48 protein-coding genes and 7 pseudogenes (1 of these 55 running past the window's edge) are annotated in these 55,408 nt (G+C 71.8%); 22 read left to right on the top strand and 33 right to left on the bottom strand.

The window, feature by feature from the left end; all coding sequences use genetic code 11:
* The 3 genes and pseudogenes from ACFPIH_RS38945 to ACFPIH_RS38935 all read right to left on the bottom strand — a co-directional run.
* Window positions 1-5, bottom strand: a pseudogene (locus tag ACFPIH_RS38945) (hypothetical protein); its annotated part reaches 346 nt to the left of the window's first position; the annotation flags it as partial.
* Window positions 6-40: 35 nt separating this feature from the next.
* A pseudogene (locus ACFPIH_RS38940) lies at window positions 41-250 on the bottom strand (energy-coupling factor transporter transmembrane protein EcfT); the annotation flags it as partial.
* Window positions 251-255: 5 nt separating this feature from the next.
* A complete protein-coding gene (locus tag ACFPIH_RS38935) occupies window positions 256-813 on the bottom strand; it encodes a hypothetical protein (protein WP_381182739.1) in 558 nt (185 codons plus the stop codon).
* Between the two features lie 17 nt (window positions 814-830).
* Between ACFPIH_RS38935 and ACFPIH_RS38930 the strand changes: the two are divergent.
* Window positions 831-1,022 (top strand): annotated as a pseudogene (locus ACFPIH_RS38930) (hypothetical protein); the annotation flags it as partial.
* 29 nt (window positions 1,023-1,051) lie between these two features.
* Window positions 1,052-2,023: a cobalamin-binding protein gene (locus tag ACFPIH_RS38925; RefSeq protein ID WP_381182737.1), complete on the top strand. Its 972-nt coding sequence runs from the start codon at window positions 1,052-1,054 to the stop codon at window positions 2,021-2,023.
* On the opposite strand, the gene ACFPIH_RS38920 is transcribed toward ACFPIH_RS38925, so the two are convergent.
* Together ACFPIH_RS38920 and ACFPIH_RS38915 are read right to left on the bottom strand one after the other, a co-directional pair.
* The gene (locus ACFPIH_RS38920; RefSeq protein ID WP_381182735.1) at window positions 2,004-2,492 is read right to left on the bottom strand and encodes a DUF4430 domain-containing protein; all 489 of its coding nucleotides are present in this window, start codon (window positions 2,490-2,492) and stop codon (window positions 2,004-2,006) included. The genes ACFPIH_RS38925 and ACFPIH_RS38920 overlap by 20 nt on opposite strands.
* 297 nt (window positions 2,493-2,789) lie before the next feature.
* Window positions 2,790-3,392, bottom strand: coding sequence for a TetR/AcrR family transcriptional regulator (locus ACFPIH_RS38915; protein ID WP_381182733.1), 603 nt, complete (start codon window positions 3,390-3,392; stop codon window positions 2,790-2,792).
* 76 nt (window positions 3,393-3,468) lie between these two features.
* Between ACFPIH_RS38915 and ACFPIH_RS38910 the strand changes: the two genes are divergently transcribed.
* Together ACFPIH_RS38910 and ACFPIH_RS38905 are read left to right on the top strand one after the other, a co-directional pair.
* Window positions 3,469-4,164, top strand: coding sequence for an alpha/beta hydrolase (locus tag ACFPIH_RS38910; protein WP_381182731.1), 696 nt, complete (start codon window positions 3,469-3,471; stop codon window positions 4,162-4,164).
* Between the two features lie 783 nt (window positions 4,165-4,947).
* A pseudogene (locus ACFPIH_RS38905) lies at window positions 4,948-5,037 on the top strand (transcriptional regulator); the annotation flags it as partial.
* Window positions 5,038-5,154: 117 nt separating this feature from the next.
* Here ACFPIH_RS38905 and ACFPIH_RS38900 read toward each other — a convergent pair.
* Entirely contained in the window at window positions 5,155-7,818 is a 2,664-nt protein-coding gene (locus ACFPIH_RS38900; protein ID WP_381182730.1) for a galactose-binding domain-containing protein, read from the bottom strand.
* A 404-nt stretch (window positions 7,819-8,222) separates the two neighbouring features.
* Window positions 8,223-9,611, bottom strand: a complete 1,389-nt coding sequence (locus ACFPIH_RS38895; RefSeq protein WP_381182728.1) for a glycoside hydrolase family 43 protein — start codon at window positions 9,609-9,611, stop codon at window positions 8,223-8,225.
* 236 nt (window positions 9,612-9,847) lie between these two features.
* Between ACFPIH_RS38895 and ACFPIH_RS38890 the strand changes: the two genes are divergently transcribed.
* The 4 genes from ACFPIH_RS38890 (at window position 9,848) to ACFPIH_RS38875 (ending at window position 13,619) form a co-directional block, all read left to right on the top strand.
* Window positions 9,848-11,269, top strand: coding sequence for an amidase (locus tag ACFPIH_RS38890; RefSeq protein ID WP_381182726.1), 1,422 nt, complete (start codon window positions 9,848-9,850; stop codon window positions 11,267-11,269).
* Window positions 11,270-11,289: 20 nt separating this feature from the next.
* Window positions 11,290-11,508 (top strand): hypothetical protein, encoded by a 219-nt coding sequence (locus tag ACFPIH_RS38885; RefSeq protein WP_381182724.1) that lies wholly within the window; start codon window positions 11,290-11,292, stop codon window positions 11,506-11,508.
* Window positions 11,509-11,640: 132 nt separating this feature from the next.
* Complete coding sequence (locus ACFPIH_RS38880; protein WP_381182722.1) at window positions 11,641-13,125, top strand: flotillin family protein; 1,485 nt, start codon at window positions 11,641-11,643, stop codon at window positions 13,123-13,125.
* 47 nt (window positions 13,126-13,172) lie between these two features.
* Complete coding sequence (locus ACFPIH_RS38875; protein ID WP_381182720.1) at window positions 13,173-13,619, top strand: type II toxin-antitoxin system PemK/MazF family toxin; 447 nt, start codon at window positions 13,173-13,175, stop codon at window positions 13,617-13,619.
* Here the strand turns inward: ACFPIH_RS38875 and ACFPIH_RS38870 are convergent.
* Window positions 13,604-14,437: a TIGR02452 family protein gene (locus ACFPIH_RS38870; protein ID WP_381182718.1), complete on the bottom strand. Its 834-nt coding sequence runs from the start codon at window positions 14,435-14,437 to the stop codon at window positions 13,604-13,606. The genes ACFPIH_RS38875 and ACFPIH_RS38870 overlap by 16 nt on opposite strands.
* Before the next feature lie 291 nt (window positions 14,438-14,728).
* On the opposite strand from ACFPIH_RS38870, the gene egtA reads away from it, so the two are divergent.
* The 4 genes from egtA to egtD are packed head-to-tail and all read left to right on the top strand — an operon-like array spanning window position 14,729 to window position 19,213.
* Entirely contained in the window at window positions 14,729-16,048 is a 1,320-nt protein-coding gene (egtA, locus tag ACFPIH_RS38865) for an ergothioneine biosynthesis glutamate--cysteine ligase EgtA (protein WP_381182716.1), read from the top strand.
* The gene (egtB, locus tag ACFPIH_RS38860) at window positions 16,045-17,436 is read left to right on the top strand and encodes an ergothioneine biosynthesis protein EgtB (RefSeq protein ID WP_381182715.1); all 1,392 of its coding nucleotides are present in this window, start codon (window positions 16,045-16,047) and stop codon (window positions 17,434-17,436) included. The genes egtA and egtB overlap by 4 nt, the downstream gene beginning before the upstream one ends.
* A complete protein-coding gene (gene egtC, locus ACFPIH_RS38855) occupies window positions 17,436-18,227 on the top strand; it encodes an ergothioneine biosynthesis protein EgtC (protein WP_381182714.1) in 792 nt (263 codons plus the stop codon). Before egtB ends, egtC begins: the two co-directional genes overlap by 1 nt.
* Window positions 18,224-19,213, top strand: coding sequence for an L-histidine N(alpha)-methyltransferase (gene egtD / locus ACFPIH_RS38850; protein ID WP_381182712.1), 990 nt, complete (start codon window positions 18,224-18,226; stop codon window positions 19,211-19,213). The genes egtC and egtD overlap by 4 nt, the downstream gene beginning before the upstream one ends.
* 31 nt (window positions 19,214-19,244) lie before the next feature.
* Here egtD and ACFPIH_RS38845 read toward each other — a convergent pair.
* Window positions 19,245-19,894: pseudogene (locus ACFPIH_RS38845) on the bottom strand (LacI family DNA-binding transcriptional regulator).
* Window positions 19,895-19,989: 95 nt separating this feature from the next.
* Between ACFPIH_RS38845 and ACFPIH_RS38840 the strand changes: the two are divergent.
* Window positions 19,990-20,365: pseudogene (locus tag ACFPIH_RS38840) on the top strand (2-keto-myo-inositol dehydratase); the annotation flags it as partial.
* A 51-nt stretch (window positions 20,366-20,416) separates the two neighbouring features.
* Here ACFPIH_RS38840 and ACFPIH_RS38835 read toward each other — a convergent pair.
* Window positions 20,417-21,922: a glycosyl hydrolase family 28-related protein gene (locus ACFPIH_RS38835; protein WP_381182710.1), complete on the bottom strand. Its 1,506-nt coding sequence runs from the start codon at window positions 21,920-21,922 to the stop codon at window positions 20,417-20,419.
* Window positions 21,923-21,972: 50 nt separating this feature from the next.
* Here ACFPIH_RS38835 and ACFPIH_RS38830 point away from each other — a divergent pair.
* Window positions 21,973-22,671: pseudogene (locus ACFPIH_RS38830) on the top strand (CDP-alcohol phosphatidyltransferase family protein); the annotation flags it as partial.
* Here the strand turns inward: ACFPIH_RS38830 and ACFPIH_RS38825 are convergent.
* The 5 genes from ACFPIH_RS38825 to ACFPIH_RS38805 form a co-directional block, all read right to left on the bottom strand.
* A complete protein-coding gene (locus ACFPIH_RS38825) occupies window positions 22,564-23,097 on the bottom strand; it encodes an FAD synthase family protein (RefSeq protein ID WP_381182708.1) in 534 nt (177 codons plus the stop codon). The pseudogene ACFPIH_RS38830 and the gene ACFPIH_RS38825 overlap by 108 nt on opposite strands.
* Window positions 23,094-24,794, bottom strand: coding sequence for a fibronectin type III domain-containing protein (locus ACFPIH_RS38820; RefSeq protein WP_381182706.1), 1,701 nt, complete (start codon window positions 24,792-24,794; stop codon window positions 23,094-23,096). The genes ACFPIH_RS38825 and ACFPIH_RS38820 overlap by 4 nt, the downstream gene beginning before the upstream one ends.
* Window positions 24,795-24,883: 89 nt before the next feature.
* A complete protein-coding gene (locus tag ACFPIH_RS38815; protein WP_381182704.1) occupies window positions 24,884-26,416 on the bottom strand; it encodes a lipopolysaccharide biosynthesis protein in 1,533 nt (510 codons plus the stop codon).
* Window positions 26,413-27,996, bottom strand: coding sequence for a hypothetical protein (locus tag ACFPIH_RS38810; RefSeq protein WP_381182702.1), 1,584 nt, complete (start codon window positions 27,994-27,996; stop codon window positions 26,413-26,415). The genes ACFPIH_RS38815 and ACFPIH_RS38810 overlap by 4 nt, the downstream gene beginning before the upstream one ends.
* Complete coding sequence (locus tag ACFPIH_RS38805) at window positions 27,993-29,465, bottom strand: hypothetical protein (protein ID WP_381182700.1); 1,473 nt, start codon at window positions 29,463-29,465, stop codon at window positions 27,993-27,995. Before ACFPIH_RS38805 ends, ACFPIH_RS38810 begins: the two co-directional genes overlap by 4 nt.
* 187 nt (window positions 29,466-29,652) lie before the next feature.
* On the opposite strand from ACFPIH_RS38805, the gene ACFPIH_RS38800 reads away from it, so the two are divergent.
* Together ACFPIH_RS38800 and ACFPIH_RS38795 are read left to right on the top strand one after the other, a co-directional pair.
* Window positions 29,653-30,633, top strand: coding sequence for an NAD-dependent epimerase/dehydratase family protein (locus ACFPIH_RS38800; protein WP_381182698.1), 981 nt, complete (start codon window positions 29,653-29,655; stop codon window positions 30,631-30,633).
* Between the two features lie 17 nt (window positions 30,634-30,650).
* A complete protein-coding gene (locus tag ACFPIH_RS38795; protein WP_381182696.1) occupies window positions 30,651-31,838 on the top strand; it encodes a glycosyltransferase family 4 protein in 1,188 nt (395 codons plus the stop codon).
* A gap of 352 nt (window positions 31,839-32,190) precedes the next feature.
* On the opposite strand, the gene ACFPIH_RS38790 is transcribed toward ACFPIH_RS38795, so the two are convergent.
* The 3 genes from ACFPIH_RS38790 to ACFPIH_RS38780 form a co-directional block, all read right to left on the bottom strand.
* Window positions 32,191-33,321, bottom strand: a complete 1,131-nt coding sequence (locus ACFPIH_RS38790) for a glycosyltransferase (RefSeq protein ID WP_381182694.1) — start codon at window positions 33,319-33,321, stop codon at window positions 32,191-32,193.
* Entirely contained in the window at window positions 33,318-33,884 is a 567-nt protein-coding gene (locus ACFPIH_RS38785; RefSeq protein ID WP_381182692.1) for an LbetaH domain-containing protein, read from the bottom strand. Before ACFPIH_RS38785 ends, ACFPIH_RS38790 begins: the two co-directional genes overlap by 4 nt.
* Window positions 33,885-33,997: 113 nt before the next feature.
* Window positions 33,998-35,425, bottom strand: a complete 1,428-nt coding sequence (locus ACFPIH_RS38780; protein WP_381182690.1) for an exopolysaccharide biosynthesis polyprenyl glycosylphosphotransferase — start codon at window positions 35,423-35,425, stop codon at window positions 33,998-34,000.
* 211 nt (window positions 35,426-35,636) lie between these two features.
* Here ACFPIH_RS38780 and ACFPIH_RS38775 point away from each other — a divergent pair, with 211 nt between their 5' ends.
* On the top strand, window positions 35,637-35,852 hold the full coding sequence (locus ACFPIH_RS38775; RefSeq protein WP_381182688.1) for a dodecin: 216 nt from the start codon (window positions 35,637-35,639) through the stop codon (window positions 35,850-35,852).
* 17 nt (window positions 35,853-35,869) lie between these two features.
* Here the strand turns inward: ACFPIH_RS38775 and ACFPIH_RS38770 are convergent, their stop codons facing one another.
* Complete coding sequence (locus ACFPIH_RS38770) at window positions 35,870-36,376, bottom strand: phosphatase domain-containing protein (RefSeq protein WP_381182686.1); 507 nt, start codon at window positions 36,374-36,376, stop codon at window positions 35,870-35,872.
* 61 nt (window positions 36,377-36,437) lie between these two features.
* Here ACFPIH_RS38770 and ACFPIH_RS38765 point away from each other — a divergent pair, with 61 nt between their 5' ends.
* Window positions 36,438-37,442, top strand: coding sequence for an LLM class flavin-dependent oxidoreductase (locus ACFPIH_RS38765; RefSeq protein ID WP_381182684.1), 1,005 nt, complete (start codon window positions 36,438-36,440; stop codon window positions 37,440-37,442).
* On the opposite strand, the gene ACFPIH_RS38760 is transcribed toward ACFPIH_RS38765, so the two are convergent.
* The 6 genes from ACFPIH_RS38760 to ACFPIH_RS38735 form a co-directional block, all read right to left on the bottom strand.
* Window positions 37,439-38,494, bottom strand: coding sequence for an NAD-dependent epimerase/dehydratase family protein (locus ACFPIH_RS38760; protein WP_381182682.1), 1,056 nt, complete (start codon window positions 38,492-38,494; stop codon window positions 37,439-37,441). The two genes, ACFPIH_RS38765 and ACFPIH_RS38760, sit on opposite strands and share 4 nt — an antisense overlap.
* Window positions 38,495-38,569: 75 nt before the next feature.
* Window positions 38,570-39,406 carry a lysophospholipid acyltransferase family protein gene (locus ACFPIH_RS38755; protein WP_381182680.1) on the bottom strand — a complete coding sequence of 279 codons (837 nt, stop codon included), beginning with the start codon at window positions 39,404-39,406 and terminating at the stop codon, window positions 38,570-38,572.
* A complete protein-coding gene (locus ACFPIH_RS38750; protein ID WP_381182678.1) occupies window positions 39,406-40,179 on the bottom strand; it encodes a GNAT family N-acetyltransferase in 774 nt (257 codons plus the stop codon). Before ACFPIH_RS38750 ends, ACFPIH_RS38755 begins: the two co-directional genes overlap by 1 nt.
* Window positions 40,180-40,395: 216 nt before the next feature.
* Complete coding sequence (locus tag ACFPIH_RS38745; RefSeq protein WP_381182676.1) at window positions 40,396-41,145, bottom strand: succinate dehydrogenase/fumarate reductase iron-sulfur subunit; 750 nt, start codon at window positions 41,143-41,145, stop codon at window positions 40,396-40,398.
* A complete protein-coding gene (locus tag ACFPIH_RS38740) occupies window positions 41,142-43,088 on the bottom strand; it encodes a fumarate reductase/succinate dehydrogenase flavoprotein subunit (RefSeq protein ID WP_381182674.1) in 1,947 nt (648 codons plus the stop codon). The genes ACFPIH_RS38745 and ACFPIH_RS38740 overlap by 4 nt, the downstream gene beginning before the upstream one ends.
* Before the next feature lie 2 nt (window positions 43,089-43,090).
* Window positions 43,091-43,762, bottom strand: a complete 672-nt coding sequence (locus ACFPIH_RS38735; RefSeq protein ID WP_381182772.1) for a succinate dehydrogenase — start codon at window positions 43,760-43,762, stop codon at window positions 43,091-43,093.
* Between the two features lie 128 nt (window positions 43,763-43,890).
* Between ACFPIH_RS38735 and ACFPIH_RS38730 the strand changes: the two genes are divergently transcribed.
* Complete coding sequence (locus ACFPIH_RS38730; RefSeq protein WP_381182672.1) at window positions 43,891-44,775, top strand: LysR family transcriptional regulator; 885 nt, start codon at window positions 43,891-43,893, stop codon at window positions 44,773-44,775.
* Window positions 44,776-44,870: 95 nt separating this feature from the next.
* Here ACFPIH_RS38730 and ACFPIH_RS38725 read toward each other — a convergent pair whose 3' ends face one another.
* Entirely contained in the window at window positions 44,871-45,728 is an 858-nt protein-coding gene (locus ACFPIH_RS38725; protein ID WP_381182670.1) for a class I SAM-dependent methyltransferase, read from the bottom strand.
* A 73-nt stretch (window positions 45,729-45,801) separates the two neighbouring features.
* Between ACFPIH_RS38725 and ACFPIH_RS38720 the strand changes: the two genes are divergently transcribed.
* Entirely contained in the window at window positions 45,802-46,497 is a 696-nt protein-coding gene (locus ACFPIH_RS38720; RefSeq protein ID WP_381182668.1) for a TetR/AcrR family transcriptional regulator, read from the top strand.
* Here the strand turns inward: ACFPIH_RS38720 and ACFPIH_RS38715 are convergent.
* The 6 genes from ACFPIH_RS38715 to ACFPIH_RS38690 all read right to left on the bottom strand — a co-directional run bounded on the left by ACFPIH_RS38715 (window position 46,487) and on the right by ACFPIH_RS38690 (window position 52,898).
* Complete coding sequence (locus tag ACFPIH_RS38715) at window positions 46,487-46,930, bottom strand: hypothetical protein (protein WP_381182667.1); 444 nt, start codon at window positions 46,928-46,930, stop codon at window positions 46,487-46,489. The genes ACFPIH_RS38720 and ACFPIH_RS38715 overlap by 11 nt on opposite strands.
* Window positions 46,931-47,432: 502 nt before the next feature.
* Window positions 47,433-47,900 carry a hypothetical protein gene (locus ACFPIH_RS38710; protein WP_381182665.1) on the bottom strand — a complete coding sequence of 156 codons (468 nt, stop codon included), beginning with the start codon at window positions 47,898-47,900 and terminating at the stop codon, window positions 47,433-47,435.
* A 150-nt stretch (window positions 47,901-48,050) separates the two neighbouring features.
* Window positions 48,051-48,533 carry a hypothetical protein gene (locus tag ACFPIH_RS38705; protein ID WP_381182664.1) on the bottom strand — a complete coding sequence of 161 codons (483 nt, stop codon included), beginning with the start codon at window positions 48,531-48,533 and terminating at the stop codon, window positions 48,051-48,053.
* 84 nt (window positions 48,534-48,617) lie between these two features.
* Window positions 48,618-50,762 carry a putative bifunctional diguanylate cyclase/phosphodiesterase gene (locus ACFPIH_RS38700; protein WP_381182662.1) on the bottom strand — a complete coding sequence of 715 codons (2,145 nt, stop codon included), beginning with the start codon at window positions 50,760-50,762 and terminating at the stop codon, window positions 48,618-48,620.
* Entirely contained in the window at window positions 50,759-51,571 is an 813-nt protein-coding gene (locus tag ACFPIH_RS38695; protein WP_381182660.1) for an SAM-dependent methyltransferase, read from the bottom strand. The genes ACFPIH_RS38700 and ACFPIH_RS38695 overlap by 4 nt, the downstream gene beginning before the upstream one ends.
* A gap of 340 nt (window positions 51,572-51,911) precedes the next feature.
* Complete coding sequence (locus ACFPIH_RS38690) at window positions 51,912-52,898, bottom strand: SCO0930 family lipoprotein (protein ID WP_381182658.1); 987 nt, start codon at window positions 52,896-52,898, stop codon at window positions 51,912-51,914.
* A gap of 307 nt (window positions 52,899-53,205) precedes the next feature.
* Here ACFPIH_RS38690 and ACFPIH_RS38685 point away from each other — a divergent pair, with 307 nt between their 5' ends.
* Both ACFPIH_RS38685 and ACFPIH_RS38680 read left to right on the top strand, forming a co-directional pair.
* Window positions 53,206-53,835 (top strand): hypothetical protein, encoded by a 630-nt coding sequence (locus ACFPIH_RS38685; protein WP_381182656.1) that lies wholly within the window; start codon window positions 53,206-53,208, stop codon window positions 53,833-53,835.
* Window positions 53,836-53,856: 21 nt separating this feature from the next.
* Complete coding sequence (locus ACFPIH_RS38680; protein WP_381182655.1) at window positions 53,857-54,618, top strand: bestrophin-like domain; 762 nt, start codon at window positions 53,857-53,859, stop codon at window positions 54,616-54,618.
* 112 nt (window positions 54,619-54,730) lie between these two features.
* Here the strand turns inward: ACFPIH_RS38680 and ACFPIH_RS38675 are convergent, their stop codons facing one another.
* Entirely contained in the window at window positions 54,731-55,237 is a 507-nt protein-coding gene (locus ACFPIH_RS38675) for a hypothetical protein (protein WP_381182653.1), read from the bottom strand.
* Between the last annotated feature and the right edge of the window lie 171 nt (window positions 55,238-55,408).

Here is a 55,408-nt window from a genome sequence, read left to right as displayed (position 1 = left end):
AAGGATCAGGGCGGTCTTCGCCCGGTAGCCCAGACCGCGGGTCGGTGCGCCGGGCGGTGACGACATAGCCGAGGACGGCGAGGACGAGGAACAGCAGCAGCGGGTTGTTGGTGCGGCTGACGGCGGTGGTCAGGGCGAGGGCCCACACCCATCAGGCCACCGGGTGCAGGATGCGCGGCAGCCGCCGCCCGCCCGGGTCCGGTGCCGGGCCGGACCCGGTCGGGGGCGCCGCCACGGTCGTACGGGCCACCGCGGTCACTCGGTACGACGGCGTCGGCGCGCCACGAACACCGCCGCACCGCCGATCAGGAGGACGAGTGTGGCGTCGGCGACCACGGGCGTGAGCGAGCCGGCATCGTGCCGGGCGTCGACGACGGTGGGGACGGAACGGGGAGCGGCGACGGCACTGGTCGCTGGGCTCGGTGTCGGCGAAGGTGATGTGCTCGGCTTGGGCTTCGTCGGCTTCGGTTTCGGCTTCGGTTTCGGCTTCGGGTTCGCGGACGTGGTCTTCGGCTGCCCGGGTGCCGGGTCCGTGTCGGCGTCCGGCGGCAGCGCGGGTGCCTTGTCGGTGGAGGCGGGCCTGCCCACCTCCCCCGGTGGGCGGGTGTTGTGCGCGCGAAGCTGGTCGGGGGTGACCTCGGGTCGTCCCTCGGTGCCCTCGACGTCGGTGCCTCCGAAGATCCACAGGTCGACGCTGCCCGGCTTGGGCTTGTAGAGCATGGCGCCGCGCTGGCTGAAGGAGACGCCGGTCGGGCCGCCGACCGCCTGGGTGGACGCCCGCGGGTCGGAACCGCGCTGTCCCTCCTTGGCCACGTTGAACCCGCCGTCGGAGTTCCCCGTCGGGCTGCGTGACCGCCGTGACCCCGTCCTCCGGCACGGGTGCCGTCACCGCCCTCAACGGCCCGGCGAACAGCGGCTCGAACACCTGGAAGGTCAGCATCGACGGCTCAGCCTTCGCCACCGCCACGCGGGAGACGGCCGTGGGTGTCGGCGACACGATCGCGGTGCGCTGGGGCGCCTGACGCCGGTGTCGGAGTCGTAGGGTCGCGGCATGCGCATCGTCTCCCTGCTGCCCGCCGCGACCGACATCGTCGCCGAACTCGGACTGTCCGCGCAGCTCGTCGGCCGTACCCACGAATGCGACTGGCCGCCGCGGGAGGTGGCGTCCGTCCCCGTGGTGACCGGCGCGGACCTCGACCAGGACAGGCTGACCAGCCGGGAGATCTCTGACGCCGTCGGCGGATCGGCGCACTCCGGGTCATCGCTCTACACCCTGGATACCGAGGCACTCGCGGCTCTGCGCCCAGACGTCGTGCTCACCCAGGACCTGTGCGACGTGTGCGCCGTCTCCTACGACAAGGTCAGCCGGACCGTGCGACTGCTCGACGCCGACACCCGCGTCCTGAGCCTGGAACCGCGCACGCTGGACGACGTACTGGACTGCCTGGTCACCGTCGGAGCGCTGCTCGGCGTGCGCGAACGCGCCGAGCGGCGCCGGGCCGAGCTGACCGCACGCCTCAAGCGGGTACGCGCGGCGGTGGCGGGCCAAGCCCGTTCCCGTTCCCGTCCCCGGGTGGTGGCGATCGAGTGGCTGGACCCGCTGTGGCCCGCCGGGCACTGGGTGCCCGAGCAGATCACGGCGGCCGGCGGCGAACCGCTCCTCGCCGCACCCGGCGAGCACACCAAGCCGATGACCTGGGAGGCGGTACGCGCCGCCCACCCGGACGTGCTTCTCGTCCTGCCCTGCGGTTTTCCGCCCGAACGGACCCTGCGGGAGGCGGAGTTGCTCACCGGGCTGCCCGGGTGGGAGGAGCTGCCGGCCGTACGCGACGACCGGGTCTGGATCCTGGACGGGCCGTCCTACTTCAACCGTCCCGGACCGAGGGTGGTCCGCGGGGCGGAGGTGCTGGCCCATGTCCTGCACGGTGTACCGGCCGGGGAGACGGTGACGGCGGCCGAGGCGCGTCCGCTCCCCCGCCGGCCCGACGGACCGGTCGGACCGGTCAGAATGCAGTCCAGGTGAACGCCACCTTGTCCCCGGCGTTCAGCTTGAACTGACAGCCGCCGACCGGCGTGGACGTGCCGTTGACCGAGATGTTCCAGTAGGCGACGCCGCCGCCACTGACGTCCTTGATCGTGTCGACCGAGTAGTCGTCGAAGGACGCGTACCAGGTGCCGTCCCAGGTGAAGTGCCGCTTGCGGGCCGCGTCGTCGAGTGCGGCCGTCGGCGTGGGAACGGCGGTGGGGTTGGCGCCCCCGTTGGTCCCGTCGCATGTGTGGGTGCCGCCCGCGGCGGTGGTCACCTCGTGCCCCTTGGTCCTGATCTTCCCCTTGAAGAGCAGGCCGTCCGGTCCCTGCACGGTCAGGGTCACCTTGACCGGGGCGTTCGTGTCCGCCGTGTCCTGCGCGTGGGCGACGGCGGGAGCGGACGCGAGGGCGAGACCGAGAGCGGCCACGGCGATCAGGCCATGTCGTGCGGGTATGCGCTGCAAGGCTGAGCCTTCCTGGTACGGGCGGCCCACGGCCCGTCACCGAAGGAGCGGACCGACCACCGTTCCGGCGACGGCGCCCGCCTGCCTGCCTGCCTGCCGTGGCCGGCCTCCGGACGCGAAGTCCTCGCATCCTAGGACCGGTTGAGCACGGTCGCCAGAGGGCACCCGCACCGGAGCCACTGTCGCGGCGGCCGTCCAGTATCAGTCCGCGGAGACAGCAGTCGCCGGGCTTGGGTATTGCCATGTCGTCTCGCCGGCGTCGGCGACCATCACGAAGGAACTGTCCTGGCGGAAAGGTCAGGGTGCCTCTGCAGGCGCGTCCTGACCTGCGCAGGCTCTTCGGTAGCCGCTGGACAGGTGCTCGACCGTGCCGAGGAAGTCGCGGAAGGCCTGGTCGGTGCGGGTGGTGTCGCCGGTGGCGTCGAGGTCCATGAGGAGGCCACGGATGACGGCGAGAACGAGGGTCGCGAGATCCGGCCGACCGATGCTGCGCAGGCCGTCCTCGAGCGGCCCGAGCCAGTCGGTCGTCGCGGTGCGCCGGAAGTCGGGCCACAACTGCTGCTCCGCACTCTCACGCAGCTGACCGAACATCCGCAGGTACGGCAGCCCGTCCGGGCCGGTGATGGAGGTCCAGGCGCGATCCAGGGTGGCCGTGTAGGGCTCGTCGGGTCGCGCCCGCAGGAGGTCGCCGAAGGTGTCGAGCTGACGTTGCCGCGCGCGCCCGAGGACGGCCCGCAGCAGGGCGTCGCGGGTGCCGAAGTGATAGATCAGCATGCGGGCCGAGGTGCCGGTGGCGGTGGCCAGCGGCTCGAGTCGGTCGGGGAGGCCGTGCGCGAGGGCGTGATCGGCGCAGGCATCAAGCAGCCTCTCCTTGATGTGCGGTTGCGGTCGTCTGCCCACGTCCTCACTTTTTCACGTAACGGTGACTACGTCTACCGTTGATCGAAAGGCAGTCAGGACAGACGCGGAGGCAGCGATGAGGGTCGTGTTCGTGCATGGGGCGTGTGTGCGGGACGGGTCGTGGTGGTGGCACCGCACCGCCGAACTGCTGCGGGAGCGGGGGGTGGCGAGCGTGGCCCCGGCGCTGCCGAGCTGCGGTGAGGCGGGCCTGCCCGGCGGCGTCGGCGGCCCGGGGCTGTCCGAGGACGTGGCCGCGGTGCGGCAGGTGCTGCAGGCCGGCGACGAGCCGACCGTCGTGGTCGCCCACAGCTACGGCGGCATCGTCACCGCGGAAGCCGCCGCGGGAATCGGGTCGGTACGCCACCTGCTGCTGGTCTCCAGCTACCTGCCCGAGGTCGGGCAGAGCCTGTCGGAGTTCGGGGACGGCGGCCCCGCCCCGTTCCTCGACGTCGACCCCGACGCCGGCACGTTCGGGGTCCGCCCCGAGCTGCTCGTGGACACGTTCCTGCATGACTGCGACCCCGAGGTCCGGGCGCAGGCGGCGGACCACCTCGCCCGGCAGAGCGTGCGGGTGACCGGGCAGCCGGTCGGGGCGGCCGCATGGCAGCACGTGCCCTCGACGTACGTCGTCTGCGCCCAGGACCGCGGCACCCCGCCGCGGCTGCAGCGCGAGTTCGCCCGCCGGGCCGGCGGCGTCGTCGAACTCGACACCGGCCACCACCCGTTCCTGTCCCAGCCCGCAGCGGTCCGGGACCTGCTGCTTGACCTGTGACAGCGGGCGAGGAGGAACTGCTGTCGAGGGCCTACCTGGCCTGAGCCAATGACCTGGCCTCCCGGAGCCCGTGACGGCCGGAACCGCTCAGTGGGATACGCGAACGAGCCCGGCACCGGCTGTGAACCCTGCGTCACCACTGGCGCCGATATCCTCCGCCCTTCGCACGGACGCGCACGTCCACCGGCCCTCGGCCCTCGGCCCAGGACAGCGAACTCGTCCGCTCATAGCCGTCCTGGCCAGGGCCTGCCAGGACGCAGCCTGGCGCCGGACCCGCGCCGTGAGCGAGCTGCGCTCGCTGCTGCGCGAGTACCACCCCGCCATGCTCGAAACCGCAGCCTTCCGCGTCGGAAGCCTGACCAGCCCGACCGCCCGCGTCCTTCTTCAGGCCTCAGTGAAGGCGGCCCCGAGCCGACGTCCGCCCCCGGACCTGCGGCAGTGGCCCCGACACACACGAAGAACTCGACCAGGGTCTGACCAGCAGGGGCGGGGACTGGCGCGGTGGCTGATGCTCCGTTTCCGGTCCCCGACCCCACCGAGCCTTTCCAGAAGTCCGTGGGCGGGCATTTCCCCCGCTGTCCGCCAGTCTGATCCAGGCCACGGTCTCGGCAACGGTGTTCGTGCCGTTCGTCGGGCCGACGAGCCGACGAGCCGCTGGGTGGCCGGGTCGGCGCGGGGCCGCGGCACACAGGTGGCAGGCACGGGAGCAGCAGGCGCGGGAGCGGACCGACGAGCATTCCCGTCGGCTTCGAAGAACTGATCCACCCCGCCACCCGGCTGTCGGTGGTCGCTCAGCTGCACACCCTGGAGGAGACCGGATGTCTGGAGCTGCACAAGGAGGGCGGCGGCCGCAAGCGGCGCACCAGGGTACGGCTGACGGACCACGGCCGTACCACCTTCGAGGGGTACGTCGCGGCACTACGGGCGATCGTCGAGGCCGCCGACCGCCACTTGCGGGCCGTGTCCCGATCAACTACTGCCAGCAGGACACTAGTTGTGCGGCGCTGTCAGGACCTGTACCTCGGCGAGTGCGAGTTGGTTGGTACCGGCGAGCTGGACGCGGACGTACCGACCGGTGCGCCCCACGTCGATCGTGCTCGGCCTTCCGGCCTGCTCGCTCTTGTGTGTCCACCACACTCCCGGCTGAGTGAGGGTGTCGCTGAGCGAGGTGGATGTGAACGGGGTGTCGGACACGAAGATGTAGTAGTCCGCGAGCCGGTCGGCGCAGCAGTCCGCCCGGTTGTGGACGGCGATCTTGTCGATCGGATAGGAGGCTCCCGTGTCGACCTGCCACCACGGCTGCGCCTCGGTCGTGGTGCCGGCGTAGTCGCGCAGGTCGTCGTCCACGGCATAGCTCGCGGGGTAGTTGGACGAGACCGTCGACGACTGCTCGGCGGGTTTGCCCAGGGCGACATCGGGCGGTGGCACCGCGCGGGACGCTGTGCCGACGGGTGTCGTGATGGTCACCGAGGTCACCGTCGTGCCGGATGGCACGGTGGCGGTCAGAAAGGCGGGCGAGGTCACCGTCACGGTCGCGGCAGGCGTTCCGGCGAAGCTCACCCGTGTGCCGGCCGTGAACCCGTCCCCGGCCACGAAGACCGTGCCGCCTGCGGCCTGAGCGTAGCTGACCTGCGGGGCCCGGTCTGTCGCGAGGTCCCGGAAGCCGTCTTGCAGCCCGGCGTCACGTATCGTCCCCGACGGCAGGTCGCTCGCCATCGGCCGCAGGGGCAGGGTCTTGTTGTCCGTGTAGGTGACGTCGGTGCCGCCGGGCGGCGTGCAGTGGTACTGGCCGATGGGCTGCGCGGAGTAGTTGCCCGTCACGTCGAAGTGCCCGGTGGTCTGGCAGCCGCCCTGTGCCAGCTTGCCGTTCCATTCGACATTGCCGTCCCAGTTGATCCACTTCGCGCCCGCGTCGTCGTACCAGGTGAAGTTGACGTTGCCCTGGTCGTAGGCGACGTTGCCCGCGGCGTGCAGTCCGTGCGCGATGCCGGCGGCGCGGTCGACGGAGCCGTCGGCGGCGAGGACGGTCCGGCCCTGGTGGCCCTCGGCGTAGATGGCACCGCCGTCGCTGAGTACCTGCATGAAGCCGTGGATCAGGTTGGCGCTGATCGTGTTGTCGCTGTTGACGTTGGTGGTGTTGTCGGGGTGGTCGACGTTGTCGACGTGCCCCTGGATGACGCCTGCGCTGATCCCGGTGTACGGCACGTCCCGGATGTCGTTGTGCGTCACCGACGTGTGCTGGGTGAAGAACAGCGTGATGGCCGCCGCGCTCGGGTAGTCGGTGCCGACGTGCTCGATCAGGTTGTTGTCGATCGTGTTGTACTCGTTGATCTCCCGGTCGTCCGCGCCCACGTCGGACGGGTGCGGGTCGGTGGTGTCACCGAGGATCACGCCGTTGCCGGCTATGCCGCTGAACACGTTGCCCTGAATCGTGTTGTGCCGACTGCCGTACTCGAAGACCAGCCCTGCCGCGCCCAGGCCGGTGAACGTGTTCCGTTCGAAGGTCACGTCGTGCGCGGCACGCCACTGCACATTGCCGGGCTGACGGGTCAACGAGCCGAACGGACAGGTTCCCGGCGGGGTTCCGAACGTGCACGTCGCCTGCGGGTAGGTGGGGTCGTCGCCGGTGAGCCGCAGGTTGTCCTGCACGTCGGCGAACCCGGCGGCCGAACTCGGCTCGTTCCATGTCGCGTACGCGAACCGCAGCCCCCTGAAGGTGATGTCGTGCACCGGCCGGTCGAGCGTGCCGGTACCAGTGACCAGCGAGGTCAGGCGAGGCGCCTCGATGTCGAGGCGGTTCACGTCCTGCCCCGGCAGCGGAACGTAGTTCAGCACATGCCGCTTCGGGTCGAGAAACCACTGCCCGGTGTGCAGGAACGGGTAGGCGTTCTCCATCCGGGTCGGCGCGGTGCCCGGTTTCATGTTGGGCAGGCTTCCGGATGCCTGGGTGAACACCGGGCGGCTGGTGATGTTGCGCCAGCAGGGCTGCTGCATCAGCACGTTGGCCCCGCTGACCGAATCGACCCGGCAGCGCGACTCGGTCCAGTCCCCGTTCTTCCCCGTGTAGACGAACTCCACCCGCGACATCGCGGCGGCACCGATCCGGTCCCGCAGTCCGGCGGCCCAGTTCGGCGAGGTGGTGTAACCGCCGTCGGCGGCTGCGAAGGTGACGTCCTGCTCATCCGGAGTGGTCTGCGCGATCGGCGCCTGCTTGCCGTCGACGTAGATCTGCCGTGTGGCGAGGCCCGCGGGTATCGGAGCGGACCAGACGTTCTTCACCGGATCGGTCAGCCGCCAACCCCTCACACGTGTCGCGCCGTTGAGCACCGGTCGAGCGCCAGGTGCGGAGGTCCAGGTCACCCGATGTCCGTTCCGGCCGGAGTCGGCCGGCCCGAACCGCAGTGGCGCGGTGAGCCGGTAGGTGCCGTCGGACAGCACTACGACGACGTCCCTGCCCGCGCCCTGGTTGCCGGCCAGCACCTGCCTCTCACGTTGCTGTGCGCCGAGCACGGAGCACGGCCGCGACAGGGTGCACGCCGATCCGGATCCGTCCGGTGCCGCGTGGAGCAGCACAGGGGGCGGCGCGGGCGCGGCGGAGGAGGCCACGGTGCCGAGAGCGCCGACGAGCAGGGCTGCGGTAAAGCCGGAGGCCAAACGAACCAAGCTAGTCATCGGATCTCCGAGCATCCGGCTGGCGACCACGTGGCCAGCTGTAGAATGAGTCCCTGCCCCGGCCAGAGCACGTTGCCCAGGGTGTTCTCGCAGTTCGGATAGGCCATCAAGCCAATGTCGCCGCGATGGCGGGTGCGACTGGCAGACGACCTTGGAACACCAATCGAGCCTTCCGACTTCAAGAAGGCATCCGATGTTTGCAGCAGGAGCGTAGGCGTGAATCGCAACGGGGGTCAAGACGTGCGACCGCCGCTGACTGTGGTGCGGGCACTGGAGGTGGAGAATTCCGGCAGTCGTGCAGTGTGGCGTCGGCGAACTTCCGCGAGTGAGGTGATCGCGGCGGCGTTCGCGGCCGACGAGACCGCGAACGCCAGCAGGGGTGCAGGTCAGGCCCAGGGCGTCACCGGTACGAAGGAACTGTCCTGGCGGAACAGGTCCGTGCCGTCCGTGATCTCCAGGCGGAGTTGGTAGTTGTAGTGGCGCAGGTAGTAGCCGGGGTAGTTGTACGACTCGAAGCGCACCGCGGTGCTCGTCGTGCCGGTGCGGGCGACGAAGGTGGCGTCCTTGGCGAAGGTGGACGTGCCGTCGTTGGCGTCGAAGCGGGCGCGGTAGTCGTAGTGGCGCAGGTAGTTGCCGGCCGCGTCGCGGAAGGAGTAGCCGTTGGCGTCCGCCAGTCCCGCGACCACCGTGAACGTGGCGGCCTGCTTCTCGGCGGTGGTGCCGGCGCTGGTGACCACGGGGAGGTTGAGCAGCGCGGACTGCTCCTGCCAGTAGCGGGTGGTGTAGTTGGCGGACCGGAAGGAGCGCGTCGCGTTCTTGGTGATGCTCGGGCCGCCGGACACCGTCTCCTTGATCACCGTGAAGTGGCGTGCGGTGCCCGAGATCGCGGGCAAAGCCTTGGGCGTGCTCCAGGTGGCGAAGGTGTCGTAGCTGTCGCTGTAGTAGTAGGTGCCGTCGCCGTAGCCGTCGAAGAAGATCCGCCAGGCGCCGTTGTCGAGCTGGATCACGGACGGGCCCTCGCGGTAGCTGCCCCAGCCTGCCCAGTCGCCGGTCTTCGAGATCGTGTACGGGCCGGTGAGGCTCGACGCCGTCGCGTACTCGATGTACTTCGCCGTCTCGTTCTTGGTGAAGGCGTGGTAGGTCGAGCCGGACTTCACGATGTACGTGTCGATGTGGTTGGAGCCGATGCCGGACAGCGCGACCGGTGAACTCCACGCCGTGAGAGCGGAGTTGGTGGCCCTCAGCCGATAGGGCGTGAAGATCCACTCGTCGCTGGTGACCGAGCAGGACACGATGATGTTGACGCTGCCGTCGCTGTCGACGAACCACTCCGGCGCCCAGGCGCGGGAGAGGTTGGTGATTGGGACCGTGTAGTCGTACAGGAACGTCCAGTTGGCGCGGTCGGCGCTGCGGGCGAAGCCGATGGTTGTGCTGACGTCCTGCCAGGTGTGGGTGGTGTAGGTGACGTAGTAGTAGCCGTCGGTGTGCTTGAGGACGCTGGCGTCGCGGATGCGGTTGCTCGGCGGGGTGTAGGCCGAGGACTTCACCAGCCGGAAGTCGGTGGCGTCGTCGGACTGGTAGACGTTCACCGTCCCGTCGTCGCTGTTGAGGAACGGCACGATCGTGTAGCGGGTGGCGGAGCCGCTCGCGGGGGCGGCGGCCGAGGCCGTGCCGAGGAGTCCGGGCAGTCCGCCCAGGGCGACGGCCGACACGGGCAGGGCGGCCATCGCCCGGAGCAGGGCGCGACGGGAGGGGGTGGGGGGACGTGTGGTCACGGGCGGCTCTCCCTGGGTTTCATGACGTGGGACTCATGACGTGGGATTCATGACGTGGGACTCATGGACGTCCGACATGTCGAACGCGGTTCGAGAAGGCGAGCAGAAAGTAGAGGGGAGGCAGGTGCACGTCAACGGTTTGCACGAGACTGGACGACACCTGTGCGAAATCTGTACGCCACCGGCCAACCCAGGGTTACTCTCCGGTAGACATCGTGTACCGGAGGTGGTCCCGCATGACGCTCGACCGTGCCCAAGGCCTGGCCGAGTCCGCCCGCGCCCTGGCCGCCGGGGAGGTGACGTCCCGCCGGCTCGTCGAGCGGGCCCTCGCGCGCATCGCGGCCACCCAGGACTCCCTCAACGCCTTCCGGATCGTGCGCGAGGAGGCCGCACTCGCCGAAGCGGACGCCGCCGACCGGGAGTTGGCCCGGGGAGAACGGCGTGCGCTGCTCGGGGTGCCGGTCGCGGTGAAGGACGACATGGACGTCGCGGGCGAGCCGACGGCGTTCGGCTGCCCGGGTGACCACCCGCCGGTGGCCGAGGACGGCGAGGCGGTGAGGCGGCTGCGCGCGGCCGGAGCCGTGATCGTCGGCAAGACCAACACCTGCGAGCTGGGCCAGTGGCCGTTCACCGAGGGGCCCGCGTTCGGTGACACCCGCAACCCGTGGCACCACGGGCACAGCCCGGGCGGCTCCTCCGGCGGCTCGGCCGCGGCGGTCGCCGCGGGGCTGGTACCGGCCGCGCTCGGCTCGGACGGCGCCGGTTCGGTACGCATCCCGGCCGCCTGGACGCATCTCGTCGGCGTCAAACCGCAGCGCGGGCGCGTCTCCACCTGGCCGCGCGGCGAGTCCTTCCACGGCATCACCGTCAACGGCACCCTGGCCCGTACGGTCGCGGACGCCGCCCTGCTGCTCGACGCGGCGAGCGGCAACCACGACCTCGACCCGCACCGGCCGGCCGCCATCGACGCCTCGGCGGCCGTGGGCCGTGACCCCGGCCGGCTGCGGATCGCGCTCTCGCTGAAGCCGCCGTTCACCGCGGTGCCCGCCCGGCTGGACCCCGAGGTGCGGGTACGGGTCGTCGAACTCGCCGGAAAACTCGCCGACTTGGGGCATCACGTCGAGGAGGCCGATCCGCCGTACGGACAGATCGGGCTCACCTTCCTGCCCCGGGCGACCGCGGGCGTCGCCGAGCGGGTCGCGGAGGCGCCGTTCCCCGCGCTCCTGGACCGGCGCACGCATGGCTCGGCCCGGCTCGGCCGGCTGCTCGGCGGCGCCCCGCTGCGTGCGGCGCGGCGCGCGGAAGCGGCCCTGCACCGCCGTATCGGCGCCTTCTTCACGTCGTACGACGTCGTCCTCGCGCCCACCACGGCCGCTCCCCCGCCGCTCATCGGGGCGATGCTGCACCTGAGCGGGTTCGCCACCGACCGCGCGATGATCGCCGCGTGTCCGTACGCCTGGCCGTGGAACGTGCTGGGCTGGCCGGGCGTCAATGTGCCGGCCGGTTTCACGCCCGGCGGACTGCCGGTCGGAGCGCAGCTGCTGGGCCCGGCGGACAGCGAGCCGCTGCTGCTGTCGCTCGCCGCACAGCTGGAGGCGGAGCTGCGCTGGCACGAGCGGTGGCCGAAGCCGCTCGTCGCGGACTCCCCGGCCGTGTGACCGGCCCGTACCCTGTGACGATGGACGATGCGTCGATGGTCGGGCTCATGGGGCGGGTCACCGGTACGGTCGGGCCCGGGCTGGTCGGCGAGGTGATCGTCCGGGTGCGGGGCGGGGCCGAGCACTTCCTGGCGTATCCGGCGAACGGCACGGGCCGTATCGAGAGCGGCACGGTGGTGATGGTGGTGGAGTACCTGCCGCCCAGGACCGTGTATGTCACAGCGGCGTACGACGGTTGACCTCGTACGTCACGTGACGTCCTGTTATGCGTCAAGATTGCAACAAGGATTCGTCAGCGCCTTGGACCGGGGCGCGCGCAGGCGCACACTCCCTTCGTTCGGTGCCGAAAGGGCACCATCCAAAGGGGGCGTATGCCGATGGTTGTCGGCGTCGTTGCGGGGGCGGCGGTTGTCGCCGTTCTCGTTCTGATCGGTCTGTTCAAGATGATGTGGCGGGTGGCGGAGCCCAACGAGGCACTCGTCATCTCCGGCTCCAAGCACCGTATGGAGGGGCTCGAGGAGGGCATGGGCTTCCGCATCGTCACGGGGCGCGGCACGCTCGTCACGCCCGGTGTGCAGGTGGTGCGCAAGCTGTCGCTCGACCTGAACGAGACCGAACTGCACGTGGACTGCGTGACGCACCAGGGCATTCCGCTCAAGGTGCGGGGCGTGGTCATCTTCAAGGTGGGCGACGACTTCGTGTCGATCGCCAACGCGGCCCGGCGCTTCCTCGACCAGCAGAAGCTGATGTCGGAGCGGGTGCACAACGTGTTCGCCGGTCATCTGCGGTCCATCGTGGGCGGGTTGACGGTCGAGGACATGATCCGGGACCGGGAGAAGCTCACGGGGCAGACCCGTGCCGCCTGCGGTACGGAGATGGAGAAGCTGGGTCTGATCGTGGACTCGCTGCAGATCCACGAGATCGAGGACCCGACCGGGTACATCCAGAACCTGGCGATGCCGCACGCGGCGGCCGTGCAGCGGGACGCGCGTATCGCGCAGGCGGAGGCGAACCGGCTCGCCACGGAGGCGGAGCAGGCCTCGTTCGCCCGGATGGCGGAGGCCACCCGGGACAGCGAGATCCTGCAGGCCGGTTACCAGGCCCAGCGGGACAAGGCGGCGGCGAGCGCGCGTCAGGCGGGTCCGCTCGCCGAGGCGGGGGCCCGGCAGGAGGTCGTCGTCCAGGAGACCCGGGTGGTCGAGCTGGAGGCGCACCGGCGTGAGCAGCAGCTCCAGGCCGATGTCCGCAAGCCGGCGGACGCCAAGGCGTACGAGAAGCGCACGCTGGCCGAGGCCGAGCGTGACGCCCGGATCTCGGCGGCCGAGGCCAAGGCGAAGGAGACGGAGCTGGCCGCCGCGGCCGAGGCGACGCGGGTGAAGGCGGCCGCGGGCGCCGAGGCCGAGGCCACCAAGGCCCGGGGCGTGGCCAGTGCCGCGGCCACCCGGGCGACCGGTGAGGCCGAGGCCGCCGCCGCGCAGGCCAAGGGTCTGGCGGAGGCCGAGGCGGCCAAGGCGCAGGGTCTTGCCGAGGCGGAGGCCATCAAGGCCCGCGCCGCCGCCCTCGCCGAGAACCAGGAGGCGGTGATCGCCCAGCAACTCGCCGAGAAGTGGCCGGAGATCGTCCAGGCGGGCGCGTCCGCGTTCGGCAACGTCGACAACATGGTGCTGCTCAACGGCGCCGACGGCATGGGCGAGTTGTTCGCGAAGGCGCTCACCATGGGCGGGTCCGGGCTGGGCCTCGCACGTCAGCTGCTGGCGTCCATGAGCCAGAACGGGCAGGCCCCGGCAGGTGCTCCGTCGCTCAACGGGACGGCGACCCCGCCGCCGTCGCAGAAGGTGCCCGTCGACGACAAGTGAGCCGAGGGGGCGAACGCGGTCGCGGGGGCAGCCCGTAAGGTGCCCCCGTGACCGCGTTTACCGATGAGAACGTCCCGGGCCGCCACGGCCCCTCCGCCACCACCGAGGCCGACCCCCGCGAGGTCGGCCGGGTGCGCACCGAGTACTCGCCCGCGCACGACGGCGACCCCGATCCCGGTGAGATCGTCTGGACCTGGGTGCCCTTCGAGGAGAACGACGGCCGGGGCAAGGACCGCCCGGTGCTGGTCGTCGCCCGTGAGGCGGCCGGCACCCTGCTCGCCGTACAGCTGTCCAGCAAGCGTCACGACGGCGACCGGGAGTGGGTCGGTATCGGCAGCGGTCCCTGGGACCGCAGCGGGCGGGACTCCTGGGTCGATGTCGACCGGGTGCTGCGGCTGCACGAGGACGGGATGCGCCGGGAGGCGTGCGCCATCGACCGGGGGCGGTTCAACCTCGTGCGGCAGCGGCTGCACGAGCGCTACGGCTGGACCTGAGCACCCGTTCGGGCGAACACCTTCTCGAAAGCGCCCCGCACCGCGCTGCCGGGCGTACGGTCGAGCACCCCGAACACCACATGCTCGAACGTCCGCTCGAAGCGGCCGCCGGGTCCGAGGAGGGTCCGGAACGCCTCCGCCACCTGCGCGGGGTCGTTGCGGAACACTCCGCAGCCCCACGCTCCCAGCACCAGCCGCCGGTAGCCGTGCGCGACGGCCGTCTCCAGCACCCGCTCGGCGCGGACGGCCAAGGCGCCCGGCAGTCCGGGCACGCGCTCGGGCGTCCTGCTCAGCACCACGCCCGCGTTGGGCGCGGCGGAGGTCAGGAACCCGGCGGTGTACGGCTCGTCGAGGAGCCGGCCCCGGTCGTCCCGGAAGACGGGGACGGCCGGTGAGTGGATGACCCGGTCCGAGTAGAACGGGTCGCGGTCGGCGCGGTGATGGTCGTAGAACTCGGGAGCCCGCAGCAGGCACGTGTACAGCGCGGAGGCGCGGCACAGGGCCTCCTCCTGCGCCTGGGCGCCGTTGCGGAAGCCGCCGCCGGGGTTCCTGGCGGAGGCGAAGTTCAGGACGGCGACCGGCGCGTCCGCGAGCCGACGGGCGGCCTCCAGGCTGCTCTCACCGGTGACCTCTATGGACGTGGCCACGGGGGCTGTTTCCGGTACCGGAACCGGCTCCGGTCCCAGCATCCGGGTCCCGGCCCGGGCGGCCTCGACCGCCGCCGCCAGGGGCACCTCGCGGCCGTCCGACGCGCGATAGGCGCCCGCCGCGACGATCTCCTCCGTCTGCCGCGCGATGCCGCGCAGGCGCGCGCTCATGGCGCCACCCCCGTGGACGCCATGACCGCGCGTGCTGTTGTGCTCATACACGCATCGTCACCGACGCCGGACCCACGGTGCAAAGAGTTTTTTCCGGCACCGGGAACACCTGGAGAACTTCCAGGAAACACCGTGCAAGGGGCACGGATTCGAGGGTTCCCGACGCGGTGAGCACCGATTTGCACCCTTGTGCGATTCGGATCGAGGGTCTTGGGTGGGACAGGTGTGACGCCGGTCCGGCGGCCCCGAAGCCGGTCCGGTGGCATGGTGGAACCTCAGGAGGATCCCGACATGTCAGATTCGGCCAGCGACTGTACCGAGAGTTACGAAGACGTCGACTGTACGAAGCCCCGTACGTCCCTCTCCGAAGCCGAGGTGGAGGCCCTGGTCAGGGGTATCTGCTTCAAGACCGGCCCGCCCCGCACCGTCGGAGTCGAGGTGGAATGGCTGGTGCACGAGCTGCGCGGTCCGCGGCTCCCCGTGACACCCGAACGACTCGCGGCGGCCTACGCCGCACTGGAGACCGTGCCCCTAGGGTCGGCGCTCACCGTCGAACCCGGCGGCCAGCTGGAGCTCAGCTCGCCGCCCGCCGCCTCCCTGATGGAGTGTGTCGGCACCGTCTCCGCCGACCTGGACGCCGTCCGCGCGGTCCTGCGCGAACTCGGCCTCGCCCTCGTCGGCCTCGGCACGGATCCCTGGCACAGCCCCCGCCGGTATCTGCGCGAGCCGCGCTACGACGCCATGGAGGCCTGCCTGGACCGCACCGGCCCGGCCGGCCGGGCCATGATGTGCACCTCGGCCTCCGTGCAGGTCTGCCTGGACGCCGGATACGAGGAGCCCGGCCCGCTGGGCCACGGGCGGCGCTGGCGGCTCTCGCACCTGCTGGGCGCGGTACTGGTGGCCGCGTTCGCCAACTCCCCGCTGCTCAATGGCGAACCCACGGGCTGGCGGTCCACCCGGCAGCTGCTGTGGACGGAGATCGGCGCCGCCCGCGCGGGCGGACCCCCGCTGGACGTCGAGCCGCGGGCGGCCTGGGCCCGCCATGTGCTGGACGCGCCGGTGATGTGCCTGCGGCGCGACGGCGGCCCCTGGGAGGTGCCCGAGCGGCTGACGTTCCGCGAGTGGACCCGTACCGGGGTACCGACCCGGGAGGACCTCGACTACCACATGACCACCCTGTTCCCGCCGGTCAGACCACGCGGCCACCTGGAACTGCGGATGATCGACGCGCAACCCGGTGACGACGGCTGGATCGTGCCGCTCGCGGTGGCGACGGCCCTGTTCGACGACCCCGAGGCGGCCGAGACCGCCTACCGCACCGTGAAGCCGCTGGCCGAGCGGGCCGTGCCGCTGCCGGCGCCGCACAACCCGCTGTGGACCGACGCGGCCCGCCACGGACTGACCGACCCCGAGCTGCACGAGGCCGCGGTCGTCTGTTTCGCGGCCGCCCTCGACGCCCTGCCCCGCCTGGGCGCGGGAGAGGCCGTCCTGGACGCGGTCGCCGAGTACCGCGACCGCCATGTCCTGCGGGGCCGCACGCCCGCCGACGACCAGCTCGACCGCCTGCGCGGCACGGACACCCGCGCGTACGGGAAGGACCTCCGCCGATGACCGAGACCACCCCGGACACCGGGCACAAGACCGCCCCGGACACCGGAACCCTGTCCGAAACCGCCCCCGACGCCGAGACCCTGCGCGCCCGCGCGCTCGCGTCCCTCACCACCGCCCGGGACCGGACCACCCTTCTGACCAGCTGCGTCGAGGATCCCGACCTCACGGCCCAGGTCTCCCCGCTGATGTCCCCGCTGGTGTGGGACCTCGCGCACATCGGCAACCAGGAGGAACTCTGGCTGCTGCGCACGGTGGCCGGCCGGGAGGCGATCCGCCCCGAGATCGACGGCCTGTACGACGCCTTCGAGCACCCCCGCTCCGAACGGCCCAAACTGCCCCTGCTGCCGCCCGCCGAGGCCCGCGGGTACGCGGCGGAGGTACGGGGGCGGGTGCTGGACCTGCTGGAGTCCGCCGACTTCCACGGCACCCGGCTCACCGAGGCCGGATTCGCCTTCGGGATGATCGCCCAGCACGAACAGCAGCACGACGAGACGATGTTGATCACCCATCAGCTCCGCATCGGCCCCCCGGCCCTGACCGCGCCCGACCCGGAGCCGGCCCCGCTGTCCACCGGCCCGGCCGAAGTCCTGGTCCCCGGCGGCCCGTTCATCATGGGCACCTCCGCCGAACCCTGGGCCCTGGACAACGAACGCCCCGCGCACCGGCGCGAGGTGGCGCCCTTCCACATCGACACCACCCCGGTGACCAACGCCGCCTACCGGGCGTTCATCGACGACGGCGGCTACGACAACGAACGCTGGTGGACGCGGGAGGGCTGGGCGCACATCCGCGAACACGGCATCCACGCCCCGCTGTTCTGGCACCGCGACGGCAGCGGCACCGAGGGCCGGTGGCTGCGCCGCCGCTTCGGTGTCACCGAGGTCGTGCCGCCCGACGAGCCGGTGCTGCACGTGAGCTGGTACGAGGCCGACGCCTACGCCCGCTGGGCCGGACGCCGGCTGCCCACCGAGCCCGAGTGGGAGAAGGCGGCCCGCTTCGACCCGGCGACCGGCGGCTCGACGCGCTACCCGTGGGGCGACAGCGACCCCGCCCCCGAACACGCCAACCTCGGCCAGCGCCATCTGCGCCCGGCCCCCGCCGGCAGCTACCCGCAGGGCGAATCCCCGCTCGGGGTACGCCAGTTGATCGGCGACGTCTGGGAGTGGACGTCGAGCGACTTCCTCCCCTACCCCGGGTTCCGGGCGTTCCCGTACAAGGAGTACTCGGAGGTGTTCTTCGGCCCCGAGTACAAGGTGCTGCGCGGCGGTTCGTTCGCCGTGGACGCGGTGGCCTGCCGGGGTACGTTCCGCAACTGGGACTATCCGATCCGGCGGCAGATCTTCTCCGGGTTCCGCACGGCCCGCTCGGCCCACCCGGAGACCGTCTGATGTGCCGTCATATCGCTTACGTGGGCCCGGAGGAGCCACTGGGCCGGTGCCTCGTGGCACCCCCGCACGGTCTGTACCGCCAGTCCTGGGCACCCCGGCGGCAGCGGTACGGGACGGTCAACGCCGATGGTTTCGGCGTGGGTTGGTATGCCGAGGGCGACCCGGTGCCGGCCCGCTACCGCCGGGCCGGGCCGATCTGGGCCGATCTGTCCTTCGCCGACCTCGCGCGGGTGGTCCGCTCCGGCGCGCTGCTGGCCGCCGTACGGGACGCCACGCTCGCCGGGGCGGACGCGGAGGCCGCGGCGGCGCCGTTCGCCGCGGGGACCTGGCTGTTCAGCCACAACGGCGCCGTCACCGGCTGGCCGCACTCCCTTCAGTCCCTGGTCCGCACCCTGCCGCCGGCCGAGGTGCTGTCGATGGAGGCCCGCAACGACTCCGCGTTCGTGTGGGCGCTGATCCTGGCCCGGCTGCGCGCCGGGGACCCGGAGGGGCAGGCCCTGACCGACACCGTCCTGGAGGTCGCCGCGGCGGCCCCCGGCTCCCGCCTCAACCTGCTGCTCACCGACGGCGCGACGATCACCGCCACGGCCTGGGGCGACTCCCTCTGGTACCTGACCGAGCCCGGCCGGAGCACGGTCGTGGCCTCCGAACCGTACGACGACGATCCGCACTGGCAGGAGGTCCCCGACCGCACCCTCCTCACAGCAAGCCGAACCGACGTCCTGCTCACCCCCCTCAAGGACCCAGAGGCGGACGCGGTACCCGCACCACCCAAGGAGCCCCGCACGTGAGCCCGTCACAGTTCAGCCCCAGCTACGGCTACACCGACACCCTGGACGCCGAGCACTACGCCACGGCGCTGCGCGCAGACATCCGCAAGGGCCTGACCAGCACCCCGAAGTCCACCTCCCCCACCTGGTTCTACGACGCCCGGGGCAGCGAACTCTTCGAGGAGATCACCCAGCTCAAGGAGTACCCGCTGTGGCGCGCGGAACTGGGCCTGTTCCAGCGGCACGCCCGTGACATCGCCTCGCGCACCGGGGCCCGCAGCCTCGTGGAACTCGGTTCGGGCAGCAGCACCAAGACCCAGCTGATCCTGGAGGCACTCGGCCCCGCGGGCCTCCACTACATCCCGGTCGACGTCAGCGCGGACGCCCTCCACCAGGCCGCCGCGCAACTCGTCCAGGACTACCCGGAGCTCCGGCTGCACGCCCTGCGCGCCGACTTCACCGCCCCGCTGGCCCTGCCCGGACTCCCGGACCGCGACCCGCGTCTGATCGCCTTCATCGGCAGCACGCTGGGCAACTTCCGCGGCCCCACCCGCGTCCCGTTCCTGCGCGCGCTCCACGGCATCATGCGCCCCGAGGACTTCCTGCTCCTGGGCGCCGACCTGGTCAAGGACACGGACGAGATGATCGCCGCCTACGACGACGTCGAGGGTGTGACGGCCGCGTTCAACAAGAACCTCCTCCACGTCCTCAACCGCGAACTCGACGCCGACTTCGAGCCCGACGCCTTCGAGCACCGGGCGGTGTGGAACGAGGCCGAACAGCACATCGAGATGCGGCTGCGCAGCCTCACCGAACAGCGCGTCACGATCGGGGACCTGGACCTCAAGGTGCACTTCGAGCCGGGAGAGGAGTGGATCACGGAACGCAGTGCCAAGTTCACCCCGGACGGTCTGAAGGCCGAGCTGACCGCCGCGGGCCTGAGCGCGGACCGGGTCTGGGCCGACACCGACGCGGGATTCGTGGTCGTCCTCGCCACGGCCGGTTAGGCCCGGTTCCCCGGGGGTCCGGCGCCGCGGCTCAGGCCGTCGGCGCCGGTCCGCTGGTCCCCCGTACCACCAGCCTCGGGTCCAGCACCGCCTCCCGAGGCTCCAGTTCCGGGGTTTCCAGCCGTTCCACGGCGAACCGCACCGCGTGCTCGGCCGTCAGGACCGCGTCCTGGCGGACCGTGGTCAGGCCGATCGGCATCAGCCGTGCCGGCGCATCGCGGCCCGGTACGAGCGCCGCCGCTCGGCCGAACCGGGTGCCCGGCCGCCGTCGATGTGCACGATCCTGCGGTGCCCCAGCTCGACCAGGTAGTCCATCACCTGCCGGATCCCCTTGCCCTCGGCACTGTGCACGAAGTCCACGCGGGCACCCGGCGCCCGCCGGCTGACCGACACGGTGGCCGTGCGCCGCCCGAGCTCGTCGAGATGGACGGGCTCGGCGTCGGACCCCAGCAGGATCAGCGCCTCGCAGCGGTGAGCCAGCAGCGCCTCGACCGCCTTGGCCTCGCTGCGGCCCTGGGCCGCCGCCGAGAGCAGGACGTCGTAGCCGAGCCGCTCGGCCTCGGGGCGTCGGCGACGCGCAGGACGCGTTCCCGGGTCTCCCCGGCTCGCGCCCGGCCGGCCGCGGAGGACGATCGGGACGAGCGCCCTGGACACGCCCGCCTTCGCGGCGACGTCCGCCATCGTGGGCCGCTGTCCGGCTCGCTCCCCGTCCGGTACGGACCCAGGGAGGAACCACCCGTGGCGACGACGAACCGGCTGCGACCTCCCCACCTCCGACCGACGGGACAGACCATGCCGCCGAGCAGTGGGCGGGCTTCGGCCGCAACGCCGACCGCCCCGGCAAGCTCCTCCTCGACGAGTACGACGTACGCCTCGTCGCAGATGGACCCCGAGTTCCTCGCCCAGGTCGCCGCCAAGACCTCTCCTTCGGCGAGGCCGCGAAGCGCGGGGTGTGCGTCTCGCCCCCGCCGGTGTGCCGGACCCGGCCGATGTCGTGGCCGAACTCGCCACGCTCGACGCCGAGTTGTTCGTGATCGCGAGCAGGACCTCTACCCGTGCGCGCCCGAGGTGCCGCTGCCCATCGCCATCAGCACCCAACACCTGACCGGCTGCGATCTCGCGGGAACGCGGCGCCCGAACCTCGACCGGTAACCCTCGAACCGACGTCGGCATGGGGGCCGTCGTGGACGACCGCGAACAGGTTCACCGACGCAGCGGCGCGGCGGAGGCGGCCGGACTCGCGGGCGGCACCGGGTCCGGGGCGGCCGGCGCCACCGGGTCCGGGCCTGCCGGTGTCGCCTCCACCCTCGGCGCATTCGGAACGTTCGGCACGTTCGGCATGTTCGGCACGTTGGGCGCGTCCGGTGTGACCGCCGCGCCCGCGGCCCCGTCCAGGCAGTCGACAAAGCCGACGAAGTCGGGGCGGCCGATGCCCTCGGTGACCGCGAACTCGTTCTCCGAGTGGCTCCGCAACAGGCACATGTCGTACCGGGCGACGGGCGGCACCGCCGCCGGGGAGCCCTCGACGCGGTACTCGTGGCGGCCGACCAGTTGGCAGGAGTCGTACCGGATCAGCGGGCCGCGCGGACCCACGGTGTAGCGGTGGGCCCGGACCTCCGAGGAGAAGTCCTTGAAGGCGAGGCCGGTGTCGTCGCAGTCGCTGAAGTGGACCGTGCCGCTCCGCCAGACGCAGTCGATGACGCGGGCGTCCGGGTCACGCACCTCGAAGCGGATGTCCTGGGCGTGGAAGCGCTGCACCGAGTCGTGGTGCTGGGCGACGGGGAAGCGGAAGAAGGTGCTGGTGGTGCCGTATTCGGGGGTGTTCCCCGGGCGGGTGCCGGCGATGATGTAGGAGCCGCCCCGGCAGGTGATGGAGCCGCCGTAGGGGAACTCCAGGAAGTTGCCCCACTCGTACTCGACCTTCATGTCGGTGAACCAGTAGTTGAGGAACTGGTCCTGGTCGTTGGATTGCTGCCGGCGTCCGGTGACTCCGGAGAAGAGGAACGCCCTGCGGTAGGCGCCGCCGACGCGGCAGGCCTCCCACCGCATCTCCGAGTTGGTGTCGGTGCCGTCGAGGGCGAGGCCGTACTCCCACTCCCCCATCCACTCGCACTCGGAGAACCGGTAGTCCTGTGCCTGGCCGGTGGAGTACGAGGAGAAGAAGGACGCGCCCGGGGTGGCCGAGCGGAACTGGATGCGTTCGAAGGACAGGTTCGCCCAGATGTCCTCGTTGCGGCAGAGATAGGAGCCCGGGCCGGTGGGCGGGCGGAAGACGAGGGTGGTCATGCGTTTGCCCGCGCCGGAGAAGCGCAGGCCGTTGGCGGGGCGCAGCGGGGCGACGCCGTTGAGCAGTGCGTGCGGGCGGGTGATGAGGAACTCGCCCGGCGGGATCTCGATCACGGTGCGGCCGACTCCGCCGAAGACGCGGGCGGCGGCGAGGGCGTAGGCGTACTCGAACGCGGCGCTGTCGTCGGTGCGTCCGTCGCCCACCGCGCCGAGGTCGCCGACGTTGATCACGTTCGTCAGCAGGCGCCGTCCGGGACCGGGAGGCAGTACCGGGACACCGCCGGGTACGGCCGGGGAGCCGCCCGGTCCCGAGGCGGCGGACGCACTCTGGGCGGTCAGGGCCGTCGCGCCCAGGAGCGACACCGCGCCACGCAGCAGCCACCGACGGCTGACACGGGACATCTCACCTTCCCGTTCTGCCATAATCGCCTTCTTTCCAACCGTTTTCCGAGCAAAGTCACTAAAGGTGGGAAATGACCGAGTTCGTCGAAGCCCTCAGACATCTGTCGGCCGCGCAGAAGCCCGCGCGAGGGGTCTCGCTGTACACCCGGTTCATCAACCGTCCGGCGGGCCGGGTGCTGGCCGCGCTGGCCTATCAGGCGGGGGCGACGCCGAATCAACTGACCGTCCTCGGTGCCCTGTTCACGTTTCCGGCGCTGGCCGCGGTGGCGCTGGTGCCGCCCGGGCCGACGCTGGCGGTCTGTGTCGGCGCGGCCCTGGCCGTGGGGTTCGCGCTGGACTCCGCGGACGGCCAGCTGGCCCGGGGGCAGCGTTCGGGAAGTCCGTCGGGCGAGTGGCTCGACCATGTCCTGGACTGCGTGAAGATCGTGACCCTGCATCTGGTGGTGCTGGTGTCGTTCTACCGGTTCTTCACGCTGTCCGGTCCGGTCTGGCTGCTGGCACCGATGGTCTTCCAGCTGGCGGCCGTGGTGATCTTCTTCGGCGGGATCCTGACGGAGAAGCTCAGACACCGGACGCCGGCCGGGACTCCGGCCGGTTCGCCCCCGGCGCTGCGCTCGGTGCTGCTGCTGCCCGTCGACTACGGCGTGACGTGCGTCAGCTTCCTATTCCTGGGAAGTCAGGACCTCTTCCTCGCGGTGTATGGCACGCTGCTGGTCGCCCATGTGCTGTTCATGGCCGCCTTCCTTGTGAAGTGGTTCCGGGAGCTGCGCCGCGGGGATCCCGGACAGCCGCTGGAGGGAGCTGCGCAGCAGGGTGCTTGAGGTGTGCTTGGTGTAGGGGAAGTAGACGACCTCGACGCCGACCTGACCGAACCGGCGTTCGTACTCCAGCCACTTGGGGGTGCCGCGCCAGTCGTCGCCCTTGAAGATGACGTGGAAGCCGATGCGCTTCCACGTCTTCAGCTTGTCGAACTCCGTCTCCACGATGGCGTCGTCGACGAAGCGCACGCTGCGGACGATGTCCAGCCGTTCGGCGATCGGGACGACCGGGACCTTGCCCTTCAGCCCGAAGGCGAGTTCGTCGCTGGTGACGCCCACGACGAGCCGGTCGCAGTGTCTGCGTGCCTCACGCAGGATGTTGAGGTGCCCGATGTGGAACAGGTCGTAGACCCCGGGCGCGAATCCGATCCGGGTCATCGCGTCTCACCCTCTGTCTCCTGAGCGGGCGGCGACTGCTGCTGAGCGAGCTGCGAGGGCTCCTGAGCGGTCTGTGACGTTTCCTGTGCCGACTGTGACTGATCCTGCTCCTGTTCCTGCTCCTGGGCGGGTCGCGACGGTACGGCCGTACCGTCGACCGCGACGCGCTGTGTCGCCCTCTTCGGCGGCACGTTCACGGTCAGGCCGCGCGACTTGGCGGAGGTGTTCGAGCCGTCCGTCACCTGGATGGTGTAGGTGTGGCGGGTGCCGGCGGGCACGGTGTCGGTGTAGGTCATCCTCGGCAGGTCCCAGTAGGTGGACTTCTCGCTCCTGGTCCCCACCTGCTTGCCGTCCCGGAAGATCCGGTACGTCAGCACGGCGTCGTCGCGGTCCCAGGTGGCGCGCCAGGCGAGGGTGACCTTGCCGGGCTCGGTCGCCGACAGGGACAGCTCGGGTGCCTTCGGGGCGCCGGTGTCCTTGTCGCCGAACCGGGCGAGGCTCTGCTGCGGTGCCTCGTTGACCTGGGTGAACTCGCCGCCCACCCAGAGCACTCCGCGCGACACGACGAGCGCCCGGGGGCCGACCTGCTCGCCGAGGCCGCCGTTGGTGTCGGGGAACCAGTGCAGGATCCTGCGGTCGTCGACGGACTGGGCGAGGAGGTGCTGACGGTCGCCCCGGTCGGGGAATCCGCCGGGTGTCTCGTTGCAGTTGTGGGCGTGCGACGCGCTGTAGAGAACGCCCTTGAAGGGCACGACGGACTGGGTGGCGCCGTAGCAGTCGTCCTTCCAGACCATGGTGCCGTTGGCGAGCTTGCCCGCGATCCGCCCGTCGTAGAGGCCGGGGCCGTGGCCCTCGGCGCCCACGAAGAAGCGGGTGTTGTCCTGGGCGATCGTCTTCACGGACGACTGGGCCGGGATCCAGCCGGGATAGCTGAGCACGATCGCGCCGGTGGTGGGGTGCAGGGCGACCAGGGAGCGGATGCGCCGGCCGTTGACGGACTCGAAGTCGCCGCCGACGAACAGCCTGCCGTGCGAGAGGGCGACCGACAGGGCCCGTACCGGCTGGTCGAAGTCGGCCTTGAACGGCAGCACGGCGCCCTTGGTGGACACGGCGGCGATCCGGCCGCGGGGCTGCCCGCCGACCCGGGTGAAGTCGCCGCCGAGGTAGACGGTGTTGGCGGAGGCCTCGATGGCCCGGACGGTGGCGGCGACGGACGGCTTGAAGTCCGTACGGACCTTGCAGCCGGCGGTGTCGACGGCGATCGCGTTGGCCGCCCCGACGGTGCCGACGCGGTCGAAGGAGCCCCCGACGTACAGGACCCGGCCGTCGGGCGAGGCCTTCATGGCCCGCACGGTGTGGTTGAAGCCGGTGAACGACGGGGCGCAGGGCAGGAGTTGGCCGGTGACCGCGTCGAACGCGGCGAAGTTCTTGCGCCGTACCTGGCGTTGGCCGGGCGCGGCGCCCGGCGGGCGGACCGTGTCGAAACTTCCCCCGACGTAGACGACGCCGTTGGCGGCGGCCATCGACCAGACGATTCCGTCGGTCTGCCAGGTGGCCAGCGGATCGGCGGAGAGGGTCTTCGGGCCGTCGGCGGCTGCCGCGGCGAGGGAGGCGTCGAGCAGAACGGTAGTGCAGCACACGAGGGCGGTGACGGCGACCCTGGTGACCGGCTTCGTTCGGAGCTTTCTCAGGTGCAAGGGAACCCCGGGTGGCAGTGGTGGGAGTGGTACGCAGGCAGGGACGTCGCCGGTCGAGTCGGCCCGGGCGGTGCGGCCGTCGGCCGGTCTCATGCCGTGCGACGGCGCAGCACTCCGACCAGCTCGCTCACTCTCAGCGACGTCCGATATCGCCACAAACTAATAGCAAATACACACATTCCCAAGACCATCCCCACGGCGAGTCCTGATGGGGTGTCACCTCGCAGTGCGCGGACGGCGCCCAGGGCGGCCGAGACGAGGAGGCCGATCGCGAGGGCGGTCGAGTAGCCGCGGTCCACGGTCGTGAAGCCGAGGCCCCGCCGGATGAGCAGGGCGGCGGCGAGGTTCTCCACCACGATGGCCGCGCCCCAGGACACGGCGGCGCCCAGGACGCCCCAGACGGGCACGGCGAGCACGCCGACGACGAGCTGCACGGTGAACGCGGCGGCGGTGACGGCCAGATGCCAGGAGCTCCTGCCCGCCATGAGGAGCACGGTCTGGGCGTTGCCGACCGCGACGTTGACCACGGCGGCGGCGCAGAGCACCACCAGGGCGGGAGCGCCCCGGACGAACTCCGGTCCGAAGGCGGACAGCACGGTGGCCGGGAAGCCCGCGACGAGGGCGAACAGCGGCCAGGAGAAGAGCACGATCCAGCAGGTGGAGACGCGGTGCAGGCCGTGTGCCTCGGTGTCCTCGCGCAGGGCGAGCAGCCGGCTGATCTCCGGTGCGACGGCGAGCCGTACGGCGAGCTGGATGAGCGTGCCCGCGGTGATCACGCGTCCGATGGCGGTGTAGAGGCCGGCCTCGCCGGACGTGGCGAGGGCGGAGAGCAGGATGACGCCGACCCAGACGGCGCTGATGTCGAAGACGGAGGAGACGGCGCGGGGCGCGGCGAAGCCCCAGAACGCCCGCCAGGGCACGGTCCCGCGCTCCCCCGTGCGGTGCGCGGCCCGGCAGCGGCGCAGGGCGTACCAGGCGGCGACGAATCCGGCGAGTGTGGGCAGCAGCCAGGCCGAGGCCAGCGCGAGCAGGCTCGGCGCGCAGAACGCCACGGGGAGGGCGATCAGCAGGCGCAGCAGGGGTTTGCCGATCTGCTCGACGCCCACGAACGGCACGACGGTCCCGTAGCCTCGGGTGGCGCCGAGCAGGACCATGCCGACGGTCGCGGCGGGCAGGAAGAGCCCGAAGAGCCGGACCAGGGTGACGGCGTCGGCCGGCGGCAGTGCGGGCAGCAGCGCGGTCGCCACGGTGGGCGCGAGGAGCAGGGGTACGGCCGCCGCGGTGCCGGCCGCCGCGGCGGGCAGGACGGCCATGCGCAGCAGGGCGCCCACCGAGCGGCCGTCGTGGAGGGCGAGGTCCCGGGGGACGAACCGGATCAGTCCGGCGTCGGCGCCGAGCTTGCAGGCGTTGCTGAGGATGGTGAAGACGGCGACGCCGGTGAAGATCACTCCCGAGCCGTCGGCGCCGACGGCCCTGGTGACCAGGCCGACGAGGAGGAAGGAGAACACGGCGTTGGCCGCCGAGCCCGCCATCCCCCAGAAACCGCCGCGCGCGACCGCGGCCACCCCGCTCGGGGCGGTGGCCGCGGCCGCGCGGGGCGCGGTCGTCTCCGGTGCGGTCACCGGCGGGCGGCCGTCAGGGTGCCGTCCTGCACGGGCAGTTCCATCGGCCCGGCGGCCTGGTGCGCGGCGGGACGGTACTTCGGGCGGCGGCGCAGGAAGCGCGGGAGGCGGCGCGGCCGGCCGGTGTCGAGGACGGCGCCCAGGAGGCGTCCGCCGGAGCAGTCGACCAGTTCCTGCACCTGGCGCAGTTCGTCCTGCCGGGTGTGTCCGAGTCCGGCGACGAGCAGGACGCCGTCGACGCGCTGGGCGACGGCGAGCGCGTCGGCGTGCGCCAGGAAGGGCCCGGTGACGACGACGGTGGCCGAGTCGGCGTTCGGCAGCGCCCGGCTGACCTCGGCCGGCACGGCGCGGGCGTGCGCCGCGGCGGGGCCGCGCCCGGCGTGGAAGGCGAACCGGCCGGCGACATCGGCGTCCACGATGACGCTGCCGTTGGGCAGGAACGCTTCCTCCAGGGTGGGCGACTCGTACGGCATCAGCGGGAGCCGGGCGGCGAACTCGGACATCTCGGGGTCGGCGTCCACCAGGAGGACCTCGCCGCCGTACTCGGCGAGGGCGGCGGCCAGGTTGGCGGCGACCTCCTCGGCGGCCTCGGCGTCGCGCGGGGCGACGACGAGGACGTGGCCGCAGCCGGCCGGGCTGGCGAGGTTGCGCAGCCGGAAGGCGAGGGCGCGGAACGCCTCGACGCGGGCGCCGCCGGTGCGGCCGACCTTCAGCAGTTCGTCGCCCGCCTCGCGGTCGTCGGGCAGGATGCCGAGGACCGGCGCGCGCAGCGCGGCCCGGGTCTCGCCGACCGAGCGGACGCGGGTGTCGAGGGCGGAGCGCACCCAGGCGAGCACGAGGCCGAGGAGGAGTCCGCAGGCCAGGCCCAGGGCGAGCAGGGTGCGCAGGCCGGGTCCGACGGGCAGGTGGGGGGCGGTGGCCCTGCGGACGACGTCACCGGCGTCGGTGTCGCGGGACCTGATGTCCAGGACGCGCTTCTGCAGGTTGTACAGCTGGCTCTGTGCGGCGGTCTTGGCGTCCGGGCGCTCCAGCTGGTCCTGGGCGAGCTGCCGGTTGAGCATCAGGATCTGCGCGTCGAGGGCGCTGGTGGCGCGCTGTACGGCGGCGTCGTTGCGGCCCTTGCGGTCGGCGAGGTAGGCCTCGGCGAAGGCGTTGGCGCCGCGCGCCGCGCGCTTGGGGGAGCTTGCGGTGAACTCGAAGCGCAGCACCTGGGACTTCATCGGGTTGGTGACCCGCAGCCGGGCGCCGAGCGAGTTCGCCGCGCTCTCGCGCCGGCCGAGGGAGGCGGCGGCGCGCCGGGCGACCTCGGCGCTGGTGGCGATCTGCTGTTGGGTGGTCATGCTGACCTGGTTGTCGGCGGAGACGCCGACCGAGCCGAAGGGGTCGGCGGTGGAGCGGACCAGGACCTCGCTGGTGGCGGCGTAGGTGTGCGCGCGGTGCTGGGCCAGGGCCAGTCCGCCGAGCAGTCCCAGGAGGAGTCCGAGCGCGATCAGGACGCGATGGCGCAGGATGCGGCGCAGTTGGTCGCGCAGTTGGTCCGGCTCGTCGTACCGGTCGTCGAGATGGATGGGGCCGGTCACGGGTGCCCTCCTGTTCCGGGGATCGATGCGTGGGGGGTGGGTGCGGTCGGCAGGGCCGACGAGGGCAGGCGGGAGGCGCGGGCGGTGGGGATGCTGATCAGCAGGGGGACGGCCACCAGCAGGGTCAACGGGCCCGCGATGGCGAGCAGGCTGCCGCGCAGGAAGACCATCTGGTAGAAGGCGAAGGCCGGGACGAGGAGCGCCGCGAGGGTGCCGGGCACCCCGCGCAGCCGGTGCCGTACGTCGTCCACCCGCCGGCCCAGTGCGCCAAGGAGCAGGAACACGAGAACCACGGCGAAGGGGCCGGCCCACAGGTAGCTCTCGATCCACAGCGGGGCCGAGAGGTTGTGGAAGTCGTATCCCGCGTACCGGGCCAGGGTGATGCCGGTGTCGTCGGGTTTCTGGGGCCAGGCCGAGCGCGGCACCATGAACAGCAGGGGGCCGAGCGCGTTCTGCGGCTCGAAGCCGTTGTCGCCCGCGTAGTCGACGCCGGTCTGCACCTGCTGGAAGGCGTCGTAGTCGCCGTTGGTGGTGAACTGGTCGGCGAGCGAGACGACGGCGACGCTCTCCCGGTCGCTGTAGCGGAAGTAGTCGCTGTAGGGGAAGACGAACAGCAGTGCGGCGAGGACGGCGGCGGCGGTGACCCGGAAGGTCCGCGGTCGGCACAGCCGGGGTACCGAGAACAGCAGGGTCAGCAGGACCATGCCGGCCCAGAACCGCGGCTTGCTGATGGGGTTGTTGACGACGACGTTGAGCGCGACCAGGAGCGGCAGCAGAATCCAGCGCAGCCCGCGCAGCCATCGGTCGCCGTCGGCCAGCCGGGGTACCCGCAGCAGGCCGAGCAGGGCCCAGAACGCAGGCACGGACAGCGACCAGCTGATCAGGGACCGCAGGGAGGCGTCGTCGCCGCCGGTCTCGGTGATGGCCTGCCGGCTGGTGAAGTACGCGGTCAGCCGGCCGGGTTGGCCGGCGATCAGCAGCGCGGCGAAGGCGAGGGAGATCGCGCACAGCGCCAGCAGCCGCCAGGGGGCGAGCCGGCGCGAGAGCACGCGCTCCAGCAGCCCCGCCGGCGCGGTGTCGGGTCGGGCGCGGCCGTGGCGGGCGGCGAGGGCCGTGCCGGCGCTGTGGGCGAGGAGCCCGAGTTCGACGACGGCCACCGCGCCGAGGGCGGTCGTCCCGCCGGGCCGGTAGGGCCACGGGTAGGTGTCGGAGGCGAGCATCGCCAGGGGCGCGAGGCCCAGCCAGATATAGGCGAAGACCCAGAAACCCAGGGCGACGAACCGCACCTCGGCCGCGGTGAGCACCCGGGTGAGCGCGCCGCCGGTGTGGGCCACGACGACGAGTTGCAGCGCCGACGCGGCCGACAGGCGCAGCCCGTGCGACTGGAGGATCAGCCCCGGCAGCAGGACGGTCAGCACCGCGGCCCAGAGGAAGACCGCAGCCACACTGCGGATGCGAGCGTCCTGCATCCCGGCCTCTCCGTCGAGTGAATATTTAGGCTGAAACATCACTGGACGATATATAGCGCTTACATCGCTCTAATCATCCCAGGCGCGCACAAAACGTAAGATTCTCGGCGTGCCAATTACCCCAAATCATGACAAGTCTGCATAGCTTATCGGCCAACAGATCTCCCGATTCGCAGAGGAGTTGTCCGTGAGCCAGCAGGTAGACGTCGTCGTCGCCGGGGGCGGGGGATTCATCGGCGGTCATCTCGTGGGCGACCTTCTCGCCCAGGGACTGACCGTCCGCTCGATCGACATCAAGCCCCGGCACGAGTGGTACCAGGTCCACCCGGACGCCGAGAACGCGGTCGCCGACCTCTCGCTCCTCGATCACGCCCGTGCCGGCGTGCGGGGCGCACGGCAGGTGTACATGCTGGCCGCCGACATGGGCGGCATGGGCTTCATCGAGAACAACAAGGCCGCCTGCATGATGTCGGTGCTCACCAGCACGCACATGCTCCAGGCGGCGCACGAGGCCGGTGTGGAGCGCTACTTCTACTCCTCCTCCGCGTGCGTGTACGCCGCCGGCAAGCAGACCGACCCGAACGTCACCGCCCTCAAGGAGGCGGACGCCTACCCGGCGCAGCCCGAGGACGGCTACGGCTGGGAGAAGCTGTTCTCCGAGCGTATGTGCCGGCACTACGCGGAGGACTACGACTTCGTCACCCGCGTCGCCCGCTACCACAACGTCTACGGCCCGCAGGGCACATGGACCGGCGGCCGGGAGAAGGCGCCGGCCGCGGTGTGCCGCAAGGTGGCCGAGGCGGTGCTGTCCGGCGACCACCGCATCGAGATCTGGGGCGACGGCCGGCAGAGCCGCTCCTTCATGTACATCGACGACTGCCTCCACGGCAGCCAGATGATCATGCGCGGGGACAACGGCGAACCGGTCAACCTCGGCTCCTCGGAGCTGGTGACGATCAATCAGCTCGTCGACATCGTCGAGGAGATCGCCGGGGTCCGCTGCGAGCGCAAGCACCGCCTCGACGCCCCGCAGGGCGTGCGCGGCCGCAACTCCGACAACACCCTGATCCGCGAGATCCACGGCTGGGAGCCCTCGGTGACGCTCGCCGACGGCCTGGAGAAGACCTACGCCTGGGTGTACGACCAGGTCAAGCGCTCCCAGCAGTGACGGGGCGGGGAGAGCCGATGCGAATCCTCGTCCACGACTACAGCGGCCATCCGTTCCAGGCCCAGTTGAGCCGGGAGCTGGCGCGCCGCGGTCATGACGTCGTCCACTCGACGTGCACGGCGTACGTCTCCGGCAAGGGCAACCTTGCCGGGGACACCCCCGGGCTGCGGTTCGTCACCATCGGGGACGGCACCGCGCTGAAGAAGGACGCCTACTTCCGGCGGCTGCGCCAGGAGACCCTGCTGGGCCTCGAACTGGCCCGGCAGGTACGGCGGGAGAAGCCCGAGGTGGCGCTGCTGTCCAACATGCCGATCCCGGTGCTGGTGGTGGCGGCGGCCGAACTGCGGCGGCTGGGCATCCCCTGGGTGCTGTGGCACCAGGACGTGACCGCGGTGGCGCTGAAGAGCTTCGCCGCGGGCGGTGTCGCCCGGTCGATGGGCATCGCCGCGAAGGTGTTCGGGGCGGGCGAGAAGTGGTCGGCGCGCCGGGCCTCGGCCGTCGTGGTGATCGCCGAGTCGTTCCTGCGCGTCCACCGCGGGTGGGGCACCGCGGACAAGGTCACCGTCATCCCCAACTGGGCGCCGCTGGACGAGATCGTCCCGATGGACCGGGCCAACTCCTGGTCGGCCGAGCACGGCCTGGACGGGGTGCGGACGGTGCTGTACTCCGGCACCCTCGGTCTGAAGCACAACCCGGCGCTGCTGGTACGGCTCGCCGAGCGGCTGCGCGCGGGGGGCACCCCGGTACGGCTGGTGGTCGTCAACGACGGTCCGGCGGTGCCGGTGCTCCGGGAGGCCGCCGCCGCCCACGGCGTCGATCTGACCCTGCTGCCCTTCCAGCCCTACGGGCGGCTGCCCGAGGTGCTGGGCAGCGGCGATCTGCTCGTCGTCCTGCTCGGGGCGGACGCCGGGGAGTTCTCGGTGCCGTCGAAGACCCTGTCGTACCTGTGCGCCGGGCGGCCCGTGCTCGGGCTGATGCCGGCCGACAACCTGGCCGCGCACCTCCTGCGCCGCGCGGGGTCGGCGGTCTTCCCGCCGGAGGAGTCCTCGCTCGACGCGGCGGCCGACTGGGCCCGGGAGATCCTCTCCGACCCGGCCCGCGCGCAGACGCTGGGCAAGGAGAGCCGGGCACTGGCCGAGCGGGAGTTCGCCCTGGAGGACTGCGTCTCCCGCTTCGAGGACATCCTCCGCACGGCAATCCGCTGAGCCCCGGGGCGGGACGGGTTCGGCCGCACCCAGCGGCCGACCCGTCCCGCCCCCGCACGCGAGACCCCCGGCTCCCCTCCCACCAAGCCCCACCGCCGGCCACAGGACCCGCCCTCCCCGGCGCCCACCGGATCGCCGCCCAACGGCCGACCCCGTCCCAACCCGCACCGCCCGAAAACCCCGGCCGACCTCCCACCAAGCCCCGTCGCCGGTCACGGGACCCGCCCTCCCCCGGCGCCCAGCGGCCGACCCGTCCCAACCCACGGGACCACCCTCCCCCGGGGCCCACCGGATCACGCCGGTCGGCCCCGCCCGGGGCCCGCTGCGCCCAGGTCCTGCCGGGCGAGAGGGCTCAGTCCCGCCCGGGGCCCGTCCCGTACAGCTGCTCGAGTTGGTCGGCCACCGCTCGGATGGAGAAGACCTCCTCGATCGCGCGCCGCCCCGCCTCGGCGAGCCGCAGGCGCAGCGACTCGTCGGCGAGCAGGCGGGCCACCGCGTCGGCCAGTTGCTCCGGGCTGCCGTCGGTGACCAACGCTGCTTCCCTGCGCGCCAGTTCGGCCGCGATGCCGCTGCTGTCGGTGCACACGACGGGAGTTCCCTCCGCCAGCGCCTCCAGGACCGTCATCGGGAACGGCTCGTTCACGCTGGGGAGGACGTACACGGCCGCCCGGCGGTAGGCCGCCAGCGCCGAGGGGTGGTCGAGGGCGCCGCCGTAGCGGACCGCGTCGGTGACGCCCCGGTCCGCGATGAGAGCGGCCACCGCCGGCAGGGACCCCTCGTCCGCCCCGTAGAGAACGAAACGTGCCTCGGGGATCTCCTTGTGGACCAGCGCCGCCATCTCCACGAACGCCTCGGGGCGTTTACGAGGATGCAGCCGGGCCAGGAAGATCACCTCCCGGCCGTCGCCACGCCGTCGGCTGCCCGGCTCGCCCGGCGCCACCCGCAGGCCGTTGGGCAGGTCGACCAGCGGCGGCGCGTCCGGGCCCAGGACGGCGGACAGTTCGCGCCGCTCCCGGTCGGTGAGCACCAGGCAGGCGCGGGCGCGGCGCAGCAGGGGGACGTAGAGCCGGTCGAAGAGGCGCGCGACGGCGCCGTTGCGGGGCTCGACCATGCCATGGGTCTGGGTCACGAAGCCGACGCCCCGCAGCCGGGCGACGACGAGGGCGGTGAGGGAGACGAGGTCGCGTCCCGCGTGCACATGGACCGCGTCGGCCCGGCCCATGGCCCGCCACAGGTCCAGCGGCAGCCGGGGGTGCATCAGCCCGAGGCAGCCCCGGCCCGGGACGAGACGCCGGGCGGGGCGGGAGACGAAGCGGACGCCGGCGATACGTTCCGGCGCCCCGGTCCGCCCCCGCCACAGCGACACCAGCGTCGTGTCGTGACCGCGGGCGGCGCACTCCTGGAGCTGGGCGACGGCCACGCTCGTCGGCCCGCCGAAGGCCCCGTCGTCGCTGACGAGCGTGACCACGTGGACGAGTCTCATGCCGCGCCTCCCGTGGTCAGGACCGAACCCGCGGCGAGGTCCCGGTGGGCGACGGCGCCCGCGCCGACCACCGCGCCCCGGCCGACGGTGACCCCGCGCAGCACGACCGCGCGGGCGGCGACCCAGCTGCCCGGCTCCAGCCGGATGGGGCCGTTGTCGAACTCGAAGGTGGCGGACCGGTTGCGGTGGCTGCCGGTGCACAGCAGCGCGCTCTGCGAGACACAGCAGTCGCTGCCGATCGTGACCGGTTCGAGGTTGAGGATCCAGGCGTCCTCGCCGATCCACACGTCGTCGCCGACGTCCAGCTTCCACGGCCAGTGGATCCGCACCCCGCGCCGGATCAGCACCCGCCGGCCGACCCGGGCACCGAAGGCCCGCAGCACCGGCGGCCGCCAGCGCGCCGGGAACCACCACTTGACGAACAGCAGATGGAGTACGGCGTACCAGGCGGCCTGGGTCAGAGGGGGGCGCCCCTTGTCGTATCCGGCACCGGTGAAGCCGCGCAGCTGTCGCCGCACGACGGGCCGGTGCCCGGTCTCCTCGACGGAAGTGGTCTGTACCATGACGCGATCCTTCACGCCCCCGGGGGCCGATCCCCCGCGCCGGCGGCGTGTTGGCGGCAGACCAGCCCGGATGGCGGACGCGACCGCGCCCGCCGTCCGCGCCCGACGAGCCCTCAGTACGCGCCCTGCCCGTCCAGCACCGCGCGCACGGTACGGGCCATGACACTGACGTCCCCGCCCAGCGACCAGTTGTCGACGTAACGCAGGTCGAGCGCGACGGTCTCGCGCCAGGACAGGTCCGAGCGCCCGCTGATCTGCCATGGACCGGTCAGCCCCGGCCGGACGTTGAGCCGGCGCATCTCGATCCCGTTGTACTTGACGACCTCCTCGGGCAGCGGCGGTCTCGGGCCGACCAGGGACATATGGCCGAAGAGGATGTTGAACAGCTGGGGCAGTTCGTCCAGCGAGTAGCGGCGCAGGACGCGGCCCACCGGGGTGACGCGCGGATCCCGGCGCATCTTGAACATGTGCCCGTCGTTCTCGTTCTCGGCCTCGAGACCGTCCTTGAGCCGGTCGGCGTCGACCACCATCGTGCGGAACTTCCACATGGCGAACCGCATGCCGTACCGCCCGACGCGGGTCTGCCGGTAGAGGACCGGACCGGGCGAGCCGAGCCGGACGGCCAGTGCCAGCAGGAGCAGCAGCGGGGCGAGCAGGGCGATCAGCAGCAGGGCGCCCAGCCGGTCCACGGCGGTCTTGGCGGCGCCGTGCGCACCGCGGTGCAGCGGCGGGGTGATGTGCAGCAGAGTGAGGCCGGCCGCCGAGGTGAGCCGGATCCGGCGGCGGGCCACATCGGTGATGCCGGGCAGCACCATGAGCGAGCGGCCCCGGTCGTACAGCGCCCAGGACAGCCGGCGCATCCGCTCGCCGGACAGGTGTGGTCCGGGCGCCACGAAGACCAGGTCGGCCCCGAGTTCGTCGGCCGCTCCGAGCACCGCGGCGGCGTCCGCCTCGGGCGCCTCGGGTGCCTCCAGGGGAAGCCTGGTGCACAGCGGCACCCCGGAGTGGACCTCGTCCTCGCCGACCGGGCAGGCGCCGACGATGACGTACTCGTGGTCGGTGCGCTGGGCGAGCTGCGCGACCACGGCGTCGAGTGTCGAGGCCTCTCCGACGACCAGGACGTGGCGCAGGGCGCGGGCGTGGCGGCGGGCGGCCAGCAGATGACGGTGGATCACCTTCTGGCACAGGCCCGTGCACACGAGCGCGGGGATGAGCGCGGTGAACGCCTCGGCGGGCACGCTGTTCAGTCCGCAGACGACGCGCAGCGTGGCCAGGGCGCCCACGAGGACCAGCCAGTCGCGTACGACGGCCCGCAGACCGCCGCCGTCGCCCCAGGCCTGGGGCGTGTACCGCCTGCTGACGAACCCGGTCAGCGGCCACAGCAGGGCCGCGGCGGCGGCCAGCCGCAGCGGGTGGGGTTCATGAACCTCCACAATGGCCGCCGCGACCGGCAGGGCCGCGGCGAGCAGGTCCACACAGACGGAGACGGGGCGGTACCAGCGCGCCCTTGTCTCCTCACGGTGGACGGGTCGGCGCGCCATGGCAATCGGCGCCTGTCGGGACATCGCGATTCTGAAGCGACGCATGATCTTCCTCGAACCCCCGGTCGCGGATCATATTCCACAGATTCCTAACATGATCTTTAATAGCACCGGCCGCATAGGAAAATCAGCTTTTGCACCCTTTCGCGGCATGGCGGCGCGCCACGGCTTGGGGCACGGTGGAGAGACGTGCGACAGAGAGGAACGCCTGATGTCGAACCACACCTACCGGGTCACGGAGATCGTCGGAACCTCGCCGAACGGCGTCGACGAGGCCGTCCGCAACGGCATCACCCGCGCTTCGCAGACGCTGCGCAACCTCGACTGGTTCGAGGTGACCCAGGTGCGCGGCCAGATCGAGAACGGCGACATCGCGCACTGGCAGGTGGGCCTGAAGGTCGGCTTCCGCCTGGACGAGTCGGACTGACCCGGGCCCTCAGCCCCTCAGGTACGGCCCTCCCGCTCCTGGGCCGCGCGCAGTTCGGGTGACGGCGCGCTCCAGCGCGCCCGGACGACCGCGAACCCGGCGCGTTCGGCGTCCTCGCACACCAGCGCGTCGTCGTCCACCAGCACCCGCACCTCCCCGTCCCGGGCGAGCCGGCGCAGGATCTCCAGCTTGGTGCGGCGGGCGGGCCTGCGGTCGTCGTTGCGCCGCATGTAGACCCTGCCGTCCGGCAGCCCCTGCGCGGCGAGCCAGGCCAGGGTGTCGCGCCGGCACCGCTCGGGGCGGCCGGTGAGGTAGACGACCTCGCACTCCTCGGCGTGCTCCCGCACCAGCGCGAGGCCCTGCGGGATCGGCGGGTCGTGCGGCGCGGCGGCGAAGAACGCGTCCCAGTCACGCGGCCTGCGCTCCAGGAAGCGCTGCCGGTGGGCTGTGTCGGCGAGGGTGTTGTCCAGGTCGAACACGGCGATGGGCCGTCCGCCGCTGCCGTGTCCGCTGCTGTCGCTCACACGATCCACCCTAGTCACACCCCCGCAGGAATCCTGCGGCGCGTCAGGTGTTGAACCCTGTATGAGTTCCGTGATCGCCTCGGCCCGTTTCTCCGTCCTCGACCGCTCCCGTACCCGCGAGGGCCACCCGGTCGGCGAGGCCCTGCGGGACACCGTGCGGCTGGCGCAGGAGGCCGAGGCGCTCGGGTACCACCGGTTCTGGGTCTCGGAACACCACGGCGTGCCCGGCGTCGCCGGCTCCGCGCCCACCGTGCTGGCCGCCGCCGTCGCGGGTGCGACCCGCACGATCCGGGTCGGCACCGGCGGCGTGATGCTGCCCAACCACCGCCCGCTGGTCGTGGCCGAGCAGTTCGGCGTGCTGGAGTCCCTCTTCCCGGGCCGGATCGACATGGGGCTCGGCCGGTCGGTGGGCTTCACCGACGGGGTACGGCGGGCGCTGGGCCGCGACCAAGAGGACGCCGACGACTTCGCGGGGCAGGTGGAGGAGCTGCTGGGCTGGTTCCGGGGCACCTCCCCCACCGGGGTGCACGCCCGCCCGGCCGAGGGCCTGACCGTGCCGGCGTTCGTGCTGGCCATGGGTGAGGGCGCGACGATCGCGGCCCGCGCGGGACTGCCGATGGTGATCGGCGACCTCAGGAACCGAGAGCGGATGCGGCGCGGGATCGACACCTACCGGGCGCGGTTCCGCCCCTCCCCGTGGGCACCGGAGCCCCACGTCGTCGTCTCCGGGACGGTCGCCGTGGCCGCCACCCCCGAGGAGGCCCGCCGCCTGCTGCTCCCGGAGGCCTGGTCGATGGCGTACTCCCGCACCCACGGCACCTTCCCGCCCCTGCCGCCCGCCGGGCGGATCGAGTCCCTCGCCATGACCGCGAAGGAGCGCGGCTTCTACGAGTCCGGCCTCACCGGCCACATCGCGGGCACCGAGGAGCAGGTGGCCGACGAGCTGGAGACCCTCCTGAAGGAGACGGGCGCCCAGGAGGTCCTCGTCACCACCAGCACCTACGACCGCGAGGCGCTGCTGGACTCCTACCGCCGGCTGGCCGGCATCGTGCTGCCCGGCAGCTAGCGCCGCTGCTCCTGCCACGACCGGTAGTGGTCGAGCAGGGTCTCCTCGATGGGGCGGTAGGTGAGGCCCAGTTCCTCGGTGCTGCGGTGGTTGTCGACGCGGAAGCGGATGCCGAGGTGCTTGCGGATGTAGTCCTGGGAGAGGCCGAAGGCGGGGCCGAGGATGCGGACCGGCCAGTGCGGGAGGGCGGTGCGGGGCAGCCGGAGATTCCTCGGGTGGTGCTTCAGGAGCATGCGTGACATCTGGTGGAACGAGGTCATCTCCGGCGCCGCGACGATGTACCGGCCGTGCGCCTCGGGGTGCTCCGCCGCCGCGATGTGCGCCGCCGCGACGTCCCGTACGTCGGCCGTGGTGAAGCTGAAGTCGGGGGCGCCGTAGAAGAAGTAGCCCTTGAGGAGCTCGTCGAGGAGGAAGAGGCTGCCGGAGGCCGAGGCCGGGGTGAGGGAGGGGCCGAGGATCAGGCCGGGGTTGACGGAGACCATGCGCCAGCGGCTCTGCGCGGCCTCCGCCTCCCAGGCCGTCCGCTCCGCGACCGTCTTGGAGTAGTGGTACGGGTTGTTCTCCACCGTGCTGGTGGTGTTGACGTACTCCTCCGTGAGCGTGCGGCCGGCCATGGCGTCGACGTCCGCGTAGTCGCCGAAGATCGCGCCCACCGTGGAGGTGAAGACCAGCCGTTCGACGCTCTCGGTGCGGTCGACGGCCGCCAGGACGTTACGGGTGCCCTGGAGCGCCGGTTCGACGACGTCCCGCAGCCCGTCCTTGATCTTCTCCGGCATGAGGAAGGGCGAGGCCACGTGGAAGACCACCGCGCAGCCCTTCGCCGGCTCGTCGAAGGAACCCTCCCTCAGCAGGTCCGCCTCGAACACGTCGAGACGGCCGGGGTGGGCGGCCTGAAGGGCGCGCAGGGGTGCGAGCTTCACCGTGTCGGCCGTACTGCGTACGGTGGTCCGCACCCGGTGGCCGCGTTCCAGCAGCTGCTGGACGAGGTGGGCGGCGACGAAGCCGCTGCCTCCGGTGACGAGTGCCGTGCTGTCGGCCGGGCCTGTGCTCACGCGCGCTCCCCTCGAACGGTCGGGACGCGTCATGATCCCATCAAGCCCGGCCAACGGCGCCCCGCTTACCGGGAATTACCGGGAATTCGTCAGAGCCGCCGACTCGTGCGGCACGCCTCGCGGGTACACCGGCCGTGCGCCCAGGACGAGGTCCCCGGCGGCCGCCGCGAGTGCCTTGCGGTCGGCGGGGCCGCCCGGTCCGAGCAGCGGGAGCACCTCGACCTCCGCGACCAGACCGCGTGCCGAGGTCACCCGCCACAGCGAGGTGAGCAGGGAGTCGCTCCCGACGTACGCGGGCGCGGTGCTGGCCGCTCCCGAGCCGTACCGGTAGCGGATGCGCACCGGCTGGACCGGGACGCCCGCGTCCAGCGCCGCCTGGAACACCGCCCGCCGGAAGTGTCCCTGGGCCCGGCCGCACCAGGTGCTGCCCTCCGGGAACACCGCGACCGCCTGCCCGGAGCGCAGCACACCGGCGATCCGGGCGACCGTTTCGGGCAGGGCGCGCAACCGGTCGCGGTCGATGAACAGACAGGCGGGCGAGGCCACCGCGCCCGCGACCGGCCACTGCCGGATCTCCAGCTTGGCGAGCATCCGCGCCGGACGGACGGTGGCCATCAGCGGTATGTCCAGCCAGGAGATGTGGTTGGCCACCAGGAGCAGTCCGCCGGTGCCGGGCGCGGGCGCGCCGGTCACCCGCACCCTGATCCCCGCGGCCCGTACGACGGCCCGGCTCCACCGCCGGATCACGCCCGCCGGGATCCGCGTACCGAGCGGGGACACGACGACCCCGGCCAGGACCACGACGACCACCGCGACGAAGCGCAGCACGGCCCGGGGTACGGACGCCGTGGACGTCGTCCTCTCCACGCACGCCCGCGGGGTGCAGGGCGCGCCGGGCAGCCAGACGCTCATCAGGCGGTCGGGACGAGGGAGAGGAAGTGCCGCAGGTAGCGCGGGTTGACCCGGCGCATCGACAGCAGCACGTACATGTCGGCGACCCCGAAGTCCGGGTCGTGGGCGGGCTCGCCGCACACCCAGGCGCCGAGGCGGACGTAGCCGCGCAGCAGGGCGGGCAGTTCGGTGCGGCCGGCCGGGGCGGGCGTCCGCGGGATCCAGGGCAGCAGCGGGCGGACCCGGTACTCCTCGGGCGCCAGGTGCTTCTCGCGCACCCGGTCCCAGGCGCCGGCGGCGAGGGCGCCGCCGTCGGCGAGGGGGATCGAGCAGCAGCCGGCCAGCCACTCGTGGCCGCGGTCCACCATGTAGCGGGCGATCCCGGCCCAGATGAGGCCGATCACGGTGCCGTCGCGGTGGTCGGGGTGCACGCAGGAGCGGCCGACCTCGACCATGCCGGGCCGGATGACGTCGAGCGGGGTCAGGTCGAACTCGCCCTCCGAGTACAGGCGTCCGGCGACCGCGGCGCGCTCCGGCGGCAGCAGCCGGTAGGTGCCGACGACCTGCCCGGTCTCCGTGTCACGCACCAGCAGGTGGTCGCAGTACGCGTCGAAGGGGTCGACGTCGAGGCCGGGCCGGGGGGTGGCGAGCAGGGCGCCCAGCTCCCCGGCGAACACGTCGTGACGCAGCCGCTGCGCGGCCCGCACGTCGTCCTCGTCACGGGCCAGGGTGACGGTGTAACGGACGGGGGCCACGTTCTGCTGGGGACGGTCTAGGGTCGATACGCCACTCATGGCTTCTCCTGGTCACGGGCCGGGGACGGCGAGCGGTGCCGCCGGGTCTGTTCTTCCGACGGCGGTTGGCGTGTACGTGACCTAGGCCAGGAGAGTGGATGTGGGGTTGTTGAACGGCGAGAACCGGGCGGCCGAAAACCAGACGGGGCCGGGATTGAGCACCATTCCCGGCCCCGCCCGTCCGCACTCTTCGGCGAACGTTCACTTGAAGCGCCCTTACCGCTTCCCCGCCTTGCGCGTGGCCCGCAGCCACTCCTTGTTCATGCCGGTGATGGACACCAGCGGGATGCCCTTGGGGCAGGCGGTGGCGCACTCCCCGGCGAGGGTGCAGCCGCCGAAGCCCTCCGCGTCCATCTGCTCCACCATGTCCAGCACTCGCGTCTCGCGCTCGGGCGCCCCCTGCGGCAGCACGTTGAGGTGGTTGATCTTGGCGGAGGTGAACAGCATCGCCGCGCCGTTGGGACAGGCGGCCACGCACGCCCCGCAGCCGATGCACTCGGCGTGCTCGAAGGCGAGGTCGGCGTCGGGTTTCGGCACGGGTGTGGCGTGGGCCTCGGGCGCGGCGCCGGTGGGCGCGGTGATGTAGCCGCCGGCCTGGATGATCCGGTCGAACGCGGACCGGTCCACCACCAGGTCCTTGATGACGGGGAAGGCGGAGGCGCGCCACGGCTCGACGTCGATGGTGTCGCCGTCCCGGAAGGACCGCATGTGCAGCTGGCAGGTGGTGGTGCGCTCCGGGCCGTGCGCGTCGCCGTTGATGACCAGGCTGCACGCGCCGCAGATGCCCTCGCGGCAGTCGTGGTCGAAGGCGACCGGGTCCTCGCCCCGGAGGATGAGGTCCTCGTTGAGGGTGTCGAGCATCTCCAGGAAGGACATGTCGGGCGAGACGCCGTCCACCTCGTACGTGGACATGGTGCCGTCGGCGTCGGCGGCGCGTTGCCGCCAGACGCGCAGGGTGAGCTTCATGCGTAGCTCCGCTGGGTGGGGTGGACGTACTCGAAGACCAGGTCTTCCTTGTGCAGGGTGGGCGCCTCGCCGGTGCCGGTGAACTCCCAGGCGGCGGCGTAGGCGAACTCCTCGTCCCTGCGCGCGGCTTCGCCGTCCGGGGTCTGGGACTCCTCGCGGAAGTGGCCGCCGCAGGACTCGGCGCGGTGCAGCGCGTCGAGGCACATCAGCTCGGCGAGTTCCAGGTAGTCGACGATCCGGTTCGCCTTCTCCAGCGACTGGTTGAACTCCTCGCCGACGCCGGGGACCTTGATGCGGCGCCAGAACTCCTCGCGGATCTGCGGGATGCGCTCGAGTGCCTTGCGCAGTCCGGCGTCCGTGCGGGCCATGCCGCAGAACTCCCACATGAGTTCGCCGAGTTCACGGTGGAAGGAGTCCGGGGTGCGGTCGCCGTCGACGGACAGCAGCAGGTGGAGCCGGTCCTGGGTCTCGGCCAACACCTCCTGCACGAGCGGGTGTTCGTCGGTCACCTCGCCCTGGTGCGGGTTGCGGGCGAGGTAGTCGTTGATGGTCGCAGGCAGGACGAAGTAGCCGTCGGCGAGCCCCTGCATCAGCGCACTCGCCCCGAGCCGGTTGGCGCCGTGGTCGGAGAAGTTGGCCTCGCCGATCGCGAACAGGCCGGGGACGGTGGTCTGGAGGTCGTAGTCGACCCACAGGCCGCCCATCGTGTAGTGCACGGCCGGGTAGATCCGCATCGGCACCTCGTACGGATCCTCGTCGGTGATCCGCTGGTACATGTCGAAGAGGTTGCCGTACTTGGCCTCGACGGCCCCCCGGCCCATCCGCTGGATGGCGTCCGCGAAGTCCAGGTACACACCCTGTCCGCCGGGGCCCACTCCCCGTCCCTCGTCGCAGACGTTCTTCGCGGCGCGGGAGGCGATGTCACGCGGGACCAGGTTGCCGAAGGAGGGGTAGATGCGCTCCAGGTAGTAGTCGCGCTCGTCCTCGGGGATCTTGTTCGGCGGCCGGTCGTCGCCCTTGGCCTTCGGCACCCAGATCCGGCCGTCGTTGCGCAGCGACTCGCTCATCAGCGTCAGCTTGGACTGGTGCTCGCCGGTGCGCGGGATGCAGGTCGGATGGATCTGTGTGAAGCAGGGGTTGGCGAAGTACGCGCCGCGCCGGTGCGCCCGCCACACGGCGGTGGCGTTGGAGTTCATGGCGTTGGTCGACAGGTAGAAGACGTTGCCGTAGCCGCCGCTGGCGAGTACGACGGCGTCCGCGTAGTACGTGTCGATCTTCCCCGTGATCAGGTCCCGGGCGACGATCCCGCGCGCCCGGCCGTCGACGACGATCAGGTCGAGCATCTCGGTACGCGGGTGCATCTCGATGTTCCCGGCGGCGATCTGCCGGCTGAGGGCCTGGTAGGCGCCGAGGAGGAGCTGCTGGCCCGTCTGGCCCCGGGCGTAGAACGTACGCGACACCTGGACGCCGCCGAAGGAGCGGGTGTCGAGCAGACCGCCGTACTCCCGGGCGAAGGGCACGCCCTGCGCCACGCACTGGTCGATGATCTCGACGGAGATCTGCGCGAGCCGGTGGACGTTGGACTCCCGTGCCCGGAAGTCGCCGCCCTTGACGGTGTCGTAGAACAGCCGGTGGATCGAGTCGCCGTCGTTGCGGTAGTTCTTCGCCGCGTTGATACCGCCCTGCGCGGCGATGGAGTGGGCGCGGCGCGGGGAGTCCTGGTAGCAGAACTGGACGACGTGGTAGCCCTGTTCGGCGAGGGTCGCGCCCGCCGAACCGCCCGCGAGGCCGGTGCCGACGACGATCACCGTGTGCTTGCGCCGGTTGGCCGGGTTGACCAGCTTGGCCTCGAAGCGGCGCGTGTCCCAGCGGTCGGCGATCGGTCCTGCGGGGGACTTGGTGTCGGCGACGGGCTCGCCGGCTGTGTAGTCGGTGTAGGTCATCTTCAGCTCACCACTCCGGTCATGACGCCCACGGGTACGGCGATGAAGCCGGCCGTGAGCAGCAGCGCGAGGACGTTGGCCGTGGTCTTCAGGGCGCGGTCGCGGGTGCGGCTGCCTGCGCCGAGGGTCTGGGCGGCGGCCCAGAAGCCGTGCCGGACGTGCAGGCCGAGGGCGAGCATCGCGACGATGTAGACGACGTTGCCGTACCAGGTGGAGAAGGTGTCCACGACGTTCTGGTACGGGTGGCCCTCCTGGAAGCCGCCCGGGTGCACGGTGCCGGTGGTCAGGTCCAGGATGTGCCAGACGATGAACAGGCCGAGGATGATCCCGCCCCAGCGCATGGTGCGGGTGGCGTAGCTCGCCCGGGGCTTCTTGTGCACGTACTTGCTGGGGCGTGCCCTGATGTCGCGCCGGCTGAGCTGGTAGGCGGAGGTGGCGTGGGCGACGACGGCGACCACGAGCACGACGCGGATCAGCCACAGCGTCCACTCGTAGTGCATGAACGGTTCGCCGACAGTGCGCAGCCAGTGTGCGTAGTGGTTGAACTCGCCCGGCCCGAAGAAGATCTTCAGGTTTCCGATCATGTGGACGACGAGGTACAGCAGCATGATCAGGCCGCTGACGGCCATCACCGTCTTCTTGCCGACGGAGGAGTTCCACACGGTGCGCGCCATCGACGGCCGTCGGTCCGTCCGTGTGGTCCGCGTTGCCAGAGCCATGCTCATGACGCTAGGGCCGGTGCACCTCATCGGTCCAAGACATGGTCCGGCTTGATTCCATAGCCTGTGCCTATCATGGCTGGATGCAGTTCCAGCAGCTCCAGTACTTCGTGGCCGTGGCCGAGACCCGGCACTTCACCCGGGCCGCCGAGCTGGTCCATGTCGCACAGCCCTCGCTGTCGCAGCAGATCAGGGCGCTGGAGCGGGAGTTGGGGGCGGATCTGTTCCAGCGGGCGCGGGGCAACATCACGCTCACCGACGCGGGTGAGGCACTGCTGCCGCTGGCCCGGCGGATCCTCGCGGACACGGAGACCGCGCGCTACGAGGTGCAGGAGCTGGTACAGCTGCGCAGCGGCCGGGTCCGCCTCGGCGCGACCCCGAGCCTGTGCACGGGTCTGCTGCCGGACGTGCTGCGCGCCTTCCACGACCGCTACCCGGGCATCCGGCTGCTGATCGAGGAGGGCGGCTCGCACGATCTGGTACGACAGCTCGCGCGCGGCGCCCTGGACCTCGCCCTGGTGGTCCTGCCCCTCCCCACCCCCTCCCCCGCGCTGACGACGGTGGAGCTGCTGCGGGAGGACCTGGTCGTGGTCTCCTCCCCCGAGGCGCCCAAGCCCGGCGGCGGGGGGCGGACCGTCCGGATCGCCGATCTGGAGGGCGCGCGCCTCGTCATGTTCCGGCACGGCTACGACCTGCGGGAACTGACCGTGGCCGCGTGCCGGGCGGAGGGGTTCGAGCCGGACTTCGCCGTCGAGGGCGGCGAGATGGACGCGGTGCTCGGCTTCGTCCGGGCCGGGCTGGGGGTCGCCGTCGTACCCCGCATGGTCGCGGCCCGCTCCGGCCGGGGCCTACGGGTCACCCCGCTCGCCCGCCCCGGCCTGCACCGCGTGATCGCCCTCGCCCACCGCAGCGACGTGGCCCCGCCCCGGGCAGCCCGGGAACTCCAGCGAATGCTGCTGGAACGGTGACCCCGGGCAGCGCACCCCACCCCGGACCGGGCCGAGAGCCCGACGCCGCCGCCCCCTCGGCCAACCGGGCGAGCGACGAACGGCCGCGTTGATTGCTAGGTCGGCGGCGACTTGGCGGATGGGCCCAGGAAGGCGCCGGCGCGTACGGCGGTCGTGGCCAGGGTGGTGTAGTTCATCGTGAAGCGTCCACCCAGGGAGTCGATGGCGCCCCCGACCGCGTCCAGTATCACGGCCAGCTGATCCGGACGGAGTTGGGTGAGGCCGCCGGTGGTGGGGAGCAGGTCGAGCCATTGGTCGCGCGTGTAGGACTGCTGCCAGTCGAATCGCCACTGTTCGGGATCGTTGAACTGTTCGGTCTCGCGGATCTTGTCGGCGACCTTCGCGTATGCCGCCTCGTAGAGGCCGAGCGGACGGCGGGCCGATGGGCCGTTGAGCGGGGAGTCGGGGACCGCCCTCCGGTAGGCAGCGGCGAACGGTTCAGCCACCTCGGCAGGCGGCTCGTACACGTGCCCGAAGATCGCCAGCCGTCCCCCTGGACGCAGCACACGTGCCGCCTTCACGGCGCCGGTGGCCGGATCCACCCAGTGCCACGACTGGGCGGCTATGACCGCGTCGAACGTCCGGCCGGCCGGCTGCCAGGCTTCGAAGGCCGCCTCCTCGACCGGCAGGCCACGGGCTCGCGCGAAGTCGGCCATCCGCGCATCGGGCTCGACGCCGAGCACGGCGCAACCGGCGGCCTGGAACTGGCGGGCCGCGATGCCGGTGCCGCAGCCGACGTCGAGCACCTCAGGCCCGGGACTCCCGGCGACGATCCGCGCCACCAACGCATCGGGGTAACCGGGCCGGGCCTGGTCGTAGCGTTGCGCGTCCACGCCGAACGACTCGGCCATCCGCCGGGCCTCATGCGGCTCCGCCGGGGACGGTTCTGGCTGCTCTCGCGGTAAGGTGGGCATGCGCCCACCTTAGTGGGCGCATGCCCACTGGGCAACGGATACCAGCGGGCAGACCGAACGAGAGGATCTGTGAGTGCCGACTGGGGTGCACCTTCGCGACGCGCGGCAGCAGTTGTTCGACGCCGCCGAACGCGTGCTTCTGCGGGACGGGCCGAACGGGCTGACCAGCCGGGCCGTCACCGACGAGGCGGGCTGCGCCAAAGGCGTCCTGCACCGGCACTTCGCCGACTTCGACGCCTTCCTCACCGACCTCGTGCTCGACCGGGCCGCGCAGCTCGAGACACAGGCGGGTGCGCTGCGCGAGTCCGTCGGCACCGGCACAGTGGCAGACAACCTCACCAGCGCGCTGACCACCCTGTTCGGACCGATTCCGGTTGCGATCATCCCACTCGTCACCTTCCGGGACGAGCTGCGCGCACGACTGCGGGAGGCGAGGCCCGGAGGCGGCATCGCGATCCTCGCCCAGGCCACGACCGCGATCTCCGCCTATCTGGCCGACGAGCGTGAACTGGGCCGCATCGCGGCCGACGCCGACATCGACTCACTCACCCTCTCCCTGGTGGGCGGCGGGCATCTCCTGTTCGCGGACCGCGACCCCGGCCCGCCGGCCACGGCAGTCGTCAACAAGCTCGTGGCAGCGGTCATCGCCGACGCCGTGCAACGGCGCCCGGCCCAGGGGAGCCCGGAGTGTCGGCAAACGGGGGCGGGCTCGAGCGGTGCCCGGGTCGGCCGCCGACCCGGGCAACCGGCTCACGGTCCTACTCCATGAACTGGAAGTTCCACGCCTGGCCTTGGTTGCTGACGTCGAGTGGCCTCAGGGCGATGCGGGGCGGGAAGATCCGCAGCAGGCTGAGGTCCAGGGCCAGTTCCTCGCCGTCGATGGGGCCGCCGGGGACGACGATGTGGAAGGTGTGCGGCCGCGCGCTCTGGTAGAGCGCCCACTCGCGGGGCTCGGGGTAGCCGACGACCGGCTTGTTCGGCTCCGGGGCACCGTCGAAGGACAGGTAGGTTTCGCTCCTGAGATTGCGGATCGTGCAGTTGCCGTTGCCGAGTTCCTCCAGTTGCCATTCCTGCTCGCCGGGGTTGCCGGTGGGCGGCAGCAGCACGACGGGTGTCTTGGGCTGCGACGAACCTCCCTCCATCGTGAGCAGTTGCTCGCCGGGACGGGCGATCATGTAGACGCCGTTCGGTACAGGTGCCAAGGCCGACTCCACTTCTGACATGCGGTGCCCGCGCGGGGTGCCGCCGATCCTTTGGGCCGACGAATCCCTTCCCCGCCAGCGCGCGACAGAGGTCGGAAAGGCTCAGTGTCACCCTTCAGGAGCACAGCGGATCCGTCCCGGTGTCCGATCATTGAAGCGATCCCACCGGCGACGCCGCGTCCCGCGTTCTGCGCCATGCCCTACTGCGAACCCTGCCCCGCACCGGCCTGCTGGACTCGATGAGCGAGGGACGAGCGGGCCGCCGTCAACCGGCTGCCCGACTCCGACCCGGCAGCCCCACTCGCCGTCAACGCGCTGCTCGCCCGCGCGCACAGGCCAGCAGGGCTCGCAGCCCCTCCCCCGTCCACCGTCTTCGCCGGCACCCGCGACCTGATCCACCTGGGCCGACGTGTCCGGCCGGCCGCACGTCCATCCGCTACTGCCGACCGCCGAGGGACGCGCCGCCCGCCCGACCCGGGCCGCAGTACTTTCCCACCGGCCCTCACGCCGCCGCGTCGTACGCGGCCCGCAACCGGACACCGCCGCCGGTCCGGGGCCGCGGGGCGGGCTCCGCGAACACAGCCAGACGCAGCACGAGATAGCGGCCGATCCCGACGAGCGCGGTGGCCGACAGGTACACCGTCTGCTGCAGGACGAGTCCGGCGCCGGGACGGAGCGCGGCCAGCGAGCCGACCGCGGCGGACGTGACCAGCCAGCCGAGGGCCATGGTGGCCGCGCTCTTCAGGTGGCCGGCCAGACCGGGCCGTCCGTGGCCGAACGAGACGCGGGCGTGCAGCTCGGTGGCGGCCACGGTGGAGACCACGGTGGTCAGCGCGTTCGCCGCCATCCACGGGATCCACCGCGAAAGCAGGACCAGAGCCGCCGAGGCCGCCAGGGTGACCCCGCTGCCCAGCCCGGCGAAGCGCCCGAAGGCCGCCGCGTGCCGACGGACCAGTCGTAGGCCGTTCATGGTGATCCCCTCCCGGGCCGCTGCCCCTGGCGGGGCCGTCGCCGTCATGCCGCAGAGCGTGGCCGACCCCCCATTCAGCGCGGTTTCAGAGCGTTCTCAGGGGCGCCGGCGGTGGTGAAACCGGTACGGCGACACACCAGGGGGGAAGCGTCACGAGCCGGCCGCGGACGCCGGAGCCGGTTCACGCAACGTGACACGATCCTGGAGCGGTACGCCGCCGCGGCTGCGCCGGGGCGAGGCGGAAGTCTCCCTGGTCCAGGAGCCGTACGACCGTGCCGGCCTCGACGCGGAGACACTGATCACCGAACCGCGGATCGCCGCCCTCGCCGCGGGCCGTCCGCCGGCCGGGTCGGACTCTCCCTGGCCGACCTGGGCCTGCGCCCCGGCGGAGTGCACCAGTACATCGAGGAGGCGCGCGGGGGCCGCGGTCTCGCCCAGCTCCTCACCTGCGTCCGGCTGGGCGAGGCCGTCCCGCTGCTGCCCGCCTCCATCGGCGCCCGGTACCCCCGCCCCGGCATCGTCTACCGCCCGGTGCCGGACGCCCCGCCCTCGGTCCTGGCCGTCGCCTGGCCCCGGCAGTTCCGGTCGAGGGCCACCGCGGCCCTGGTCCCGGCAGTTCCGGTCGAGGGCCACCGCGGCCCTGGTCCGCGCGGCCGTCTCCGTGGCGGACGGACACGACAAACGCGCGGCGGGCCGACCCGGGCGGGTCGGCAGGACTCAGCCCGTCGCGTCCGCCAGGGCCAGCTCGTGCAGCCGCTCCGGCGGGCCCGGGCGGGCGTAGTACCAGCCCTGTGCGGTGTCGCAGCCGAGTATGCGGAGTTGTTCGGCCTGGGCACCCGTCTCCACGCCCTCGACCGTGACCGCGAGGTCCAGGCTGTGGGCCAGCGAGACGATCCCCTCGACGATCTTCAGGTCGACGGGGTCGGCCGGGAACTGCTGCATGCCCTGGGTGAAGGAGCGGTCCAGCTTGAGGACGCTCACGGGGAGGCGGCGGAGGTTGGCGAGGTTCGAGTAACCCGTGCCGAAGTCGTCCAGGGCGATGTCGACGCCCATCTCGGCCAGCCGGCGCAGGGGTTTGAGCAGATCGTCGTCGGCGCCGATCAGGGCGGACTCGGTGACCTCCAGGCAGAGGGCCTGCGGTTCGACGCCCGCGCGCTCCAGGATGTCGACGGTCTCCTGGACCAGCCCCGGGTGCGTCAGCTGGCACGGCGAGAGGTTGACGTTGATGCGGAGCGGACCGGAATGGCCGGTGTCCCCGCCCCGTTCCCGCCACTCGCGGGCCTGGCGGACGGACTGTTCGAGCACCCAGCGGCCCAGCGGCACGATCAGTCCGGTGTGCTCGGCGAGCGGGATGAACCGGTCGGGGCCGAGCACCCCGTGCTGCGGATGCAGCCAGCGCACCAGTGCCTCCGCGCCGCGCACGCTGCCGTCGCCGAGATGGACCAGCGGCTGGTACTCGATGAAGAACTCGCGCCGCTCGAGCGCCGCCGGGAGGGCCGTGGTCAGTCCGTGCCGGGTGATCGCACGGGCGTCCGCCTCGGGGTCCGCGAGCTCGAAGCGGTTGCCGCCCGCCGACTTGGCCCGGTACATGGTGATGTCGGCGCTGCGCAGCACCTCCGCCGCGCTGCGCTCCCCCGCCGGTCCCTCGACGATGCCGATGCTGCCGCGCACGGTCAGCTCACGGCCGTCGATACGGACGGGCGCGAGCAGGGCGTGCTGGATGCGCGCGGCGAGTTCGTCGACCTCGCGGGCGGTCTCGGGGTTGGTGGTCAGCGCCACGAACTCGTCGCCGCCGAGCCGGGCGACCATCTCGTCGGACGCGGTCGCGCAGGACTGCAACCGGTCGGCGACCTCGACGAGCAGCCGGTCGCCGGCCGCGTGGCCGAGGCTGTCGTTGATGGTCTTGAAGCCGTCGAGGTCGAGGTAGCACAGGCCGAAGCGCTGGTGCTCGCCCGCGCCCAGCACCTTCTCCAGGCGCTCGAAGAACAGCGTGCGGTTGGGCAGACCGGTGAGCGCGTCGTGGGTGGCCTCGTAGCGCAGCCGCAGGTTGAGCAGCCGGCGTTCGGTGGTGTCCTCCATCAGGGCCAGCTGGTACTGGGGTTCGCCGTCGGCGTCGCGCAGCAGGGAGACCGTCAGATTGGTCCACAGGACCGTTCCGTCGGGGCGGTAGAACGCCTTCTCGACGTGATAGTGCTCGCGTTCGCCGCGCACGAGTTCGTCGTAGAGCTTCCAGGTCTGCGGCGCGTCCTCGGGGTGCGTCCAGTCCCGGACGTTACGGCCGTGCATCGTGTGTTCCGAGACGCCGAACATGCGCAGCAGCGCGCCGTTGACCTGGAGGATGTTGCCGTCGAGGTCGGCCATACCGATCCCTATCGCGGCGCCCTCGAAGACCGCGCGGAAGCGGGCCTCGCTCGCGTGCAGCGCCTGCGCCACCACGCCCTGCGCCTTCAACGCGGCCTGGGCGATGGCCTCCTGCTCGGCGAGGGTGCGCTCCCGCAGGGCATGTGCGTAGCCGGCCGCGATGGCGTGCTGGAGCCGGGAGGCGCGGGTGCGCAGCTCCTCCTGGGGGCCGTCCTCGCCGCAGTAGAGCACCAGGTAGGCGTCGACGCAGTCGAGCGCCCGGCTGAGCGCCTCGGGGTCGGTGCAGTGGGCCGCGACGAGGGCCGTGCCCACCGCCCTGCCCTCGTCGGCGTCGAGGGTCCTGGCCAGCAGTGCCTCGCGCAACCGGCGGGCCAGCGGCAGGAGCTGCTCCTCGAATTCCGGCCGGGTCAGCGACGTGGAGGTCACCGGGAACACCGCCCGGCTCCAGATCGTCGCGAACCGCCGGAGTCTGTCCTCCGCCCCGTCGGGCCCCCCGGTCACGCCGTACGCCCCACGCCCGCGAACCCGGAGAACGCGTACGGATCCTCGTCCTCCGGAGCCGTCTCCGGCCGCCAGTCGGGCATCGGCACCAGTCCGGGTTCCACCATGTCGTACCCCTCGAAGAACCGCGCGATCTCGTCACGCGAGCGCATGATCAGCGGATTGCGGATGTCCTTGTACACGTCCACCGCGGCCTCGGCCCGCTCCTGGGGCAGCGGGATTCCCTCGTACGAGGCATGGGTGAGGACGAGCAGGCTGCCGGGCGCGAGCGCCTCGCACAGCTCGGTCACCGCCGCGTACGGCTCGTCCGCGTCCTCCAGGAAGTGGAGTACGGCGACGAGCAGCAGCGCCACGGGGCGGTCCAGGTCGAGGAGGGAGCGCACCTCGGGACTGCTGAGGATCTCCTGCGGCTTGCGCAGATCGGCGGCCACGACGTCCGCGTGCTCGTTGCCCTCCAGGACGGCCTGGCTGTGTGCGACGGCCACCGGATCGTGGTCGACGTAGACCACCCGGGCCCCGGGGTCGGCGGTCTGGGCGACCTCGTGGACGTTGCCGAAGGTGGGGATGCCCGAGCCGATGTCCAGGAACTGGGTGATCCCCTCGCCGGCCGCCCAGCGCACGGCGCGGCGCATGAACGCCCGGTTCGCCTGCATGATCTTCGGCAGCCCCGGCATGAACTCCATGGCCTTGCGGGCCGCTTCCCGGTCGACCTCGAAGTTGTGCGAACCGCCCAGGTAGTAGTCGTAGATCCGCGAAACGCTGGGCACCGAGATGTCGATGCTCCGGGGGGCCCAGGCGGGACGCTCCATCTATCTCTCCAAGCCGTAGGCGATCCGGTGTTCGAGCTGAGGCTACTGATCGCCCGCCAAAGGGGCGAGGGGAAACGGAAATTGACCGTCCGTTCCCGGTCACTGCCTGCGGCACGTGCCGAATTGACCTCCCCGAAGGGCCTACGGAAAGACTACGAAAAGCACCCGAGACGCTCCGGAGCGTTCCGAAACGGCCCGAAGGGCGGCGAAAGTCTACGCACCCGGCGGATGAACGGGAAAACGGCGGTCCGCCCCCTCCGTGCGGCGCGGAGGGGGCGGACCGGTGGTGGTCGAACACGCGGGTTCAGCAGGTGCGGGATCAGCCCTGGGGAGGTGATCCCTACTGCTTGGGCGCGCCGACCAGCTTTCCGTCGGGGGCCACGGCGTACCACACACCCTGGACGCCCTGACCGTTGATGTCTCCGGGCGCCTTGTCACCGGAGAAGGTGTAGATCGGCGAGCAGTTGAGCGTCTGCTGCTTGACGCCGTCACCCCGGGTGAAGTTCATGTAGCCCTTCTCCGGGATGTCCTTGGTGTCGTTGAAGTCGACGGGGGCCACCGCCGGCCACTTCTCCAGGCAGTCGCCGTTGCAGTTCGAGACCGGCTCGGGCCACGCCTTGTCCTTGAGGAAGCGGTAGACCGTCATGCCGTTCTTGTCGACGACGATCTCACCGAGGTTGGGGTCCTTGCGGACGGACAGGCCCGCCGCCTCGGCCGACTCCGACTTGGCCTTCTTGCCGTCGGGGGCCAGCGCGAACCACTTGTTGCCCACGCCCTGGCCGGAGGTGTCACCGGGGTTGGCGTCCTTGGCGTAGTAGTACGCGGGCCAGCCGTCCACGGTGAGCTGCTTGGTGCCGTCGGAACGGGTGACCTCGCCGAGCAGCGACTTGTCGATGCCGTCACCGGCGGACACGTCGTCGGCGGAGACCGGCGGCCAGGTGGTGGCGCAGTCGCCGTCGCAGTTCGACTTCGGCGGCTCGGCGGTGTCCGCGTCGAAGCGGTAGAGAGTCATGCCCTTGGAGTCGGAAAGGATCTTGCCCAGCTCGGCGTTCGCGGAGATCGCCAGCTCACCGGCAGCGCTGCCCTGAGCGGCGGCGCCGCCCGTGGTCGCCTCGCCGGTCGCGCTCGCGGTGGCACCGGCACCGGCGGCGCCGCCGGTGATCCCGGTGCCCGATCCGACACCGGCGATGGTGCCGGCGGCACCCGCGGTGGCTCCGACGTTCTGGCTCGACGCAGACGTTCCGCTTTCCTGGCCGCACGCCGTCGTCAGCGTCAGCACAGCCACGGCGCTTGCCGCGAGTGAGGCATTCCGCCAGGAGGTCTTCATCGTCAGCAACTCCCAGATAGTCCTTATGGTGTTGCAGCGCCCTGCTGCGCCGCCGCACGGCCTTGGGTACGCACGGCGACGGCCGTTGTGTTCAAACGCGCCACAAAAAACTTTCGGCAACCTGTGCCCGGGCGCGTGGGACGCACGGGTGCCGAGCGGCTCGGGGTGTACGGGCGAACATCTGCCCGCCAAACCCCGGTGCCGCACATTCCCCCGTTCGGGGCAATCGTGGCGGGTGCGGGCGTGCGCCGGAGCGGCAGGCCGCATGATCTCGGTCGTGCATGGACCCGAACCGAACCGTTCCGCCTTGGCCGCCAGGGCGTTGGCCCTCACGGCCACGGTCTGGATCCTCGCGGCCGCGCCGGCCGGAGTGGCCGTGGCCGACGCGTGCGCGTACGCCTCCACCGGCCCGGACGGCACCGTGGCGGTGGCGGTCGCGGGGAGCGGCGCTTCCTGGCCGACCCCGCCTCCGGGCTGGCCCGACCCGCCGATGCCGCCGGTGTGCCGGCCGCCGAAGCCCACACCTCCGCCACCTCCGCCGCCGCCGAAGCCCCCGCCCGAGCCGACCCCCACCCCGACGCCGAAACCCGAACCGACGCCCACCATGACGCTTCCGCCGAAGCCCAGCGTCCGGCCGGCGCCCAGGCCCACGCCGCCGCCACCGCCGCGGCCCGCACCCGCGGCGCCACGCCCCCGGCCGACGCCCACACCGACACCGACGCCCACGCCCACGCCCACGCACTCGCCGAAACCGGCACCACCCCCGAAGCCGACGCCCAAGCCCACTCCGAGCCCCTCGGCCACGCCGGTGAGCTACCCGGCGTACCACTCCCTGCCGCGCCAACGGCAGTCCGGCGGCACCACCTCGCCGGTCACCTACGTCCTGCTCATCACCGTGCCCGCGCTGATCGCCGTCGCGGCGCTGCGGGCGCGCTAGCGCAGATCCTGGAGGCATCTCTTGCCGGAATGGCTTGTTCTCACCCTCGCGATGCTCGCCGCCTGTGTGGTGGTCGTCGTCATCACGCTCCTTCGGCACCGCAGGGCGCCCGAGGACGAGGACCCCTCGGAGACACCGGACGTCATCGAGTACATGACGATGTGGATCGGCGTGGTCTACGCCATCGTCCTGGGCCTGGCCATCGCAGGCGTCTGGGAGGCCCGCAGCACCGCGCAGGACCACGTCCAGGCCGAGGCGCAGGCGCTGCACGAGATCTCGGAGCGGGTGCGGGTGTATCCGCCCGACGTCCGTGACCGCATTCGGGCGGATGTCAACGCCTATGTCGGACACGTCGTCACCAAGGAGTGGAAGGAGATGGCCGACAAGGGCGAGGTGACGGAGCGCGGGGGTGAGCTCCTCGGCCGGCTCCGGGCGGACCTCACCGACTACGAGCCGACGTCCGACTTCCAGGCCCAGGCCTACCAGCCGCTCCTGGACCAGATGGCGGCCGCCGACCAGTCGCGCAACGCCCGGGCCGAGTCGACCGGGGCGACCATGCCGGGCGTGGTCTGGTTCGGGCTGCTCGCCGGGGCCGTCATCACCATCGGCATGGTCTTCGCGCTGCAGATCCGGCGTACCCCCCGGGAGCTGGTCCTGGCCGGGCTGTTCTCGGCGCTGATCGCCTTCCTGCTGTTCCTCATCTGGGACTTCGACGCGCCCTACAGCCGGGGCATCACGGCGTCCGCCGAACCCTTCCTGCACCTGTTCCCGGGCATCCCCTGAGCGTGGACTTCTCGGGGCGGCGCACCGGCGAGGACGCCGCCTGACGGGCCGGCAACCGCCTTCGCCCCGGATCCCGGAAAGGGGCCGGGGCGAAGCCGCTTGTGAAACCGCTTCAGATACGGCGTTCCGCGCGGCGCCGCATCCAGAACAGGCCACCGCCGGCCAGGGCCGCGGCGACGAGCCCACCGCCGATGGCCAGGTCGGTCGGTGTGGCCCCGCTGGAGCTGCTGCCGCCGAGGCCGCCGCGGACACCGCCGAGGACGGTGAAGGCGGCCGGGCGGGTCAGGGTCCGGCCGGAGCAGTTGACGGTGATGTCGTAGGTGCCGGGCCGGGCGTTGTCGTGGATGGTCGCGGTGCCCTTGGCGGTCTGGTTGGCACCGCTGATGGGGGTCAGCGTGGCCTGGGGGAAGGCGTTCGAGGTCATGGTGCCGCCGGCCGGGCAGCCGTCGACGGTCACGGTGATCTGGCCACCCCGGGCGATCACGCTGGGCAGGACGACGATGTTGTTCGGGTTGGCGTTCATACCGTCGCGCGCGTCGGCCGCGGGCGCGGCGAGGCCGAGCGCGGCGACCGTGGCCGCCGAGACGGCCGAGGCCTTCAGTAGGCGAGTGGTGCGCATGTGTTCCTCCGCGGAAGGCGCCCCGGGGCCCGTCCCCGGTGGTGTCGGCGAGAGAACGCCTCCCGGAACGACCCTCAGATGCCGTGCGGGGGCCCGCATTTCGGGAATGGTCCGTCCTGGTGAGCGGACACGCCGGGCGAGGAGTGGACAATCGCCTATCGCCGCAGGTCA

This window comes from Streptomyces vulcanius, assembly GCF_042653945.1.
GTDB classification, from domain to species: Bacteria; Actinomycetota; Actinomycetes; order Streptomycetales; family Streptomycetaceae; genus Streptomyces; species Streptomyces mangrovi.
Note: the sequence above shows the minus strand (reverse complement) of the source record. Positions and strands in the feature narration are given on the sequence as shown.

Excerpts from the sequence above, each read along its gene's own strand:
- ACFPIH_RS38925 (WP_381182737.1), top strand. The coding sequence starts at position 1,052 with ATGCGCATCGTCTCCCTGCTGCCCGCCGCGACCGACATCGTCGCCGAA.
- ACFPIH_RS38910 (WP_381182731.1), top strand. The coding sequence starts at position 3,469 with ATGAGGGTCGTGTTCGTGCATGGGGCGTGTGTGCGGGACGGGTCGTGG.
- ACFPIH_RS38890 (WP_381182726.1), top strand. The coding sequence starts at position 9,848 with ATGACGCTCGACCGTGCCCAAGGCCTGGCCGAGTCCGCCCGCGCCCTG.
- ACFPIH_RS38885 (WP_381182724.1), top strand. The coding sequence starts at position 11,290 with ATGGACGATGCGTCGATGGTCGGGCTCATGGGGCGGGTCACCGGTACG.
- ACFPIH_RS38880 (WP_381182722.1), top strand. The coding sequence starts at position 11,641 with ATGCCGATGGTTGTCGGCGTCGTTGCGGGGGCGGCGGTTGTCGCCGTT.
- ACFPIH_RS38870 (WP_381182718.1), bottom strand. The coding sequence starts at position 14,437 with ATGAGCGCGCGCCTGCGCGGCATCGCGCGGCAGACGGAGGAGATCGTC.
- egtA (WP_381182716.1), top strand. The coding sequence starts at position 14,729 with ATGTCAGATTCGGCCAGCGACTGTACCGAGAGTTACGAAGACGTCGAC.
- egtB (WP_381182715.1), top strand. The coding sequence starts at position 16,045 with ATGACCGAGACCACCCCGGACACCGGGCACAAGACCGCCCCGGACACC.
- egtC (WP_381182714.1), top strand. The coding sequence starts at position 17,436 with ATGTGCCGTCATATCGCTTACGTGGGCCCGGAGGAGCCACTGGGCCGG.
- ACFPIH_RS38835 (WP_381182710.1), bottom strand. The coding sequence starts at position 21,922 with ATGGCAGAACGGGAAGGTGAGATGTCCCGTGTCAGCCGTCGGTGGCTG.
- ACFPIH_RS38825 (WP_381182708.1), bottom strand. The coding sequence starts at position 23,097 with ATGACCCGGATCGGATTCGCGCCCGGGGTCTACGACCTGTTCCACATC.
- ACFPIH_RS38805 (WP_381182700.1), bottom strand. The coding sequence starts at position 29,465 with ATGCAGGACGCTCGCATCCGCAGTGTGGCTGCGGTCTTCCTCTGGGCC.
- ACFPIH_RS38795 (WP_381182696.1), top strand. The coding sequence starts at position 30,651 with ATGCGAATCCTCGTCCACGACTACAGCGGCCATCCGTTCCAGGCCCAG.
- ACFPIH_RS38790 (WP_381182694.1), bottom strand. The coding sequence starts at position 33,321 with ATGAGACTCGTCCACGTGGTCACGCTCGTCAGCGACGACGGGGCCTTC.
- ACFPIH_RS38785 (WP_381182692.1), bottom strand. The coding sequence starts at position 33,884 with ATGGTACAGACCACTTCCGTCGAGGAGACCGGGCACCGGCCCGTCGTG.
- ACFPIH_RS38780 (WP_381182690.1), bottom strand. The coding sequence starts at position 35,425 with ATGGCGCGCCGACCCGTCCACCGTGAGGAGACAAGGGCGCGCTGGTAC.
- ACFPIH_RS38775 (WP_381182688.1), top strand. The coding sequence starts at position 35,637 with ATGTCGAACCACACCTACCGGGTCACGGAGATCGTCGGAACCTCGCCG.
- ACFPIH_RS38765 (WP_381182684.1), top strand. The coding sequence starts at position 36,438 with ATGAGTTCCGTGATCGCCTCGGCCCGTTTCTCCGTCCTCGACCGCTCC.
- ACFPIH_RS38755 (WP_381182680.1), bottom strand. The coding sequence starts at position 39,406 with ATGAGCGTCTGGCTGCCCGGCGCGCCCTGCACCCCGCGGGCGTGCGTG.
- ACFPIH_RS38750 (WP_381182678.1), bottom strand. The coding sequence starts at position 40,179 with ATGAGTGGCGTATCGACCCTAGACCGTCCCCAGCAGAACGTGGCCCCC.
- ACFPIH_RS38745 (WP_381182676.1), bottom strand. The coding sequence starts at position 41,145 with ATGAAGCTCACCCTGCGCGTCTGGCGGCAACGCGCCGCCGACGCCGAC.
- ACFPIH_RS38740 (WP_381182674.1), bottom strand. The coding sequence starts at position 43,088 with ATGACCTACACCGACTACACAGCCGGCGAGCCCGTCGCCGACACCAAG.
- ACFPIH_RS38735 (WP_381182772.1), bottom strand. The coding sequence starts at position 43,762 with ATGGCGCGCACCGTGTGGAACTCCTCCGTCGGCAAGAAGACGGTGATG.
- ACFPIH_RS38730 (WP_381182672.1), top strand. The coding sequence starts at position 43,891 with ATGCAGTTCCAGCAGCTCCAGTACTTCGTGGCCGTGGCCGAGACCCGG.
- ACFPIH_RS38725 (WP_381182670.1), bottom strand. The coding sequence starts at position 45,728 with ATGCCCACCTTACCGCGAGAGCAGCCAGAACCGTCCCCGGCGGAGCCG.
- ACFPIH_RS38710 (WP_381182665.1), bottom strand. The coding sequence starts at position 47,900 with ATGAACGGCCTACGACTGGTCCGTCGGCACGCGGCGGCCTTCGGGCGC.
- ACFPIH_RS38695 (WP_381182660.1), bottom strand. The coding sequence starts at position 51,571 with ATGGAGCGTCCCGCCTGGGCCCCCCGGAGCATCGACATCTCGGTGCCC.
- ACFPIH_RS38690 (WP_381182658.1), bottom strand. The coding sequence starts at position 52,898 with ATGAAGACCTCCTGGCGGAATGCCTCACTCGCGGCAAGCGCCGTGGCT.
- ACFPIH_RS38675 (WP_381182653.1), bottom strand. The coding sequence starts at position 55,237 with ATGCGCACCACTCGCCTACTGAAGGCCTCGGCCGTCTCGGCGGCCACG.